Origin of the sequence: Psychrobacillus psychrotolerans (genome assembly GCF_900115805.1) — a bacterium.
Lineage (GTDB): Bacteria > Bacillota > Bacilli > Bacillales_A > Planococcaceae > Psychrobacillus > Psychrobacillus psychrotolerans.
The window spans coordinates 1-57,671 of sequence record NZ_FOXU01000002.1 but is presented as its reverse complement, the minus strand read 5'-3'; the positions used below and the strand labels follow the sequence as shown (position 1 = coordinate 57,671).

The 57,671-nt window shown below is 38.9% G+C and carries 60 protein-coding genes and 1 riboswitch; of the genes, 46 read left to right on the top strand and 14 right to left on the bottom strand.

Annotated features, from left to right (window positions below; genetic code table 11):
- Positions 1-241: 241 nt before the first annotated feature.
- Positions 242-1,201: an L-threonine 3-dehydrogenase gene (locus tag BM260_RS05405; RefSeq protein WP_093535873.1), complete on the top strand. Its 960-nt coding sequence runs from the start codon at positions 242-244 to the stop codon at positions 1,199-1,201.
- A gap of 276 nt (positions 1,202-1,477) precedes the next feature.
- Here BM260_RS05405 and BM260_RS05400 read toward each other — a convergent pair whose 3' ends face one another.
- From BM260_RS05400 to BM260_RS05380, 5 genes are all read right to left on the bottom strand, one after another.
- Positions 1,478-2,818, bottom strand: coding sequence for a YjiH family protein (locus BM260_RS05400; RefSeq protein WP_093535871.1), 1,341 nt, complete (start codon positions 2,816-2,818; stop codon positions 1,478-1,480).
- A 107-nt stretch (positions 2,819-2,925) separates the two neighbouring features.
- Positions 2,926-3,612, bottom strand: coding sequence for a bacillithiol biosynthesis deacetylase BshB2 (bshB2, locus tag BM260_RS05395; RefSeq protein WP_093535869.1), 687 nt, complete (start codon positions 3,610-3,612; stop codon positions 2,926-2,928).
- Positions 3,613-3,625: 13 nt separating this feature from the next.
- Positions 3,626-3,976: a YojF family protein gene (locus BM260_RS05390; RefSeq protein ID WP_093535867.1), complete on the bottom strand. Its 351-nt coding sequence runs from the start codon at positions 3,974-3,976 to the stop codon at positions 3,626-3,628.
- A gap of 126 nt (positions 3,977-4,102) precedes the next feature.
- Entirely contained in the window at positions 4,103-4,936 is an 834-nt protein-coding gene (gene thiD / locus BM260_RS05385; RefSeq protein WP_093535865.1) for a bifunctional hydroxymethylpyrimidine kinase/phosphomethylpyrimidine kinase, read from the bottom strand.
- Between the two features lie 69 nt (positions 4,937-5,005).
- Positions 5,006-5,263: a hypothetical protein gene (locus BM260_RS05380; RefSeq protein WP_093535863.1), complete on the bottom strand. Its 258-nt coding sequence runs from the start codon at positions 5,261-5,263 to the stop codon at positions 5,006-5,008.
- 103 nt (positions 5,264-5,366) lie between these two features.
- Here BM260_RS05380 and BM260_RS05375 point away from each other — a divergent pair, with 103 nt between their 5' ends.
- From BM260_RS05375 to BM260_RS05355, 5 genes are read left to right on the top strand one after another with little or no spacing between them, the layout of a single operon-like run.
- Positions 5,367-6,116, top strand: a complete 750-nt coding sequence (locus tag BM260_RS05375) for a DUF4230 domain-containing protein (RefSeq protein ID WP_093535861.1) — start codon at positions 5,367-5,369, stop codon at positions 6,114-6,116.
- A gap of 7 nt (positions 6,117-6,123) precedes the next feature.
- Positions 6,124-6,777: a uracil-DNA glycosylase gene (locus tag BM260_RS05370; RefSeq protein WP_093535859.1), complete on the top strand. Its 654-nt coding sequence runs from the start codon at positions 6,124-6,126 to the stop codon at positions 6,775-6,777.
- A gap of 37 nt (positions 6,778-6,814) precedes the next feature.
- Positions 6,815-6,994, top strand: a complete 180-nt coding sequence (locus BM260_RS18640; protein ID WP_093535857.1) for a uracil-DNA glycosylase — start codon at positions 6,815-6,817, stop codon at positions 6,992-6,994.
- Entirely contained in the window at positions 6,991-7,242 is a 252-nt protein-coding gene (locus BM260_RS05360; protein WP_093535855.1) for a YwdI family protein, read from the top strand. Before BM260_RS18640 ends, BM260_RS05360 begins: the two co-directional genes overlap by 4 nt.
- Before the next feature lie 19 nt (positions 7,243-7,261).
- Complete coding sequence (locus BM260_RS05355) at positions 7,262-7,642, top strand: DUF423 domain-containing protein (RefSeq protein ID WP_093535853.1); 381 nt, start codon at positions 7,262-7,264, stop codon at positions 7,640-7,642.
- A 428-nt stretch (positions 7,643-8,070) separates the two neighbouring features.
- Here the strand turns inward: BM260_RS05355 and gerQ are convergent, their stop codons facing one another.
- The 3 genes from gerQ to hemQ all read right to left on the bottom strand — a co-directional run bounded on the left by gerQ (position 8,071) and on the right by hemQ (position 9,698).
- A complete protein-coding gene (gene gerQ / locus BM260_RS05350) occupies positions 8,071-8,400 on the bottom strand; it encodes a spore coat protein GerQ (protein ID WP_093535851.1) in 330 nt (109 codons plus the stop codon).
- Positions 8,401-8,418: 18 nt separating this feature from the next.
- A complete protein-coding gene (locus tag BM260_RS05345; protein WP_093535849.1) occupies positions 8,419-8,838 on the bottom strand; it encodes a cell wall hydrolase in 420 nt (139 codons plus the stop codon).
- 110 nt (positions 8,839-8,948) lie between these two features.
- Positions 8,949-9,698: a hydrogen peroxide-dependent heme synthase gene (gene hemQ / locus BM260_RS05340; protein ID WP_093535847.1), complete on the bottom strand. Its 750-nt coding sequence runs from the start codon at positions 9,696-9,698 to the stop codon at positions 8,949-8,951.
- A 151-nt stretch (positions 9,699-9,849) separates the two neighbouring features.
- Between hemQ and pta the strand changes: the two genes are divergently transcribed.
- Both pta and BM260_RS05330 read left to right on the top strand, forming a co-directional pair.
- Positions 9,850-10,794: a phosphate acetyltransferase gene (gene pta, locus BM260_RS05335; protein WP_093535845.1), complete on the top strand. Its 945-nt coding sequence runs from the start codon at positions 9,850-9,852 to the stop codon at positions 10,792-10,794.
- 20 nt (positions 10,795-10,814) lie between these two features.
- Complete coding sequence (locus BM260_RS05330; protein WP_093536704.1) at positions 10,815-11,645, top strand: lipoate--protein ligase family protein; 831 nt, start codon at positions 10,815-10,817, stop codon at positions 11,643-11,645.
- 19 nt (positions 11,646-11,664) lie between these two features.
- Here the strand turns inward: BM260_RS05330 and BM260_RS05325 are convergent, their stop codons facing one another.
- Positions 11,665-12,288: an RsfA family transcriptional regulator gene (locus tag BM260_RS05325; protein WP_093535843.1), complete on the bottom strand. Its 624-nt coding sequence runs from the start codon at positions 12,286-12,288 to the stop codon at positions 11,665-11,667.
- 255 nt (positions 12,289-12,543) lie between these two features.
- Here BM260_RS05325 and BM260_RS05320 point away from each other — a divergent pair, with 255 nt between their 5' ends.
- The 3 genes from BM260_RS05320 to BM260_RS05310 all read left to right on the top strand — a co-directional run bounded on the left by BM260_RS05320 (position 12,544) and on the right by BM260_RS05310 (position 14,685).
- Positions 12,544-12,771, top strand: coding sequence for a DUF1450 domain-containing protein (locus tag BM260_RS05320; RefSeq protein ID WP_093061364.1), 228 nt, complete (start codon positions 12,544-12,546; stop codon positions 12,769-12,771).
- 76 nt (positions 12,772-12,847) lie between these two features.
- Positions 12,848-14,143 carry an HD domain-containing protein gene (locus BM260_RS05315; RefSeq protein ID WP_093535841.1) on the top strand — a complete coding sequence of 432 codons (1,296 nt, stop codon included), beginning with the start codon at positions 12,848-12,850 and terminating at the stop codon, positions 14,141-14,143.
- A 26-nt stretch (positions 14,144-14,169) separates the two neighbouring features.
- Positions 14,170-14,685 (top strand): YwgA family protein, encoded by a 516-nt coding sequence (locus BM260_RS05310; protein WP_093535839.1) that lies wholly within the window; start codon positions 14,170-14,172, stop codon positions 14,683-14,685.
- Positions 14,686-15,362: 677 nt separating this feature from the next.
- On the opposite strand, the gene BM260_RS05305 is transcribed toward BM260_RS05310, so the two are convergent.
- Positions 15,363-15,548, bottom strand: coding sequence for a 2-hydroxymuconate tautomerase (locus BM260_RS05305; protein WP_093535837.1), 186 nt, complete (start codon positions 15,546-15,548; stop codon positions 15,363-15,365).
- Between the two features lie 66 nt (positions 15,549-15,614).
- Here BM260_RS05305 and BM260_RS05300 point away from each other — a divergent pair, with 66 nt between their 5' ends.
- Complete coding sequence (locus BM260_RS05300; RefSeq protein WP_093535835.1) at positions 15,615-16,136, top strand: YwhD family protein; 522 nt, start codon at positions 15,615-15,617, stop codon at positions 16,134-16,136.
- A gap of 344 nt (positions 16,137-16,480) precedes the next feature.
- Here BM260_RS05300 and BM260_RS05295 read toward each other — a convergent pair whose 3' ends face one another.
- Positions 16,481-18,547 carry a transglycosylase domain-containing protein gene (locus BM260_RS05295; RefSeq protein ID WP_093535833.1) on the bottom strand — a complete coding sequence of 689 codons (2,067 nt, stop codon included), beginning with the start codon at positions 18,545-18,547 and terminating at the stop codon, positions 16,481-16,483.
- A gap of 167 nt (positions 18,548-18,714) precedes the next feature.
- On the opposite strand from BM260_RS05295, the gene speE reads away from it, so the two are divergent.
- Positions 18,715-19,548 carry a spermidine synthase gene (gene speE / locus BM260_RS05290; RefSeq protein ID WP_093535831.1) on the top strand — a complete coding sequence of 278 codons (834 nt, stop codon included), beginning with the start codon at positions 18,715-18,717 and terminating at the stop codon, positions 19,546-19,548.
- A 4-nt stretch (positions 19,549-19,552) separates the two neighbouring features.
- Positions 19,553-20,425, top strand: coding sequence for an agmatinase (gene speB, locus BM260_RS05285; protein ID WP_093535829.1), 873 nt, complete (start codon positions 19,553-19,555; stop codon positions 20,423-20,425).
- Between the two features lie 145 nt (positions 20,426-20,570).
- Here the strand turns inward: speB and BM260_RS05280 are convergent, their stop codons facing one another.
- A complete protein-coding gene (locus BM260_RS05280) occupies positions 20,571-21,659 on the bottom strand; it encodes a diguanylate cyclase (RefSeq protein WP_139219900.1) in 1,089 nt (362 codons plus the stop codon).
- A 213-nt stretch (positions 21,660-21,872) separates the two neighbouring features.
- On the opposite strand from BM260_RS05280, the gene BM260_RS05275 reads away from it, so the two are divergent.
- From BM260_RS05275 to BM260_RS05155, 24 genes are all read left to right on the top strand, one after another.
- Positions 21,873-22,292: a DUF1934 domain-containing protein gene (locus BM260_RS05275; RefSeq protein WP_175496207.1), complete on the top strand. Its 420-nt coding sequence runs from the start codon at positions 21,873-21,875 to the stop codon at positions 22,290-22,292.
- Positions 22,293-23,960 carry an arginine--tRNA ligase gene (argS, locus tag BM260_RS05270; protein WP_093535823.1) on the top strand — a complete coding sequence of 556 codons (1,668 nt, stop codon included), beginning with the start codon at positions 22,293-22,295 and terminating at the stop codon, positions 23,958-23,960.
- 494 nt (positions 23,961-24,454) lie between these two features.
- Positions 24,455-24,595, top strand: a riboswitch (cobalamin riboswitch).
- Between the two features lie 122 nt (positions 24,596-24,717).
- Positions 24,718-25,671 (top strand): ABC transporter substrate-binding protein, encoded by a 954-nt coding sequence (locus BM260_RS05260; protein WP_093535819.1) that lies wholly within the window; start codon positions 24,718-24,720, stop codon positions 25,669-25,671.
- A 4-nt stretch (positions 25,672-25,675) separates the two neighbouring features.
- The gene (locus BM260_RS05255; RefSeq protein ID WP_175496231.1) at positions 25,676-26,659 is read left to right on the top strand and encodes a FecCD family ABC transporter permease; all 984 of its coding nucleotides are present in this window, start codon (positions 25,676-25,678) and stop codon (positions 26,657-26,659) included.
- 4 nt (positions 26,660-26,663) lie between these two features.
- Positions 26,664-28,136: an adenosylcobinamide amidohydrolase gene (locus BM260_RS05250; RefSeq protein WP_093535815.1), complete on the top strand. Its 1,473-nt coding sequence runs from the start codon at positions 26,664-26,666 to the stop codon at positions 28,134-28,136.
- Complete coding sequence (cbiB, locus tag BM260_RS05245) at positions 28,136-29,095, top strand: adenosylcobinamide-phosphate synthase CbiB (RefSeq protein ID WP_093535813.1); 960 nt, start codon at positions 28,136-28,138, stop codon at positions 29,093-29,095. Before BM260_RS05250 ends, cbiB begins: the two co-directional genes overlap by 1 nt.
- On the top strand, positions 29,082-30,158 hold the full coding sequence (locus BM260_RS05240; protein WP_093535811.1) for a pyridoxal phosphate-dependent aminotransferase: 1,077 nt from the start codon (positions 29,082-29,084) through the stop codon (positions 30,156-30,158). The genes cbiB and BM260_RS05240 overlap by 14 nt, the downstream gene beginning before the upstream one ends.
- Entirely contained in the window at positions 30,131-30,661 is a 531-nt protein-coding gene (locus BM260_RS05235) for a bifunctional adenosylcobinamide kinase/adenosylcobinamide-phosphate guanylyltransferase (protein ID WP_093535809.1), read from the top strand. Before BM260_RS05240 ends, BM260_RS05235 begins: the two co-directional genes overlap by 28 nt.
- 21 nt (positions 30,662-30,682) lie before the next feature.
- Complete coding sequence (locus BM260_RS05230) at positions 30,683-31,501, top strand: cobyric acid synthase (protein WP_245762641.1); 819 nt, start codon at positions 30,683-30,685, stop codon at positions 31,499-31,501.
- Positions 31,498-32,247 carry an adenosylcobinamide-GDP ribazoletransferase gene (gene cobS, locus BM260_RS05225; protein WP_093535805.1) on the top strand — a complete coding sequence of 250 codons (750 nt, stop codon included), beginning with the start codon at positions 31,498-31,500 and terminating at the stop codon, positions 32,245-32,247. The genes BM260_RS05230 and cobS overlap by 4 nt, the downstream gene beginning before the upstream one ends.
- On the top strand, positions 32,217-32,816 hold the full coding sequence (locus tag BM260_RS05220) for a histidine phosphatase family protein (RefSeq protein WP_093535803.1): 600 nt from the start codon (positions 32,217-32,219) through the stop codon (positions 32,814-32,816). Before cobS ends, BM260_RS05220 begins: the two co-directional genes overlap by 31 nt.
- Positions 32,768-33,169, top strand: a complete 402-nt coding sequence (locus tag BM260_RS05215; protein ID WP_093535801.1) for a bifunctional adenosylcobinamide kinase/adenosylcobinamide-phosphate guanylyltransferase — start codon at positions 32,768-32,770, stop codon at positions 33,167-33,169. Before BM260_RS05220 ends, BM260_RS05215 begins: the two co-directional genes overlap by 49 nt.
- The gene (locus BM260_RS05210) at positions 33,153-33,743 is read left to right on the top strand and encodes a cob(I)yrinic acid a,c-diamide adenosyltransferase (protein ID WP_093535799.1); all 591 of its coding nucleotides are present in this window, start codon (positions 33,153-33,155) and stop codon (positions 33,741-33,743) included. Before BM260_RS05215 ends, BM260_RS05210 begins: the two co-directional genes overlap by 17 nt.
- 6 nt (positions 33,744-33,749) lie before the next feature.
- The gene (locus tag BM260_RS05205) at positions 33,750-34,232 is read left to right on the top strand and encodes an ECF transporter S component (RefSeq protein WP_093535797.1); all 483 of its coding nucleotides are present in this window, start codon (positions 33,750-33,752) and stop codon (positions 34,230-34,232) included.
- The gene (locus tag BM260_RS05200) at positions 34,225-34,887 is read left to right on the top strand and encodes a hypothetical protein (protein ID WP_093535795.1); all 663 of its coding nucleotides are present in this window, start codon (positions 34,225-34,227) and stop codon (positions 34,885-34,887) included. The genes BM260_RS05205 and BM260_RS05200 overlap by 8 nt, the downstream gene beginning before the upstream one ends.
- Positions 34,888-35,146: 259 nt before the next feature.
- Entirely contained in the window at positions 35,147-37,303 is a 2,157-nt protein-coding gene (locus BM260_RS05195; protein ID WP_093535793.1) for a (Fe-S)-binding protein, read from the top strand.
- 379 nt (positions 37,304-37,682) lie between these two features.
- Entirely contained in the window at positions 37,683-38,891 is a 1,209-nt protein-coding gene (locus BM260_RS05190) for an acetyl-CoA C-acetyltransferase (protein WP_093535791.1), read from the top strand.
- Complete coding sequence (locus BM260_RS05185; protein ID WP_093535789.1) at positions 38,888-39,739, top strand: 3-hydroxybutyryl-CoA dehydrogenase; 852 nt, start codon at positions 38,888-38,890, stop codon at positions 39,737-39,739. The genes BM260_RS05190 and BM260_RS05185 overlap by 4 nt, the downstream gene beginning before the upstream one ends.
- A 14-nt stretch (positions 39,740-39,753) precedes the next feature.
- A complete protein-coding gene (locus tag BM260_RS05180; protein ID WP_093535787.1) occupies positions 39,754-40,890 on the top strand; it encodes an acyl-CoA dehydrogenase in 1,137 nt (378 codons plus the stop codon).
- Positions 40,891-41,122: 232 nt separating this feature from the next.
- Complete coding sequence (locus BM260_RS05175) at positions 41,123-42,262, top strand: acyl-CoA dehydrogenase (protein WP_093535785.1); 1,140 nt, start codon at positions 41,123-41,125, stop codon at positions 42,260-42,262.
- A 9-nt stretch (positions 42,263-42,271) separates the two neighbouring features.
- On the top strand, positions 42,272-42,889 hold the full coding sequence (locus tag BM260_RS05170; protein ID WP_093535783.1) for a TetR/AcrR family transcriptional regulator: 618 nt from the start codon (positions 42,272-42,274) through the stop codon (positions 42,887-42,889).
- A 36-nt stretch (positions 42,890-42,925) separates the two neighbouring features.
- The gene (icmF, locus tag BM260_RS05165; RefSeq protein ID WP_093535781.1) at positions 42,926-46,183 is read left to right on the top strand and encodes a fused isobutyryl-CoA mutase/GTPase IcmF; all 3,258 of its coding nucleotides are present in this window, start codon (positions 42,926-42,928) and stop codon (positions 46,181-46,183) included.
- A gap of 338 nt (positions 46,184-46,521) precedes the next feature.
- Positions 46,522-47,064: a DNA-directed RNA polymerase subunit delta gene (gene rpoE / locus BM260_RS05160; protein ID WP_175496206.1), complete on the top strand. Its 543-nt coding sequence runs from the start codon at positions 46,522-46,524 to the stop codon at positions 47,062-47,064.
- Between the two features lie 219 nt (positions 47,065-47,283).
- Positions 47,284-48,879 carry a CTP synthase gene (locus tag BM260_RS05155; RefSeq protein ID WP_093535779.1) on the top strand — a complete coding sequence of 532 codons (1,596 nt, stop codon included), beginning with the start codon at positions 47,284-47,286 and terminating at the stop codon, positions 48,877-48,879.
- A 366-nt stretch (positions 48,880-49,245) separates the two neighbouring features.
- Here the strand turns inward: BM260_RS05155 and BM260_RS05150 are convergent, their stop codons facing one another.
- Positions 49,246-49,761 (bottom strand): DUF2529 family protein, encoded by a 516-nt coding sequence (locus BM260_RS05150; protein ID WP_093535777.1) that lies wholly within the window; start codon positions 49,759-49,761, stop codon positions 49,246-49,248.
- A gap of 167 nt (positions 49,762-49,928) precedes the next feature.
- Here BM260_RS05150 and BM260_RS05145 point away from each other — a divergent pair, with 167 nt between their 5' ends.
- The 8 genes from BM260_RS05145 to BM260_RS05110 all read left to right on the top strand — a co-directional run bounded on the left by BM260_RS05145 (position 49,929) and on the right by BM260_RS05110 (position 57,329).
- Entirely contained in the window at positions 49,929-50,285 is a 357-nt protein-coding gene (locus BM260_RS05145) for a response regulator (RefSeq protein ID WP_093535775.1), read from the top strand.
- A 202-nt stretch (positions 50,286-50,487) separates the two neighbouring features.
- The gene (locus tag BM260_RS05140; protein WP_093535773.1) at positions 50,488-51,345 is read left to right on the top strand and encodes a class II fructose-bisphosphate aldolase; all 858 of its coding nucleotides are present in this window, start codon (positions 50,488-50,490) and stop codon (positions 51,343-51,345) included.
- 83 nt (positions 51,346-51,428) lie between these two features.
- Complete coding sequence (fsa, locus tag BM260_RS05135) at positions 51,429-52,076, top strand: fructose-6-phosphate aldolase (RefSeq protein WP_090565661.1); 648 nt, start codon at positions 51,429-51,431, stop codon at positions 52,074-52,076.
- 19 nt (positions 52,077-52,095) lie between these two features.
- Positions 52,096-53,373: a UDP-N-acetylglucosamine 1-carboxyvinyltransferase gene (locus BM260_RS05130; protein ID WP_093535771.1), complete on the top strand. Its 1,278-nt coding sequence runs from the start codon at positions 52,096-52,098 to the stop codon at positions 53,371-53,373.
- A gap of 249 nt (positions 53,374-53,622) precedes the next feature.
- A complete protein-coding gene (gene glpX, locus BM260_RS05125) occupies positions 53,623-54,585 on the top strand; it encodes a class II fructose-bisphosphatase (protein ID WP_093535769.1) in 963 nt (320 codons plus the stop codon).
- A 348-nt stretch (positions 54,586-54,933) separates the two neighbouring features.
- Positions 54,934-56,217: a transcription termination factor Rho gene (rho, locus tag BM260_RS05120; RefSeq protein ID WP_093535767.1), complete on the top strand. Its 1,284-nt coding sequence runs from the start codon at positions 54,934-54,936 to the stop codon at positions 56,215-56,217.
- Positions 56,218-56,401: 184 nt separating this feature from the next.
- Positions 56,402-56,629: a 50S ribosomal protein L31 gene (gene rpmE / locus BM260_RS05115; RefSeq protein ID WP_093535765.1), complete on the top strand. Its 228-nt coding sequence runs from the start codon at positions 56,402-56,404 to the stop codon at positions 56,627-56,629.
- Between the two features lie 127 nt (positions 56,630-56,756).
- Entirely contained in the window at positions 56,757-57,329 is a 573-nt protein-coding gene (locus tag BM260_RS05110; RefSeq protein ID WP_093535763.1) for a thymidine kinase, read from the top strand.
- A gap of 240 nt (positions 57,330-57,569) precedes the next feature.
- Here the strand turns inward: BM260_RS05110 and BM260_RS05105 are convergent.
- A partial coding sequence (locus BM260_RS05105) for an IS3 family transposase (protein WP_139219897.1) occupies positions 57,570-57,671 on the bottom strand: 102 nt, incomplete at its 5' end.

Below are 57,671 nucleotides of genomic sequence, written 5' to 3'. Positions count from 1 at the left end.
AAGGCATAACTGTAAATAGACAAGCACCGTTAATGCAACTCCTAAAACAAATATAGAGATGTATGGAAGTAGTCTCATATAGGCCTCCTGTACTTCACTATAAGAAACTCTTTTAAAGTTGTATTGTGTTTATTGAGGGAACATTGTATAATTAATTTCACGAAAGGCTAGTAATATCAATGGTTTCGGTGTCAATTTTGTACTCCTCAAAAATACAAATGTTTTTGGAAGGAAGAATAATATGAAAAAAATTATGGTTACCGGAGCTCTAGGGCAAATCGGTTCAGAGTTAATAACCAAATTGCGAAAAGAGTATGGTTCAGACAATATATTAGCAACGGATATTAGAAATGTTGTTTCACCTGTATCAGAAAGTGGTCCTTTTGAAATTTTAGATGTGACCGATGGGGAAAAAATGCATCAACTTGCGAAGGATTTTAAAGCAGATACGATGATCCATATGGCAGCTCTTTTATCAGCAACTGCAGAGGCTAAACCATTACTTGCATGGAATTTAAATATGGGTGGGTTAGTAAATGCACTAGAAGCTTCTAGAGAACTAGGTTTGCAGTTCTTTACTCCAAGTTCTATTGGAGCATTTGGGCCTTCTACGCCTAAAAAGAATACTCCTCAGGATACATTACAGCGTCCAACAACGATGTATGGAGTGAACAAAGTCTCAGGTGAATTATTATGTGATTACTACTTTAATAAATTTGGGTTAGACACACGTGGATTGCGTTTCCCAGGGCTGATTTCCAATGAAACTTTACCTGGTGGTGGAACGACTGATTATGCAGTGGATATTTATTATAAAGCGATTAAAGAGGCTTCGTATACATCATATATTGCAGCTGGAACATATATGGATATGATGTATATGCCAGATGCTTTGCAGGCAATTGTGGACTTAATGGAGGCAGATGCTTCAAAATTGATCCATCGCAATGCGTTCAATGTAACGGCAATGAGCTTTGAACCAGAGCAAATCGCAGCATCTATCCGTAAGGAAATACCGACTTTCACTATGGACTTTGAAGTGGATCCGATTCGTCAAGCAATAGCAAATAGCTGGCCAGATTCTATAGATGCAGCTGCTGCAAAGGAAGAATGGGGCTTTTCATATAAATATGATCTAGATGCAATGACAAAAGATATGTTAACTAAACTAGCAGCAAAACAAACAGCGGACCTTCTATAAGGTCCGCTGTTTTTCTGTTGTATCATTTATTAAAAGGAATTTGGTGCTATAAAAATTGGATAGCATTTTTTCTCTAATTATCTAAAAACGACGATGGACAGTAAAAATCCATAAGATTACCGAGAAAAAAGAGGCTATTTGTGACATTAGTCACGAACAGCCTCTTTGAAAATCAAATGGTAATCATATAGCATAAAATCTGTCCAAAGTACATTTACAATAGAAACAGGTTTAATGTACAAAGACCGGGTGTTTTTTATACCTGGTCTTTCTTATTTAAAACAATATATGTGCGACTACTGCAATGATTGGGAATGAAATAAGCGTACGTAATAAGAAAATAACGACTAAGTCTTTAATATTAACCGGAATTTTTGAACCTAATAACAAGCCACCAACTTCAGACATATAAATCAGCTGCGTTACAGACATTGTAGCGATAAAGAAGCGAGTCATTTCTGATTCAATAGATGCTCCAAGAATAGACGGAAGGAACATATCCGCAAAACCAACAACCATTGTTTGTGCTGCTGCCGCTGCTTCTGGAATACCAAATAACATTAATAGGGGCTCAAAAGGTTTACCTAAAATAGTAAATACCGAAGTATACTCTGCAAGCATTAATGCAATTGTACCGAATGCAAGTACTACAGGTGCAACTCCAATATACATATCAATCACATTTTTTATACCATCCGTAAAAAACTTGCCAATTGAACGGTTTTTACTAGCCGTGTTCAATGCATTTTCTAAACCATGCGTAACGGCATTATAATTTTCAGGGTATTTCTCTGCTTCTAAATCAAGAGGACGTCCGTCAATATGTGTATCCTCTTTTCCAGCAAGTGGGTAAATTCTTGGCATGATAAACGCAAGTACAACACCACAAAGTAGAACGGTTAAATAATACGGTATAAAGTAATTGCCTAAACCAACTTGATCTAATACAACGATACAAAATGTTATAGAAACAACGGAGAAAGTAGAACCAATAATAGCTGCTTCTTTCTTCGTGTAATAACCTTCTTCATACTGTCTACTAGTAAGCAAAACTCCGATTGTCCCATCTCCAACCCATGAAGTAAGAGCGTCAACGGCAGAGCGACCGGGTAACTTGAATAGAGGGCGCATGATTTTCACCATCATCGTACCAAAGAACTCCAATAGTCCGAAGTTTAGTAGTAGAGGTAACAACAATCCTGCGAACAAGAAAATGGTAAATAGGAAGGACACCAGTCCAGTAGGACTTAATAACATTCCACCTGTATTTTCACTCCAAATTGCCTCAGGACCAATCTGCCAGATGATCAAAATAGAAAAGACTGCACCGACAATACGTGTAACTGTCCAAAAAGGAGTTACTTTGAATAAGTTATTGATAAAAGTCTCTTCTTTTGGTCTGAACAGAAAAATAATCGAGCCAATCGCAGCGATTAAAAGTGTTACTAATGCAACCCATTGGACGACTGGTTCAAGTAAGGTAGAAAGAATACTAGCAAACCATGCAATAGGTATTTGAATTCCTTCGTCAATAGGTAGAGGAATCATAAAAAGAATAACACCTGCTATAGATGGTAGCAGGAATAATAGCCAAGTGGATAAAGAAAACTTTTTCATGCAAAAGACCAACTTTCTATATATATGAATATTTATACATCAACTAATACTGTTTATACATAATAATTCAATTGCATGAAGAAGTCTATAGCTTAAAGAAAGTTCCTTTATTCGAAATCTTTGGAGAAGTCATATGTGTAAAAACGTTCGAAGTTTAGCCAATTTTCTGCTTCAGTTTCTCCATCAGCTAGACGTTTATCCATTTCTTCTAACATCCATGCAGTCTGTGAAATATGCGCACGCATAGATCCCATTTTTTGTTCTGCAGCTTCTTTAATGTTATGAACAATATCTGGCTCTCCTAAGACTTCCTTAGAATCATTTGAAAACGCTAAAGCATAAATTGTTGGGCGTTGTTCCTCAGGCATACGTCTCACTGCGCGAATCATTGCACGTCCAGTCGCATCATGATCAGGATGAACTGCATAATTTGGATAAAACGTAATTACTAGGGAAGGGTTCGTATCAGAGATTAGGTTTTGCATCATCTCTACCATTTTTTCATCGTCCTCAAATTCTACCGTTTTATCACGTAAACCCATCATACGAAGGTCTGTCACTCCCATTGCTTTAGCAGATGCAAGTAGTTCATCTTTGCGAACTTGCGGCAATGTCTCACGAGTGGCGAAAGGAGGGTTTCCTAAGTTTCTTCCCATTTCCCCTAGTGTTAAGCAAGCGTATGTAACCGGAATTCCTTGCTTAATATAAGTTGCTATTGTACCTGATACCCCAAATGCTTCATCGTCAGGGTGAGGGAATACAACTAATACATGTCGTTCCATTGGTAATGTCATTTATGTGTCCTCCTTAGTAAGTAAATGGTGTTTTGCTAATTTGTAATGCAACGGCCAATTTCCCAGTTTGGTCATGTCCAGCCATCAATAATCTTCCGTGCTCATCTAACTCGAAATGGGTAATCCCTTGTGCATATACCCAACCATGGGGGAGTTTTAACCCTATACGATGTGGAGATTCTCCTGCTATTTTCCCAAGTTCGTAACGTATGATAACGTTACGAATGAATGCACCCGCATTAAACACACTCTCATTAAAATGTGCCGCATAGGCTCCATTTGTTGTTTCTAAATGTATATATACATCTTCGTTTGCAAAATTATTCAAAAGCTCCTGCAAGCGTTCTACTTGAACAAGTTCCATTCATATTGCCTCCTAGTATACTGTCTGCTATTAGTATAATGAAAAAAACTTAATGATGCGAATGATTGAATTAGACACAAAAAAACTCGTAAGTCATCGATGACTCTACGAGTTTTTAAATACTTATTAAACAGTTGTAGTAGTTACTTCTGGAGCGCCGAATTTACCTTTAGCACCGTGAAGAACTGGTCCAACGTATTGATTTAATTTCCAACCGTGTGCGATAGCGGCTGAAACGAATTCTTTCGCCTCAAAAACTGAATCGGCAACAGAAAAGCCATTAGCTAAATTTGCCGTTATTGCTGCAGCAAACGTACATCCAGCACCATGATTGAACGTAGTTTCTGTTTTTTCTGTTTCTAAAAGTGTATGTGTTTGTCCATCGTAAAATAAGTCTACAGCTTTTTCGTGCTTTAACTGCTTACCACCTTTGATGACTACATTTTTCGCACCAAGAGCATGAATTTTTTCTGCGGCTGCTTTCATATCCTCAATTGTGTGCAATGCACCAAGGCCGGAAAGTTGTCCAGCTTCAAACAGGTTAGGGGTAACGACTAATGCGCGTGGAAGTAAAAACTCGATCATTGCATCCACTGTCCCCGGATTTAGGACTTCATCCTCCCCTTTACATACCATAACAGGGTCAATTACTACACTTTTAACTCCAGCTTCTTCTATAATATTACCGGCTGTCTCTATAATTTCTTCCGTACTTAACATACCAGTTTTGATAGCATCCACATTTGTAGATAATGCCGTTTTTGCTTGGCGTTTAATCTCTTCTACTGGCAATGAGAATACACCGTGGCTCCATCCGTTATCAGGATCCATAGTAGCAATAACTGTTAAAATATTCATGCCATATGTACCGTGTTCTTGGAAAGTCTTTAAATCTGCTTGAATTCCAGCTCCACCAGAAGTATCGGAACCAGCTATTGTAAGTGTTTTTTTGATAGACATTGGACTTTTCTCCTTTTCCTATGCTGCGTATAATTATTTTATTGTAGCAGATTTTTTCGGATATTTACATTAAGGAATCTTAGGAGCCGTCCAGAACTTATATAAAACAAATAAACAAACAACAACAAGTATACCTGTTACAAGGGAGCCAACTATAATTTCGTTTACCCATAGTGAAACAGATAAGAAAATAAGGAATGCAATAAGTAAAACAAATACAAAAATAAAGCACCCCAATCCAATGTTTTTAGCTCCTTCTGGAACCATATTGGTACTAGCTGCTTTTTCAATCTGTTTTAATTTTTCTCGATAGTGAAAATCTGCCATTTGAAAAAACTCCTTTTTTTTATCGTACCATGGTAGATTAGTTGTTAATAGCGAAACTTTTAGCTAATGTAAACGTAATAGATTTAGAGGAAAGAGGGATGATATGCGAAAAGAGGACAAGATTCGTGAAATGGAAAAGCTCTTGGAAGAATTAAAAGCTCAAGATGAGTCGGCAGCTACTATTGCAGAAAGCCCTTCACGTAAAGGATTTAATGCTTGGAAGATGCCACGAACTTTATACAGGTTTGGTACAAAGTCCTTCCTACTTATTGGACTACTCATTCTCTTATTAATAGCGGCCCTTCCATTTGCAGCTTTTTGGGCTATTAAAGGAAGTACGTTCACTGAAAGTAAAGGCTCATTCGTGGAACAAGTACAAGCGTTGAATGAGTTGTCAACTGCCCAGGCTTATACGAAAGTAATTATTGAAAGACAAGATAATGCAGTATTTGGAAAAGAGATTGGCATTGATTTACCTGGCACTAAGCGACAACTTCTAGTGGTTATACCTGGTTCTGTCAAAGCAGGTGTCGATTTTTCGCAGGTGGTCGAGTCAGATATAGATGTAGATGAAGAAAATAGGACGGCTAAGTTAATATTGCCAAAGCCTGAATTTCTAGGTGGACCAGAGATTTTATTTGAACAGGTAGAAGTATTTTCATATGAAGGACTATTCCGTGAGAAAGCAGATATTAAAGAGGGATATGAACTTGCAGAGACTGCAAAAGAAATGATGATTGAAGAAACAACTGGACAAGGTATTTTAGAGCTAGCAGAAGAAAATGCGGCTAAGTCAGTGAAAGAAATGTTCCAGTTAGTGAATTATGATGTAGAAGTGGAGTTTAAGGAGTGACAAGTACATGCCTAGTTGGAAAGATGTGTTAAGAGAGGAACAGGAGAAGCCTTATTTTAAAAAGTTACAATTATTTTTAGATGAGGAATATGCATCTCAAACAATTTTTCCCAAACGTACCGAAATCGACAGTGCGTTTAAGATGACCGCCTATGATAATGTCAGGGTAGTAATTTTGGGACAAGACCCTTATCACGGGGAAGGGCAAGCCCATGGAATGAGCTTCTCTGTGAAGCCAGGTGTTCGTATACCTCCAAGCTTACGGAATATGTTGAAGGAATTAGAAGATGATTTAGGTTGTCCTCTTCCAACGAGTGGATATTTAGAAAAGTGGGCGAAACAAGGGGTCCTTTTACTAAATACAGTTTTAACTGTACGAGCAGGAGAAGCTAACTCTCATAAAGGAATGGGTTGGGAAACTTTTACAGATACGGTAATCCAAAAGCTCTCCAACCGAGACAAACCTATTATATTTGTTTTATGGGGTAAGCCAGCTCAGTCTAAAATAATACTAATTGACACAGAAAAACATACGATTCTTCAAGCACCTCATCCAAGCCCATTAAGTGCACATCGAGGATTTTTAGGAAGTAAGCCATATTCTAAAATCAATGCGAGTTTAGCTGCATGGGGGGAGGAACCAATCGATTTTTGCCTATAATTATGCTACGATAGGCAATGGAAAGTAGGGGAGGACATTGGCTGTAAATTGTTTCAAATGTCGACATTTCTTTACGACATGGGATGCGAGAAATCCTCGTGGTTGTAAAGCTTACGGATTTAAAACAAAGGAACTTCCCTCCGTAGTAGTGCTGCGTTCCTCAGGAATGGAATGCATGAAATTTGAACCAAAGCAAGTGGAGGGACTAAGACGATGATTTCTAATGAGCAACTATTAATGCAAATAGATAAACATCTAAAATATGCAAAAACTAGTGGCAATGAGCAATCTTTCAGAGAATCATTAGTTGCGATTAAAGCATTGTGTGATGTTGGTTTAGAAGTGCAAATTCCATTACAAGTTCCAACTACTAGAAGTGTGCAAACGACTTCAACAATTTTACCTACACAACCAGTTGCTATAAAAGAAGAAGATGCAAATGGTGATTCCCTATTCGATTTTTAAGAGAAAGAAGGAGAGTTTCGTGAAGTTTTTTATTATAGCAGGTGCTATTAACGGTTTTCTATCCGTAGCACTTGGAGCCTTTGGAGCGCATCTTTTGGAAGGTAAAGTGGCTGACAAATACTTGGCAACATGGGAAACAGCGGTACAATACCAGATGTTCCATGCATTAGCTTTAGTTGCTATTGGTATATTGATGAGTAGCAAGGTACTCGGTCCAATTTCTACCTTGAATACTGCAGGATACTTTATACTTGCAGGAATTATTATCTTCTCAGGTAGTTTATATGTATTGAGCTTAACAGGTATTAGCATTTTAGGAGCAGTAACACCAATCGGTGGAGTAGCATTTTTAGTTGGATGGATTATGCTTATAGTAGCCGCGGTAAAATACGCAAACTAATCGGGAAGTCGAACCTATCAAGGGTTCGGCTTTTTTGTTTCTAAATTTTTTATCCGTACACCAGAAAGTATATATAAATACAGGCTGAACATTGGATTTAATGAATTTTTAAGAATGAATAATACTACTGATTGAACAAAGGCTAAGAGCGCACCTCGTGTGGCAACGCAGATAATAAGAGTATTCTAAGGTTATGTAGGGATAAAACCGTCTGTTGAATTGGGCTACTATTCTGTAATGAAGAATGTGTATATAAAATGGATCCATTTGATTGGTGGGAACAGCGCGAGCTGAAGCCGTGCCCACGGAAAGCGTCGGCTCGGAGCGAAAATCAATTTCATATCTACGTTTTTATTATAAGAGGACCGGGTCTGAGTTTCACTGAAACAACAAAAAAGCTTATTCGCATAACGAATAAGCTTTAAGTATTAAGCGTAATAATTAATTTCTTCATCAAATGTTACATAATCTAAGTAAATCATAAGCATTAAGTATCTTTTGCCATTTGGATCACTAATAATAACGTGATCGCGACCAGCAGCTTCTATATAGCCGGTAACTACAAAATTATTCCTTTCTCGGTTGTTCTCGAACGTAAAATAGAATGTACCTAACTTGCCTTTGTTGGCTCTTAAAATATTTTCAATATAAGATTCTTCCTGTCCTCTAATAGCTGCCGGTATTTGAGGGGGGGTCATAGGTTGTTGCATTTGCTGCTGTTGAGGGAAACCTCCAGGGTGCCAATAATATTGAACCATTCAAACATCCTTTCAAATTTATATTTGGGGACAATCTGCAGTAGAAGGTGCGAAGAAGCAATGTGATTTAAAACGGCCTGTATTCGGTTGGTTATACCATTGTGCAGGACATTCTCCTGCTGGTTCAAAAAACCATAATGAACGAGTTGCAGGGTGAAACCGCTCCCCATTAATCACTCGTTGGGCAATTTTTTTATCTTGCTCACGTGCACTTTGATAGAAGTACGACTTCTGTGTTGCTTCAAATCCTCCAGGGCTTTGAAAAACCATTTCCTCCAGCGTCCGTATATCTTTGAAATCTAGGCAGGCAGCACGAACTCTATTTACTCCTACGTTCCCTACCATGAGCATGCCAAGCTCACCCTCACCTTCAGCTTCTGATCGCATCAGACTCGCAAGTAATTCCAGTTGCTTCGTGTTGGATTTGACGACTGCCATTGCATCACCTCCTACCCATACACTATGCAAACAGATTGCAAATGATGAACAAAGTTTGTATAGACATATAGAAGCAAAAAAAAAGACTGCACAATAGCAGTCCTTTCATTTTAGATATTAAAGAATGTAGAGCGTTTCTCGCCTGCAAGAATAGTACCAGTGAAGAATGATCCAAATTCTGCATAACGAGCGCTTACTTCGTCAAAACGCATTTCATATATTAGCTTTTTAAATTGAAGAACATCGTCTGAGAATAGTGTTACGCCCCATTCAAAATCGTCAAATCCGATTGATCCAGAGATAATTTGCTTAACTTTTCCAGCATAGCTGCGACCGATCATACCATGGCTACGCATTAAATCTTTACGCTCTTGCATTGGAAGCATATACCAGTTGTCATTACCGTCACGACGCTTGTCCATTGGATAGAAGCAAATATATTGAGAACGTTGAAGTTCTGGATATAAACGTGCACGTACATGTGGGTTTTGATATGGATCTTCGTTAGATTCACCAGCAAGGTAGTTAGACAACTCTACTACTGAAACATATGAGTAACCTGGAATTGTGAAATCGGCAATTGTTAATTTATTAAATCTTGCTTCTAGTTCTTGAAGTTCATCCATTGTTGGGCGTAATGTCATTAACATAAAATCAGCTTTTTGCCCAACGATTGTGTAAAAAGCATGTGCTCCTGTTTTAGCATCATCCGCAAGTTGCATTTCATCTAAAAATGCTACGAACTCATCTGTAGCTTGTTTGCGTAGTTCTGGATCTACTTGTTTCCACGATGCCCAGTCCATTTGGCGGAAATCATGTAATACGTACCATCCATCTAATGTAATTGCTGCTTCATTCATAATTTATGACACTCCTTTAGATTAAAATATCTCCCATTTAGTGTATCATATAGTCCCGAACATTTCTTCTAATGGTACGGCTCGCACATGACAATCTGTGACAATCTCGTGTATGCTTGAAGTAACAAAAAAGAGCGTAGGAGGAGACAATATGGCAGATTTATTTCAAGAGATAAAAGAGAAATTAAGGGACGCCAAACTATCCATTATATTGCCAGAGGGAAATGATGAACGAATCATTTCAGCGGCATTGAAACTCCAGGAAGAAGGAATTATACATCCTATTATTATTGGAAAAAAAGAAGAAGTCCCTTCTGCTTTAACTGTTATTAACCCTCAAAATTATGAAAAAATGGACGAGCTTGTCGCTGCTTTTGTAGAACGTCGAAAAGGCAAAGTGACAGAAGAACAAGCTCAAGAGATCCTACAAGATGTTAATTATTTCGGAACGATGCTAGTTTATATGAAAAAGGCAAATGGCTTGGTAAGCGGAGCAGCGCATACGACTGCTGAAACGGTACGTCCTGCATTACAAATTATTAAAACAAAGCCAGGAATCTCGAAAACAAGTGGAGCATTCATTATGGTGAAAGGGGAGACTCGGTATGTATTTGCGGATTGTGCGATTACCATTTCCCCAACGAGCGAGGATTTAGCAGAAATAGCGGTTGAAAGTGCTAAAACAGCTGCAGCCTTTGGTATAAAACCGAAAGTGGCGATGCTATCCTTCTCTACGAAAGGCTCGGCACAATCAGAGGAAACTGAAAAGGTAGTGAGAGCAACTGAATTAGCCAAAGAGTTGGACTCCACTATTCTAATAGAAGGAGAGCTACAATTTGATGCAAGTATAGTCCCTGCGATAGCGGCGAAAAAGGCGCCTGATGCTGTACTACAAGGGGATGCGACTGTATTTGTATTTCCTTCATTAGAGGCAGGGAATATTGGTTATAAAATTGCGCAACGTTTAGGTGAGTTCGAAGCAATTGGCCCTATTTTACAAGGATTGAATGCACCAGTTAATGATTTATCACGAGGTTGTTCTGCAGAGGATGTTTATAAGTTAGCTTATATTACTGCTGCACAAGCACTTATTTGAGGAGTAGTCACATGTCAGAAATAGAAGTTTTATTGCAGCAAGAAAAATGGCGATTTTGGGATCAATCGCTTAGTGGGAAAAGTAGATCTGCACTTGAATCATTCGCATCAGATGATTTACTATGTCACCTAGTAGGACAACAACAGTCACCGGCTACTGTACGTACGTGGGTCCACTCTCAAACTGTTGTTTTAGGTATACAAGATCACAGACTCCCGTTTGTGGAGGATGGGCAGAACTTTCTTCGTACCCAGGGATATTCCCCCATTGTACGAAATTCTGGAGGACTAGCAGTAGTTTTAGATGAGGGTGTACTAAATGTATCTATTATTTTACCGGAAGCGAAGCAGGCGATAGATATTCCTACTGGCTATGAAGTAATGCTTACATTCGTCGAGCTTTTATTCCCCGAAGCAGATGGGAAAATAGAAGCTTATGAAATTATTGGATCGTATTGTCCAGGTTCATATGATTTAAGTATAGATGGTAAAAAGTTTGCGGGAGTTTCCCAGCGAAGATTGCGTCAGGGAATAGCAGTGCAGGTGTATCTATGTATTGAAGGTAGTGGAAGTGAACGAGCAGAACTGATACGTAGATTTTACGAAATTGGCATTCAAGGTGAAAATACTAAGTTTACATATCCAGATATTAAACCAGAAGTGATGGCATCTATGAATGAACTGCTAGATACCTCGTTTAGAGTAGAGGATATCGTTATTCGTATCCAACAATTGCTTCAACAGTTGTCAGACACAGTCATCCATCAATCTGTCACACCTGATGAAATGGACTTGTATATGTTTTACATGCAACGAGTAGTAGATCGCAATAAAAAAATGCTAGAAAAATAAAATAAAAACCACCAATCTTCTAAACGATTGGTGGTTCTTTAGATACGAGATTACCATTCTTCTCCATTTGGAAAACGGGTACTGCTGGTATTTCCTCGTCGTTTAAAGTTACAAGACGTCTTGCACGGTTCATGATCTGAACGAATTGCTCGTAATCTTGTTTAATAGCTGCGTTTTCTTTTTCTAGTTTTGCAAGCTCACTTTCTAATTTACGAATCTTTTCATTCGATATAGTTGAAAGGTGACGGTATCTAGAAACATCTGAATCACTATGTTGCAAACGTACGAGATATGCAATGATAATATCGATCGATAATGCAGATACCGGAATGGATTGGGTGCGTTCACCATCATCTTGAGATTTAGCTAGATAAATTCCATTTCCTCTTCGTCTATAATCTTTTCCTAATATACGAAGCTTTTCTTTTCTTTCTTTTTTCGCTTCCTTTAACTCATTTTCATATTGATGACGAACGACTGCGTTCCAGCGAAATCCACAAGCTGCTGCAGTTCTATTTAATTCGTCTCCTGCTTCTTCAAATGCGTTTAGTTGCGTGCTGCCTTCTCGAACGTGACGTAATACCATCTCTGCTAGCATTTCATCATTCTCTGTCATCCATGCGTCTTGTCTAATTTTTACCATGTTCTTCCTCCTGCCATGTTCATAGTTTCGTTGTTCTATTAACATAATGGTCAACTTAGTGCTCTTTTATTCACGTAATATACACTTGATAGCAATATAAACTTTAAGATACAATGACCTGTAGACTATTACTATTAAACATTCAGCTATTTGTACTAAAACTAATGAAAAAATGATAATGTTTCCGGCGAATATCGCAGATATTAAGAGGAGGCAATTACGCCAAGACGTAATGAATGAAAGGGGTTGAAGACTATGGCAAACCATTTTCGTGTTTGCGATGAGTGTCAAGCCGTCAATTTAAAAACATTAATACCTAAACTAAAAGCGATTGATCCGGAAGCTGAGATTGAAGTGAAAGAATGTCAGTCGTACTGCGGTCCCGGACGAAAAAAAACATTCGCCTTTATCAATAATCGTCCCGTTGCTGCGTTAACGGAAGACGAATTAATGGAAAAAGTACGAGCGAAGATAGCAGATTAACAGAACTTTTGCCGTGTATTCAATATGCGGTTTTTTCTTTATAATGAATACTAAACTACATTTCGGAGGTGGAAGAATGAGCTATGCGACACAAAAGCTAGCAGAAGAAAAAGTGTTTAAAGATCCAGTTCACCGCTATATCCATGTTCGTGATCAGGTCATCTGGGATGTTATCGGAGCAAAAGAGTTTCAACGACTTCGCCGGATTAAACAGCTCGGAACTACATATCTAGTTTTTCATGGTGCCGAACATAGCCGTTTTAATCACTCACTAGGTGTGTACGAGATTGTGAGAAGAATCGTAGATGATAGCTTTAGTGGACGTCCAGAATGGGATGATTCAGAAAGGCTAGTAGTATTATGTGCTGCTCTTCTCCATGATTTAGGGCACGGCCCATTTTCTCATGCATTTGAGAATGTATTTGGGTTAGACCATGAATATTTCACCCAACAAATAATACTTGGCGATACGGATGTCAATAAGATACTAAAAAGAGTTAGCGAAGATTTTCCGCAACGAGTTGCCGACGTTATCGGTAAAACATATCCAAACAAGCAGGTAGTAAGTTTAATATCCAGTCAAATAGATGCTGACCGTATGGATTACTTGCAAAGAGATGCTTATTTTACTGGTGTAAGTTATGGACATTTCGATATGGAAAGAATTTTGCGTGTCATGCGACCAAGAGAAGACCAAGTAGTCATCAAATCGAGTGGAATGCATGCAGTGGAAGATTATATAATGAGTAGATATCAAATGTATTGGCAAGTATATTTCCATCCAGTTTCCCGTAGTGCCGAAGTAATTTTGACGAAAGTTCTACATCGAGCAAAAGCATTAAGTAAAATGGGTTATGATTTTAAACAGCAACCGACTCATTTTAGAGGATTCTTTGATGGTACATATACTTTAAATGAGTACCTTGCTTTAGATGAAGGGGTTTTATTAACTTATTTTCAGTTATGGATGTCAGAAGATGATCCCATTCTATCGGATTTGAGCGATCGTTTTGTGAACCGGAAGCTATTTCAATATATAGAGTTCGATTTAGCGAAAGATTATATGAAGATGAAAGAATTAGAATTACTATTCAAAAAAGCGGGTATAGATCCAGAGTATTACTTAGTGTTCGATTCCTCTTCAGATCTACCATATGATTTTTACCGTCCAGGAGAAGAAGGCGAACGAATTCCAATACATTTGCTAAAACCTAACGGGGAAATTCGTGAGCTATCACGTGAATCGGATATTGTAGAGGCAATCTCTGGGAAAAGAAGAACAGACCATAAATTGTACTTTCCAGAAGATATCTTGACGAAGGACGGAAAGAAAAAAGCATTGAAGAAACAAATACTCGATTTATTAACTTAATGATTTGAAGTAAAGGAGGGGTCTAAGTGATAGAAGAACATGCAAAAGTTGTACAATTTATCGGAGCAGCGGATGGCATTACAGGTCGGAAAAAACTGCAAAAAATGATTTACATCGCAAAAAAACTTCAATATCCATACAAGGAAAAATACGAATTCCATTTTTATGGCCCTTATTCAGAAGAGCTTACCTTACGGATCGAAGAATTATGTAATATGGGATTCCTACAAGAAGAACGCCAAGACAAAGGCTCCTATGTACAATATAAATACCAAATGACTGACGCAGGTGAGCATTTTACTAAAATGGCTCAAGTTCCTGAAGCACCAAGAGATTTGGTAGCATGCATTAACCAAATGAAAGATAAAAGTTCTCGTTTCCTTGAACTAGTATCGACGTTATTATATTTCGATTATCTACCAAAAGAAGAGCAAATCGAAAAACTTCATGTCGTTAAAGGAAAACTCAATTTTTCAAAAGAAGAAATTGACGAGGCCTTCACATTTGTCATGAACCTCATGAACGAAAGAGCTATCCAATAGGATGGCTTTTTCTTTTGGAAAAAAATATTCATTCCGAAAGTAAAGGATACCATTGAGCAAGTAAACTTACTTAAAGTGCAAGTAAGATCCGGGTATTATTGATTTCCGCTTCAGGTGGACGCTTTCCGTGGGCACGGCTTCAATCTGCTCGTCACTACGAAAACATATGCTCCTGCGGTTACTCGTCGCAAAGACATTGGTCTAACAAAGTTTGACCAATGTCTTTCCTGCGGGGCTTTCAGCTCGCGCTGTTCCCACTGGAGTCGCCACCTAGCGCTCCAATAGACAAAGTCCACTTTATGTAAACAGATAATATCACATAGATTTCGTCTTTTATATTGAAATAAGTATTTATGCAATTGATTCTACTATAATTTAGCTTTACAGATTGGTACTTTATATAATCTGCCTATTCATCGTGTTTATCATAAACACTCAGTTTTATTAATGGGTAATTACTACTCAATTTATTGATTGTAGTGAAAGTCGGCGACTCCAGCGGGATAAGCGAGAAAGTCGAGACCCCGCAGAGAGCGAAGCGAACGAGGAGGCTTGACCTCGCCCGCGGAAAGTGTCCGACTGTAACGGAAATCAAAAGTATTACTTTCATAGCTTAGTACAAATAAGCCCCATAAAAAAACGAATCCTATATAAAATAGAATTCGTTTTTATTGAAGTTATCTATCACTAAATAACTTGCCAGCAGTTCCATAATGATTCTTCGGCATTTCTTCGATGAATACAGTAACATTCTCGATTGGAGCATTAACTGTTTCGGAAACAGCAGCAGTTACCTTCTCCACTAATGCTCTTTTTTGCTCGTCGGTACGTCCTTCAAGCATTTTTACTGTGACATATGGCATTTCATTTCCTCCTTTAGTGAACTTTTCTGTATACTAGTATCATAACAGAATGGAGGGAACTGTCGAATGACGAACGAAGAAAAACCAAAACAAAAGATAGGCTTCACGATTATTAAAAATGATCCGACTGACGGACATAAGGGATTCGGTATAGGTTCTCTATCATTAGAGAATGTATCTCCAGTCATTATTGATATAGAAGAAGACCTTGCTAGGGTAGAAGTTGGAGCAATGCATGCAAGAAGTGATACAGAGCGAGGCATTAAGTTTACAACGAACCGAGAAGACTCCCTGGGAGGGAAATCGTATTGGCTTGTTTGGGTGACGATCGATTATAATCCACAAGGACCATATTATGCTGGGGTCAGTGCTTGTGAAATGGTTATTAACCGAGAAAAACGTCGCGGCTATAAGAATTTAGCTGATCACGTTAATCGCATGGACAAATCAATGAAACGTCATATTTTAGTCGATTTTATGGATGACCGCTCAAAAAATATTTTACGTGAATTTTTACAGTCTCATAACAGAGAAATGTGGGATAGAAGTGAAGAAAAACTACATCAAGACCTATCTGTCGAAGCCTAGTATACAAATAGTCCGTTAGGTAGTTGAATTAAAGACGAAAAGACAGTACAATTTAGATAAAGCTTACTTCCAAGTAATGCTAGGACACTTAGTGGACGCAAGTAGTTAAAATGTATGCGTGAATTGACCACCCATTCCAATGACCGCATTCTTTTACAGAAAGCCAAGCTAAGAAAAAGCTTACTACTACCTAATTATAGGTGGCAGTAAGCTTTTTATTATGCTTATAAAACGAACAACGCATTAGTGGAAGGAATTCATACGATTATAACGATAACGAAATACGACCAATTTCTGATTTCTTTCCATTGGTTTTCATCATTATTCAATCAATTCTCCAAGTTCTACTCAAACAAATTAAATGGGAAAATTGACCACGGTTCAGATTCTTCCACACTCTCCTCGAATGTTTGCTGCTTCAATTTAGGGTCGGTGCAAAGCTTAGTTGGAACATCTTTTTGTTTCATGTAAACTAGTCGCTGTTTTTCACAAGCAGATGTAGCGATTCCACCTGTTTCTATATCGACAATGACGCCTTGAACACCGTCCGGGGCTATGAAAGGCTCAACGGGAAGTCCTTGGTGAACTGCTTCCATAAATTCAATCCATACTTGTTTCGTTACTTGTCTTGCTTCCGCATCACTCACTTGTTTACCTTGATCATAGCCATTCCATACACCTGCTGTTAATTGAGGTGAGAAGCCTATCAAATATTGGTCTGTATTTGTAGTTCCAGACTTTGCTGCATATGGTCTGGTTTGTTTTGCTCGAATACTTATCCCTGTAGCAGGTGAATAGTCGTTGAAAACGGGGTCGAACATTCCTGTTAGTAAATGGGATAGTATAAACGAGTCCTGTTCGCTTAAAACTTTTTTCCCTTTTTCCTCATCGTTCTCTATGTCATAAATGACGTTCCCGCTTTTATCAGTTATTTTTGTTATATACTTAGGTTTTTTCTGAATTCCACCAGCAGATATAGTGTTATAAACTTTTGTCATTTCTAATAGCGAAACTTCTGTTGTACCGAGAGCAGTAGAGGGAGCATCCTTTACCTTCATATCTAGATTAAATCTTTCTGTTAACCGTTGAAAAGGTTTATATCCAATTTGTTCTAACGTTTTAACGGCATAAATATTATCGGAAATAGCGAGGGCCTGTGCCAATGAAATAGGATGACCAGCGAACTCCCCGTTCACATTTTTAGGTTCATATTCTTGGCGGCCATTATCGTATGTGAAAATAGTACGCTCACTTTTCATATAAGTGAGCGGAGAGAATCCGTTTTCTAAGGCTGCTGCAAATAATAACGCTTTGATGGTAGAACCTGGCTGCCTTTTTGCTTGTGTAACTCGGTTGAAGGGACTATCCGTGAAATTTCTTCCACCGAGCATTGCAGTTACATAACCAGTATCTGGTTCCATACTTACAAATCCTATTTGTAGTTCTCCTTTTGGCATCCATTTTTCAACTATTTCTTCCGCTACTTGTTGATGTTTTTTGTTTAAAGTGGTTTCAATTGTCCATCCACCTTCTTCAATACGGCGACCATTTTCCAAAGTGATTTCTGTTGCTTCTTTCCACACTTCTTCTAAAAAGTAAGGGGCCGTTTTTTGCTTTATTAGAGAGTCCTCTGCTTTTAATACATAATTTTCATTGAATGCTCGTTCCTTTTGGTCAGCAGTTATCTTTTGTTGGTTTTCCATCAATGTTAGAATTAGTTGCTGACGAGTAACTGCTTTTTCTTCATTTACTAACGGTGAATAATAGGTAGGGCCTTTCGGTATTCCAACTAATAGGGCGGATTCTGCTAGAGTCAAAGATTTAGCGCTTTTCGCAAAATAGAATCTACTCGCTGCCTCGACGCCATACATACCATGACCAAAGTACACTGTATTCAAATAACCTTCTAACAGTTCGTCCTTATCGTAGAAAAGCTCTAATCGGTAGGCATATAGCGCTTCATTTATCTTTCGAGTCCAAGACTTTTCATGGGTAAGAAACAAATTACGAGCATATTGCTGCGTAATTGTACTGGCTCCTTCTACTTTTTTTCCAGCTTTTATATCCTTTAAAATGGCTCCAGCAATCCGTGAATAATCAAATCCATGATGCTCATAAAACTCCTGGTCTTCTACCGCCACAGTGGCTTGAGGTAAAAAAGGAGACATCTCCTCCAATGAAATCCAATATCTCCGTTGGTCTTCAAAGCGATCACCGATAACATTTCCTTGACTGTCTAAAAATACAGAAGAAATTGGGACTTGAATTATGGGAGCACCAACGATTTGAGCATATATTCGGAGCGTGATGAATGCGCTCAAAAGTGCACAGCCAGCAGCAACACATAAAAGGAATAGCCTTTTCCATCGTTTGCTTCGTATGACTTTTTTTCTATGTTGAATACGCCCCATTAAATCAACTCCGTTCTAAATGATGTTTTCATTAGTATGAGAACAATAGATTCAAATTAAACGGGCAAACAAAAAAGTATTGCACTTTTGTCAAAAAGCACTATACTTTCAATGTATTTATTTTTTTTATAAATACCAAAAACTATTGTAGAAACGGAGATAGATAAATGGCTGGATTTTGGTTTACAGAGAAGCAAACCGAGAATTTTGGCATCACAATGAAGGTGAATCGCACTCTTCATACCGAGCAAACAGATTTTCAATTGTTAGAAATGGCAGAAACAGAAGAATGGGGAAATATGCTCTTCTTAGATGGCATGGTAATGACCTCTCAAAAAGATGAGTTTGTATACCATGAAATGGTTGCGCATGTTCCTTTATTCACACATCCTAACCCTGAAAATGTGTTAGTAGTTGGTGGTGGAGACGGTGGAGTAATTCGTGAAATTATGAAGCATCCAAAAGTGAAGAAAGCTACACTTGTTGATATAGATGGAAAAGTAATTGAGTATTCAAAAATATATTTACCAGAAATCGCATGTGAATTAGAAAATCCTCGCGTAGACGTGCAAGTAGGCGATGGTTTCATGCATATTGCAGAATCTGAAAATGAATATGATGTGATTATGGTAGATTCTACAGAACCAGTAGGACCAGCAGTAAACCTATTTACAAAAGGTTTCTATGCTGGAATTTCTAGAGCTTTAAAAGAAGATGGTCTATTCGTTGCACAATCGGACAACCCATGGTTTAAGGCAGATTTAATCCGCCAAGTTCAAAAAGACGTAAAGGAAATCTTCCCAATAACTAATATGTATTTGGCAAACATTCCTACATATCCAAGCGGACTTTGGTGCTTTACAATTGGATCTAAAAAGTATGATCCACTTCAAGTTCCGGACGAGCAATACTTTGATATTGAAACAAAGTATTACACAAAAGAGCTTCATAAAGCGGCATTTGTACTACCAAAATTTGTGAAAGATCTTGCAGGAGAGTAAGGCTATGCGATTTAGTGAAGAATACTCAGGAAATGTTTTTATAAAAAGCAAACAAAATTATGATGAAGCACAAGCAGTCATTTATGGAATGCCAATGGACTGGACTGTAAGCTATCGTCCTGGATCACGTTTTGGTCCTGGTCGTATCCGTGAAGCTTCAATAGGTTTAGAGGAGTATAGCCCGTATCTTGACCGCGAGCTAGATGATGTGAACTATTTTGATGCAGGGGATATTCCTTTACCATTTGGTAATGCAGAGAAAAGCTTAGAGTTAATTGCAGGCTTTATCCGCCAATTACTGATAAATGGGAAGATTCCAGTAGGCATGGGTGGAGAACATCTAGTGTCCTGGCCTGTCATGAGGACAGTGGCAGATAACTATGATAATCTAGCCATTATCCATATGGATGCACATACAGATTTACGCGAGGAGTATGAAGGAGAACCGCTTTCTCATTCGACACCTATTCGTAAAATTGCTGAATATATCGGTCCTAAAAACGTCTATTCATTTGGAATTCGTTCAGGCATGAAAGAAGAGTTTGAGTGGGCAAAAGAAAATGGTATGCAAATTCACAAGTTCGAAGTTTTAGAGCCTTTGAAAAAAGTGCTACCAACACTTGAAGGACGTCCAGTTTATGTCACAATTGACATCGACGTTCTTGACCCAGCGCACGCACCAGGAACTGGAACTGTAGATTGTGGCGGAATCACAAGTCGTGAGCTTTTAGCTTCTATCCACGAAATCGCAAACTCCGGCTTAAATGTAGTAGGTTTCGATTTAGTCGAAGTAGCACCAAATTACGATCCGTCAGAGCAAACAGTAAACACTGCTAGTAAATTACTACGTGAAATGATATTGGGTTGGGTTAAGTAGAACGGAGTATCTGGTGTTACTGCGACGAGCTTGCGCAGGAGCAAACAGTAAACACTGCTAGTAAATTACTACGTGAAATGATATTAGGCTGGGTAAAATAGAACGCAGAAAAAGTGATGTCCTAACTAAGGGCATCACTTTTTTATCAAACCAATATATTTTGATTGATATGAACTACTTTATTTCTTCCAGAAGTTTTAGCAAGGTAAAGGGCTTCATCAGCAAGTTTGTATAATTCATGTGTGGTTACAGCATCTTGTGGGAAAGTACTAATACCGCCTGAAGTAGTTATATCTAACTTTTCTCCAGTTGAGATTTGAAATAATTTCTTTTCTATTGATTGTCGAACTAGATCAGAAACTTCCAGCGCTTTTTCATCTGTAGTATTTGGGAGAAGTATGGAAAACTCTTCTCCTCCATTTCGAGAAACAATGCCCCCAAAAGGTTTACTAGTATCTTTCATTCGGAGTGCTAATTCTTTCAATACTTCATCTCCAACGGGGTGCCCATATGTATCGTTGACCTTTTTGAAATAGTCTATGTCTAGTAATAGGAGTGAAAAAATTTCATTTTTTGCTATAAGATTTTGAGTATGTTCTTGGAATTTACGGTTATTATATAGACCCGTAAGATAGTCTGTTACAGATATCTCTTCAATATGCTTTATTTTTTCAAATAGAGAGCTTAGCTGTTTAAGGGTAATGAAAATAATGGAAAAAGACACGATTGAAAATATGATAAAACTGATAATAGCTAACGACGTTTCAAATTTCCAACTACCTAAGAAACCTAAAACAATAGAAGTTTGTATGATGGAATAACCAAAAAAGTAAGGGACGTTTTGAAAGGTCATTGTTTTCTTCCAACTGCAAACTCCAATAACCAATCCCACTATAATAGTGCTACTTCCTGCTATAAGAGCACTTGTAGAATATCCGTACATAAACAAACGGAACACTCCGATAATAATGCCGCTTATAATAGGTGCGAATGGTCCTCCTAAGACACCGGATAATGCAATAACAGCCATTCTTCCGTCCATAATAACGACATCAGTAATGTTTATAGCAGTTAACATTAACAAACAACCAGTAAGTCCACTTAACAATCCAAGTATAAAAGGGGTGTATTTAGAAGATGGAATATAAACATTTAATTTGTTTTGAAATGGTATGTAGGTAAGAATTGCAAAAGTAAAAAGAATACAAAAGTTAATAATAAAGTCAATTAGCAATAGAGTCACCTTCTTAATAATCTGAATCTATTATAGCCTTTTAGACTAAATATGGTATACATTTTTATGCAATTGGTTGTCATAAACGTTAAATTTAAGCTATAATATGAAGGTTATAGTAAAATGCAACGTTAGTGTGAATAAGCTTCCTATCGCTAGTTATTGCCAACTGAGAAGCTGACATAAATAAAATATTTACAAAGGATGTTAAGCATGTCTACACCAGTACAAAAGACAGTAAAAGTACAATTAGTTTCTACAATTCGTCATCCAAATGTCCAAGAAGAAACAATCAATATAAAAACAAAAGGCATTTTAACACTAAAAGGCGAACAAAATTATTTAGTTTATGAAGAATCTCAAAATGAAAAGACTATTCGAACGACTGTGAAACTAAGTGGGCAGAATGCCTTGATATTACGAAGTGGTGGAGTCAAAATGCGTTTGCCTCTTGAACGTGGAGAGTTCCAAACTGGGAGCTATGAAACTCAATATGGGACAATGATTATTACAACAAATACGAAGCACTTACACTTTGAGGTTGGACGCTTTCAAGTGGAATATGAGCTAATTATAAATGAAGAAGTGGCCGGTACATATACATTAGAACTAACTTATACGGAGGCGGAATAAATGAACGCAGTAGAAAAGCTACAACAAACCATTAAAGATGCATTACAACAGGCAATAGTGAAAGCAGAACTTGTAACGGAAGAGCAAATTCCAACTATCCAACTTGAAACTCCAAGAGACAAAGCAAATGGAGACTATGCAACAAATATTGCGATGCAATTAACAAAGCTTGCGAAAAAGAATCCTCGTCAAGTGGCGGAGGCAATCATAGAAAACCTAGAATTGTCTGGAACAATGATGGAAAAAGTGGATATTGCAGGTCCTGGATTTATGAATATTACTGTTCGTAAAGATTACTTACAAGATGTAGTGAAGGCTGCTTTAACAGAAAAAGAAAACTACGGCCGCTCAACTTCAGGTGCTGGAGAGAAAATTCAAGTAGAATTTGTTTCTGCAAATCCAACTGGTGATTTACATTTAGGACATGCACGTGGGGCATCTGTAGGTGATTCTTTAAGTAACGTTCTTGATTTCGCTGGATTTGATGTTGCTCGTGAATATTATATTAATGACGCAGGAAACCAAATTCATAACTTAGCGATCTCCATTGAAGCTCGTTACTTCCAAGCTCAAGGATTAGACAAAGAAATGCCTGAAGGTGGCTATCACGGGCAAGATATTATCGATATTGCTGCAGCTCTTGTTGCAGAACATGGCGATAAATTTGTCTCCATGTCAGATGAAGAACGCTACAAAGCATTCCGTGCACATGGGTTAAAAGTAGAGCTTGCAAAACTACAAAAAGACTTAGCTGATTTCCGTGTTGGTTTTGATAACTGGTTCTCGGAAACTTCTTTATATGAGAACGGCAAAATTGAAGTGGCTTTAGATAAGTTACGTGCAAATGGTCATATTTTTGAAGAAGAAGGAGCTACATGGTTCCGTTCGACAACATTTGGAGATGATAAGGATCGCGTGCTTATTAAAGGTGATGGTTCTTTCACTTATTTATTACCAGATATTGCGTACCATGAAGATAAGTTAGTTCGTGGATTCGATCAACTGATTAATATTTGGGGAGCAGACCACCATGGCTACATTCCACGTATGAAAGCAGCCATTGAAGCACTTGGATATGAGCGTGAAAAACTAGAAGTATCGATTATTCAAATGGTCCAATTATATAAAGACGGCGAAAAAATGAAAATGAGTAAACGTACTGGTAAAGCTGTTACCATGCGTGAGCTTGTAGAAGAAGTAGGACTGGATGCAGTACGTTATTTCTTCGGTATGCGTTCAGGTGACTCACATATGGATTTCGATTTAGACTTAGCTGTTTCTCAATCCAATGAAAACCCAGTATTTTACGCTCAATATGCACACGCACGTATTTGTTCGATTTTACGCTCAGCAGAAACACAAGGAATGAAAGTATCGACTGATTCACTTGAGTTATTGCAAAGTGAAAAAGAATTAGACTTACTTAAAAAAATTGGTGACTTCCCACAAATAGTTGCAGATGCTGCAAAACTTCGTGCTCCTCACCGTATTGCAATCTATATCCAAGAACTAGCAACGACTTTCCATAGCTTCTATAACGCAGACAAAGTATTAAATGCCGATAATCTTCCTCAAACAGAAGCTCGTCTGGCACTAGTAACTGCTGCGCGAGAAACAATTGCAAATGCCTTACGTTTACTAGGTGTATCTGCTCCAGAACAAATGTAAATAGAAAACCCTCGACTTCGGTCGAGGGTTTTTTAAAATACAGATAGATATTATGATGGAAGTAATTCCCGGTACGAGGGTAAATGCCCCACCAGAGCGAGTAAACATAGTGCGTCCGCGAGTATTTCAAACGGGAGAGCAAGTAATAGGGCTTCCAAAGCGGGTAAGTAGCAATCGTCCGCTTGTAACCAATCAAGAGAGAGTATATACATCCTAAGTAAAATGAATATATTTGGAAGTAATTCCCGGTCGGTGGGTATATGCCCCACCAGAGCGAGTAAACATAGTGCGTCCGCGAGTATTTCAAACGGGAGCGCAAGTAATAGGGCTTCCAAAGCGGGTAACCACCAATCATTCGCAAGTAATCCAATAGACGAGAGTAATATCACCAACCTGGAGAAAGATGTACATTATCTCAAAGGTCAGACAACGCTTTCCTCAAAACGAAGTCGACAGGTTTACAAAATAAGGTATAATGAAGGCAAAGCAATATGAATAATTTAATGCATAGAGGTGCTCTCGCAATGGATTGCTGGAGTTAAAAGGGAAGCTGGTTAAAGTCCAGCACGGTCCCGCCACTGTAAGTGATAGAACATATCACGAGTCAGAAAACCTGCCTATATGCTTTGCACCCGTTACCTACGAGGATAGGTTTGGTGTAGATCTGGCTCGTTGTGACTTCGCGCAGGTTTATACCTATCTATCTCTCATCATAGGATGGGAGATTTTTTATTGTCTAAATTAGGAGGAATGTAAAATGAAAAAACGATGGTTAATCGCTGTAATGGCGGTACTTTTATTAGTTGGATGCGGACAGGAAGAAACGAAAAAGGTAGAAAGTACTGAGACGGAGCAGTCGGCCAGTGAAAATATAGAATTCCCAATGACATTGACGGATGCCGTTGGAGAAGAAGTTACGTTAGAGGCAGCTCCGGAGAAAATCATCTCCATGATTCCTAGTAATACAGAGATTTTATTTGCACTTGGATTGAATGAGGAAATTATAGGGGTAAACGATTTTGAAAGCTATCCAGAAGAGGCATTAGAGAAAGAAAAAATCGGTGGCATGGAGTTCAATGTGGAAAAAATCCTTTCGTTAGATCCGGACATTGTGTTTGCGCATGAATCGATTGTAGGAATGGCGGAAGCTGGACTGCAACAACTACGTGATTCGAATATTTTGGTGTATGTGGTGAGTGACGCTAAGGATTTTGATGAAACATATACAACTATTGAAGAAATGGGTCGAGCTACTGGGAAACTTAAAGAAGCCCAAAAAATTGTAGAAGACATGAAAGTAAAAGTAGAAGATATCCAACAAAAAGTACAAAAAGTAGAATCGAAGAAAACTGTATTTGTTGAAACTTCGGATGTTCCAGAAATTTATACAACAGGGAATGGAACGTTCATGCAAGAGATATTAAATATGTTGAATGCTACAAATATTATGGAGGATCAAGAAGGTTGGGTAAAAATTGATCCCGAAGAAATTGTAAGTCGTAACCCAGATGTAATGCTTATCACATACGATTACGTAGAAGGTATTGTAGAACAAGTGAAACAACGTGATGGATTTGATACAGTTACTGCTATTCAAAATGATACAGTAATACAAGTAAATGAAGACACGACGAGCAGACAAGGTCCACGTTTAGTGGAAGGATTAGAAGAAGTTGCGAAAGCAATCTATCCGGAGGCTTTTAGTGAGTAAATCAATGATCGGTTACATCATGTCCATTTCTGTGCTTTTGTTAGCAATTTGGCTTGGTGTATCGGTCGGTTCTGTGAAGGTGCCGATCCAAACGTTATGGGATACGGGGGCCGATGCGATAGCGACCAATATCGTTTGGAAGATTCGTATGCCGCGAGTGGTACTAGCTGGTTTAGTAGGTGCATCTTTGGCGATTGCTGGTGCTGCATTTCAAAGTTTGCTTAAAAACCCGCTTGCTGACCCCTATACATTAGGAGTGTCGTCCGGTGCCTCGGTCGGTGCTGTGGCTACGCTCTTTTTCGGGATTTCCATACCGTTTTTAGGGATATTTACATTACCTGTCTTTAGTATGGTTGGTGCGTTAGTGACAATGCTATTAGTTATTTCATTCGCCAAGCTAGTAGATCGTGGGATGAAAATGGAGACGATTATTTTAACAGGAATTATTTTTAGTTCCTTTTTGGGATCTGTAATTTCGTTAATGATTGCTTTAACTGGTGAAGAGTTGCGTCAAATTATTGGATGGTTGCTCGGTAGTGTGTCGATGCGAGGCTGGAGCTTTGTGCAGATGGCCTTACCTTTTGTTATTATCGGAACGTTTTTATTGTGGATAAACAGAAGAGAGCTTAATGCCATGCTGTTTGGGGAAGAACGTGCCAAGCACTTAGGAGTAGATGTGAAAAAGCGCAAAATGATGATACTTATTGGTGGGTCTATGCTAACTGGTACGGCCGTTTCTGTGTCAGGGACGATTGGCTTTGTAGGACTAGTTGTGCCACATATGACTAGGCTTTTATTTGGCTCGGATAATCGCCATGTATTACCATTGAGCTTTATAAACGGGGCTTCTCTTTTAATCATTTGTGATCTGGTATCTCGTACGATTATTTCACCGACCGAGTTACCAATTGGTGTTATTACAGCATTTATCGGAGCACCCGTGTTTGCATTTATATTCTTTAAACAACGTAAAAAAGGAGGCGTTTAACACCATGCTAGAGATAAAAAATGTTTCAGGTGGTTACGACGAAAAGCTAGTTGTCCAAAACGTCTCCTTTCAAGTGAAAAAGGGAGAAATGCTAGGCATATTAGGACCAAACGGAAGTGGTAAATCTACCTTACTAAAACTGATAAGTGGCATTCTACCAATGAAATCAGGGGAAGTTCTCATTGAAGATAAAACACTTCAATCCTTTGCTTCTAAAGAGCTCGCAAAAAAAATGGCAGTACTTCCACAATTACATAGTCAGGCTTTTTCTCATACGGTTCGGGATACCGTTTCACTCGGACGTTACCCCCACCAAAGCGGCTGGTTTTCTAGTTGGTCTAACGAGGATGAAGCGGCGGTTCAAGCTGCGATGAAGCTAACGGCCATCCAAAGATATGAGCATCAGCTGTTGGAACTGCTGTCAGGAGGGGAACAACAACGAGTATTTGTAGCTCAGGCCCTTGCACAGCAAGCACCTATACTCCTGCTGGATGAACCTACCAATCATCTAGATATTGCCCATCAAAAACAGTTACTCGATACTATAAAAACACAAACGATAGAAAATGAAATTACGGTTATTAGTATTTTTCATGATATAAATCTTGCCTCTTTATACTGTGATCGCCTCTTACTGATGGATCAGGGGCAGATAAAAGTAATCGGGGAACCACAGGAAGTAGTAAAGAAAAGTCTAGTGGAAGCAGTTTATGAAGCACGAGTAAGTACTACTTCACATCCAGAGCGTCCAAAACCTCAAGTGACCATTTTGCCAGACGTAATGGAACGTTATAAGGAGCGGATTATCACCGCTGAAAACTTCAAAGTAACGGAACATTATGTCCTTTTTCAAGCAGAAATACAATTGAAGACATGGTCTTCTGCGGTCATTAATGCAGGGAGTGGCTGGTATAAAAACTTCGTCAATAGAAGAGTAGATGCTAGTTATGCTTGTGATAATGTACAAGAAGAAATGCTCGTCTACTTGGCGAACTACGGATTTTCTGAAGCTGATACAGTAGGAATGATGACTGCGGTAAGGACAACGGATGCCGTCATCAAAGAGTATAAAACACCTTTTGGTAATATTATCATTATGGTGACTGCGGGAGTAGGGAATGCCGTGGACGTTTCTAGAGCATATGAAGTAGAGATGCTTCCAGCAATAGGAACGATTAATACATGGGTAATTGTAAATGGGGAACTTTCGGACGAAGCTTTTATACAATCTGTTATTACAGCCACCGAAGCGAAAACAAAAGCTCTCGCATTTGAGCAAGTGAAGGATCCGCGAACGGGAACGATTGCCACTGGAACATCAACGGATAGTGTGTTGATAGCAGCAACACAAAAAGGGACGCATATTCCATATGCAGGACCAATTACTGAAATAGGCAAGAAAATTGGACTTGGCGTGTATGAATGCACTGTGGAAGCTATTCAAGTTTACAAAAAAGCAAAAGGTTGGGAATCATAATGGGTCCGCATATTATAGCTATAGCAATTGGTTTGATACTAGACCGAATAATTGGAGATCCACCAAGTTGGCCACATCCCGTAAAGTTCATCGGAAAGCTCATCACGAAACTGACAGGCTGGTTGAATAAAGGAAGAGCTCGCAAAGCAAAAGGAGTTTTAATCGTTATTATAGTCGTTGGCATTACCTTCTTCGCCACCTTAGCTATTCTAATAGGTGCCTATTCCGTTCATATATGGGTCGGAATTGCAGTGGAAAGTATTCTAATCGCATCAGGGCTTGCCCAGAAGAGTTTAAAAGTAGCAGCAATGGATGTGTATAAACCATTAGTAGCAAAAGATTTACCGTTAGCAAGACAAAAACTTTCCTGGATTGTTGGTCGAGATACAGAGAAGTTAAACGAACAAGAAATTACACGGGGCGTCGTGGAAACAGTTTCGGAAAATATTAGTGACGGCATAACGGCACCACTTTTTTACGCCTTCGTATTTGCCGGTGCTCCAGGACTTTGGTTATATAAAGCGATCAATACGCTCGATTCAATGGTCGGTTATAAAAATGAAAAGTACTCCGAATTCGGATATGCTGCCGCAAAGTTAGATGATATTGCAAATTATATACCGAGTCGATTGACGGGCTATATCATTATGTTGTGGGGCAAAAAAGAAAGTAAGTTGCCTTTTGGCAAACGGATGAAAGGCTGGTGGCAGGATGCGAAAAAGCATCCAAGTCCAAATAGCGGCTATCTAGAAGCTGCAACTGCTTATCAGTTGGGTATTCAACTGGGGGGCATTAATACATACAAGGGAACTGTTTCTAATCGTGCACTTATGGGGATTGGTGAAGTTCCATTATCGCCAAACCACATATTAGGCAGCCTCTCTCATTTGAATTCGGCTGTCATTCTATTTTGGCTATGGATGATGGTGATCGGAGGGATATTATTTGGCATTACCTAATCACGGAGCAAATGCTCATCACGTTTATGAACAACTAGGAATGAGCATACCTGAAACGGTTTTCGATTATAGTGAAAATGTGAACCCACTAGGACCGCCAACTTTTGTACATGAAAAATGGTCAACGTATGCAAAGCTAATTACTAAATATCCAGATCCACTGGGAGAACCGTTTTTATCAGCTGCTGCAAAATTTCACGGTGTACCAGTAGAAAATGTAATAGTTGGAAATGGAGCAGCAGAAATATTCGCAAGCCTTGCAAAAAGATATGAAAATAAACGCGTTGTATTGGTTCATCCAACTTTTTCTGAATATGAAGCAACTCTTACTCCTTACAATGTGTACATCAAGGAAGTAATTGCAACTGGGAAACTTCCTTTGGATGAAGTGCTCGATGAAGTAGAGTTTGCGGAAGCAATTTACATTTGTAGACCAAATAATCCGACCGGGTATTTAATTCCATTAGAAGAAATTATTCAAATAGCAAATTATGCGAAGACATATAAGTGTGAAGTTATTTTAGATGAAGCATTTCTCGATTTTATAGATGAAAAAGAATCATTTATCCCTTATTTAAAAGATTTTCCAAATGTTATTGTTGTACGCTCAATGACGAAAATGTACGCTATTCCGGGAATTCGTCTTGGGTACGCGCTGGCTAGTAAAACCATCGTTAGCGATATCCGTTCGAGAATATCACATTGGAATAGTAATGCGATTGCCACGACAGTCGGAGCTGACTGTTTGCTAGAAGAAGACTACCGAATAACAGCAATTGCATTTGCAAAAGAAATGCGAGAGCAAATGACAGCGTTTCTAGAGAGATGGAATTGTATCGTGCTACCATCTCAAACAAATTTTATTTGTTTTCAATTGCCAGATCCTGCTCTTTCAAAGGAGTTTTTCGAAAGTTTGTTACATAAAGGTTGTGTACTTCGCCATACAGAAAACTTCAAAGGACTTAACGGCAAATGGTTTCGTGTGGGGATGAAAGAGGAGCCTCAAATGAAGTACTTGCAAAAGGAGATGAGCGCATGGTTCGAGGAAAACTTATCTTCATAACGGGAGGTGTGCGCAGTGGCAAAAGTAGTTTTGCTGAACATTATTTAATGGATAGGTTAGCAAAACGAAATGTGTACATCGCTTCTGGCGTTGCGGTAGATAATGAAATGAGCGAACGCATAAAAAGGCACCAAGACGATCGTGAAAACTACCTAGTCGAATGGATAACGATTGAGCAACCAAGCCATTTTGAGCAGGTCCTTCCTCACATCCAAAAGGGAGACGGTATCTTATGGGATTGTGTCACTACTTGGTTAGCGAACGAACTCTATGATGGACAAATGGAATCAGTAGAAGAGCAATTGTATGAAACAATTGACCAGTTATTAGAAAAAGCTAAACTAGTCGTCATTGTTTCAAATGAAGTGCTCGACGAACCTTTATCAAATTATGAAGATACAGCGCTTTATCAATCTTGGATTGGAAGAATTCATCAAAAGCTTGTAGCGATGGCAGATCATGCCTTTGAGATGGAGTATGGCTTAAGCCACCAGTGGAAGTGAGGGATATAGGTGAAGGGTTTAATGATACAAGGTACTGCTTCCAGCGTTGGGAAAAGTTTGATATGTACAGCTATTTGTCGACTTCTTGCAAATGAAGGAAAGCAAGTGGCCCCTTTTAAATCGCAAAACATGTCAGGCTTAAGTATTCATACAGAGGATGGTTTGGAAATAAGTGTTTCGCAATCCTTGCAAGCAAGGGCAGCGAAAATCCCTTATTCAGCTGAGATGAATCCTATATTATTGAAACCAATAGGGAATATGGAGTCAGACATAATTATTCTAGGAAAAAAGTTGGACACAATGAGTGGCATGCACTACCGGGAGCAATTTTTTGAAAAAGGACAAGAACTTATAAAAAATTGTTTAAGCCTGCTGTCTGCCTCTTATGAGTATTTGATATTAGAAGGTGCGGGGAGTCCCGTTGAAGTAAATTTACGTGAACGTGAGTTGGTGAATATGCGAGTAGCTGACATGGCAGATATTCCAGTTATATTAGTGGCTAATATTGAGTTTGGCGGGGTTTTTGCATCCCTAGTTGGGACACTTGAACTACTGCCAGAATCACAAAGAGCGCGTGTAAAAGGGATTATTATAAATAAGTTCCAGGGAGATATTTCTTTATTTCAGGACGGAATCGATTTCATCGAAACATATACAGGAATAGATGTGTTAGGAGTCATCCCTTATTTTGAAAATGAATTTGAGGAAGAAGACGGAGAAGAAAAAAATGGACAAATGGCATCAAATGAACAAATAAATGAATGGGCCACCCATTTTAAAAAGCATGTAAAGTGGGGAAAAATTTTAACTATTTTATCTAACAATGCGGTGAAGAAATGAAGAGCATTTTGTTAGCATTTCAATTTTTTACGGTGCTGCCAGTAAATAAAAATTTACCGATGGACAAACGATCGATTACAGGAATGTATAGTATCTTCCCTTGGATCGGGGGAGGCATAGGTGCCTTTTCTTGTTTAGTGCTCTATTTCGATTGGAGTTCACTAATGACTGGATTTTGTATTGTCCTTCTCGGAGTTGTCCTTTCTGGTGGTCTCCATATGGATGGTTTTATAGATACTTCGGATGCGTTTTTTTCCTATAAAGATCGATTGAAGCGATTCGAAATATTGGAAGATCCTCGAGTTGGAGCTTTTGGTGTGATGGCAGTAGTTTTTTTAGTCTTCGGTAAGGTAATTATAGTATCCGAAGTGTTATCGACAGATTCCTTTCATTGGGTTTTTGTATGGCTAATTCCTTTTTTCTCACGAGCTATGCTTACACTGCTATTTTCATTGACGAATACTGCTAAGGCAAGTGGTCTTGCTTATTACTTCAAGGGAAAAATAAATGCAAATATCGTCCTAATCGCAGCCATATGTAATTTTGCTATTGGTCTAGCTGTGTTAGGATGGATGACAAATTGGATGGTCGCCGTCACGTTTGCGGTTGTGTTATTTGCTTTTATTTGTTTATTCCGTAATTGGACAATGAAAAATTTCGGTGGAGTGACTGGTGATTTACTTGGTGCAAGTGTGGAGATTTCGGAGGTGATGCTATGGATAACGCTATTGTTGTTACTCTCATAAGGCATTTGCCTACGCAAGCAAATCGAGACAAAAAGTATATTGGATGGACCGATGAACCTATTCTAGCTGGATTGAAGACAAAGAATATTGCGTGTGAAACCAATGAAATAATCGGTAGCGATTTAATTCGCTGCAAACAAACAGCCGCTCAACTTTTTAGCGGAGTTCCTTATACTGACAATGCAAATTTTCGAGAATGCTCTTTTGGTGACTGGGAAAACAAAACATATAATGATTTAAAAGAGGAAGCTTCCTACAGAAAATGGTTGGATAATCCGTTGCAGTTAGCACCTCCAAACGGGGAGTCAATGCAAACAATGGAAAATCGCGTGTTACAAGCTTTCTTAGAAGCATTTGAAAAGTTAGAGGAACCAGTAATCATTACGCATGGTGGACCCATTCGGTTTTTATTGACCAAGTTTGCAAGTGTAGAAAAGAACTTTTGGGATTGGGAAGTACCTCATGGCAGTATGATTACAATGTATTGGGCCGATAAAAAAGCTGTATTGGAGGGGACACGATGCACGTCATTTTCGGTGGAGCATTTAATGGAAAACGAGCGTATGTAGAGCAGATGGTGCAAGGACGCAATGTCCAGTGGTTAAATGTTGAAGTAGATGCATATGTTTTATTGCCAAATGTAGAAGTGATTGTTGTTTCTGGTGTCGAGCATTTGTTACAGCCCGAAAGTAATGAGTTACTAGAGAGAATGGAAAAGTGGCGTACACAAGCAGAAGTGGTCGTTATTGCAACGGAAATAGGTCGAGGAATTGTACCGATGGATGCCAGTATGCGCAAGCTGCGGGATGATGTCGGTCGATTTTATCAACAGCTGTTTACAAAGGCATCGCGTGTAACGCGAATATGGTACGGTATATCACAAACAATAAAGGGAGATGGGCAAATTGAAAATTTACACTAAAACAGGTGACAAAGGACAAACAGGATTAATCGGGGGAAGAACGGACAAAGACGATATCCGCGTAGAAGCTTACGGAACAATTGATGAAGTGAATTCATTTATCGGAAAAGCAGTAACAGAGCTAGATTCATCGAAATTTGCGGATATTCTAGAGGATCTAGAAACAATCCAGCATGAGCTATTTGACTGTGGTGGAGACCTTGCAAATGTTTCCAATCGTCGCGTATATAAAATGACAGACGAAGCAATTGATGCAATGGAAAAAAGAATTGATGTACTAGTTGAAGAAGGGCCAGTTTTGGAGAGATTCATCCTACCTGGAGGAACTCCAGCTGCGGCAACGCTTCATATTGCTCGTACCATTACTAGACGTGCAGAACGTTTGACTGTTACCTTAACGAAGTCACAAGAGGATGTGCCAACTGTGGTACAGCGCTATTTAAACCGTTTATCAGATTATTTATTTGCGGCAGCACGTGTAGCGAATGTGAGAGAAAACGTTGCGGATGTTGAATATGTTCGCAGTGCAAAAGTTTTTAAAAATGTAGGAAGCGAGAAGGTAGAAGGGAAGTAAGGTTATATGAAACTTCGAGTATTAACACTTGCGGCTATGTTTGCAGCACTATGCGCAGTCGGGGCATTTATTAAAGTTCCTGTCGGCATCGGAAGTGCTGCATTAGATACGGTGCCGGCGCTGATTTCAGCTTCCTTTCTGCCACCCGTTTATGCTGGTGTTGCATCGCTAATAGGTCACTTATCATCCTCTTTATATGCAGGGTTTCCATTAGGGCCATTGCATATCATTATAGCTGTGGAAATGTTTGTCATTTTATTCGTATTCACAAAGCTGCACCAATCAGGGCATCACGTTTGGAAATGGATTTTCTTTATCTTTGCTAATAGTGTGCTCGCAACGCTACCATTTTACTGGATCATTTCACCGGCATTCTTTGCGGCAGCCCTCCCAGGTATCACACTTGCGACTATTTTAAATGCAGCAATCGCTATGATTGTCTCGCCAGTAATGGAACGAGTGATGAAACGTGTGAAAACTCATGCGTAATGCGAGCCCATTGCCCAATGGATTCGTATTAACGACAGATAACTCCGCGGGCATCGGGGAAAAAAAGAATGACGTAGTTTCAACGCCAGACGAAATAGTTTCTTATTTCGCAGCAAGAGTGGCATTACTAGAACAATGGGCAGCTGGCGCAAATCCACTGTCCATAGTAGTTCATAACTTTTCAGGTAGCCAGAGCTGGAATAAATATATCACTGGTATAAAAAAGCTATTTAACGAAATCGGTATAAATTGTCCAGAAATTACAGGCAGCAGTGAAACCAATATGGAAACACTGCAGTCAGCAATCGCTGTGACCATGCTAGGTGAAATCGTTACAGTAAAGAATAAAGATGTTCGCTGGTATGTATACGGCAAGCCAAGTGTCGGGGAAGAAGTCATTAGGAATAGTGAAAAAATTGCAAACTTGAAAAAGATTAGGGAAGCAGTAAGTCTAGGATTAGTACATCAAGTATGGCCAGTTGGATCAACCGGAATTAAAAGCGAGTGCGAACGAATAGGCATAAATGCACATTTAGCAGAGTGGGATTTAGAGAAATCGGCAGGACCAGCTACCACAGTTTTACTTGGCATTGATAGGATGAAAGAAAACGAAGCAAAACTTCATTTTGGCCACTATTTTGAGACGATCTCTTGAGGAGATGGTCTTTTTTCTTTTGGGTAGGTACTGCTACTTCGGCAAAATAGTTAGCAAATCATAGGTTACACGGATGATGAATACTGAAGTAACAAACCATTTGCGAAAAAAATTAAAAAATTCACATCTATCGGAATAAATAACTATTGACTGAATGCTCATTCAGTTTTAATATTGAATTACTTATATATTAGTTTACGAATCTAATGTATTATTCTATTCAAAGTATCATTTTACAACTCAGAGGGGGAGAAATAAGATGAATCCATTATTAATTGCAAACTGGATACTGTTTATCGCAGTAGTTGTGTATGCTGTTGGATTGTTCGCATATTTGTTGAAAACAAGATATACGTATATCAAACTAGGGAAAAAAGTCGAATTTGAAGATAATGTGAAGGAAAGACTTCGCAAAATATGGGTGTATGTTTTTGGACAAAAGAAATTATTAAAAGATAAGAAGAGCGGAATTATGCACGTTATGTTCTTCTATGGCTTCTTATTAGTCCAAGCAGGAGCAATCGATTTTATTTGGAAAGGGTTAGCGCCAGGGTCTCATATTCCGCTTGGTCCATTATATCCAGCGTTTACTTTCTTCCAAGAAATTGTCACATTATTAATCTTAGTTGCCGTTGTATGGGCATTTTATCGCCGTTACGTAGAGAAATTAGTTCGCTTAAAACGAGGATGGAAAAATGGTTTAGTACTTATTTTCCTAAGTGGATTAATGCTTTCTGTTTTAATCGGGAATGGTATGGGGATGATTTGGCACGATCATAGTGCTACTTGGTCAGAACCAGTTGCATCAGCCATCGCTACTATTTTCGGTTTCTTACCACCGACAGCAGGAGCAGTAATTTTCTTTGCAATGTGGTGGGTGCATTTAATCATTCTATTAACATTCTTAGTGTATGTTCCACAATCTAAGCATTTCCACTTAATCACTGGACCTGCAAACGTTTACTTCCACCGTTTGGACAAAGTTGGTAGATTACGTCCGATTAATTTTGAAGAAGAAGAAAGCGAAGACCCAGAGGCAGAAGAAGAAATGCCTTCGTTCGGGGTAGGTCGCATTCAAGATTTTACGCAAGCACAGATGATCGACTTCTATGCATGTGTAGAATGTGGTCGTTGTACGAATATGTGTCCGGCAACTGGAACAGGGAAAATGCTGTCACCAATGGACTTGATCGTAAAGCTACGTGATCATTTAACATTTACGGGAGCAGTGGAAACGAAGAAAAAACCTTGGGTACCAGCACTAGCATTCCAAGGAACAAAAGGAAATCAGCTTGCGATGGCTGCTGGAGCAGAAGGCGCAATAATCGAAGACATTTATAGCCCATCTCTAATTGGAGATGTTATTACAGAAGAAGAAATTTGGGCTTGTACAACTTGCCGTAACTGTGAAGATCAATGTCCAGTTATGAACGAACATGTGGATAAAATTATTGACCTTCGCCGTTACTTAGTAATGACGGAAGGGAAAGTAAACCCTGATGCACAACGCGCAATGACTAACATTGAGCGTCAAGGAAATCCGTGGGGCCTTAACCGTAAAGAAAAAGAAAACTGGAGAGATGCTCGTCCGGAAATTCATATTCCAACAGTAAAAGAAGTATCGAAAGCTGGAGAAGAGTTTGAATACTTGTTCTGGGTTGGTTCGATGGGATCCTTCGATAGCCGATCACAAAAAATTGCTCTGTCATTTGCACATTTGATGAACGAAGCGGGAGTTAAATTTGCAATACTTGGCAATAAAGAAAAGAACTCTGGGGATACACCACGTCGCTTAGGAAATGAGTTTCTATTCCAAGAGTTAGCTGGTTCAAATATCTCGGAATTTGAAAAAGCAGGTGTAACGAAGATTGTAACAATCGATCCTCATGCATATAATATCTTTAAAAATGAATACGGTGATTTTGGATGGAACGGAGAAGTTCTCCATCATACAGAAATGCTATACGACTTAGTGCAAGATGGTCGCTTGAAACCGCAATACGCAGTGGAAGAAACGATTACATTCCATGATTCTTGTTACTTAGGTCGCTATAATGATGTATACGATGCACCACGTGAAGTATTAAAAGCTATTCCAGGTGTGAAGCTAGTTGAGATGGATCGTAATAGAGAAAATGGTATGTGTTGTGGAGCCGGTGGCGGACTAATGTGGATGGAAGAGCATGTTGGAAATCGTGTAAACGTAGCTCGTACAGAACAAGCACTAGAAGTAAATCCAACTATTATTTCTTCAGGATGTCCATATTGCTTAACAATGTTATCAGATGGAACGAAAGCTAAAGAAGTGGAAGAAACAGTAGGGACTTACGATATTGCTGAACTTCTAGAGAAATCGATATTTGGGGAATTTATTCCTCCGGTGGAAGAGGAAGAGTTAGAACAAATCGTTCAATAATGAGAAATGTGCAGACACCCCAGTACCACCCCTAAAAAGGGTTTGAGGAATGACGATAAATTTGTCCTATTCTTTATCTGTCATTCTGAAACGGCTCTTGGGGCTAGGCTAGATGCTGGAGTCTGAATAATACTATATTTATATTGCAAATAGTCTTATAGTTTCGTAAACTAATCTTAATCACGTTTTAAATGGTAGTAAAAGCCAGAATGGTTCAACTAATAGTCAGTGGGAGAAAAACAACACTGATGAATGTTTCACTTTATAGTAAGGGAGTAATTTGTTACTCCCTTTTTTCTTACAAATGAATCGAGCGAGCGTTCAGTCGTTTTTTATTTTTAAAAAGTTGGAAGCGTATACAACAATAAGGGGTGTCTATATGACGAAAACAGTTATTTTGGATGGAGCACGTACAGCTTTTGGTAAATTTGGAGGAGCATTGAGTACTTTAACTGCTTCTGATCTTGGTGGAGTAGCTATTAAAGAAGCTCTAAATCGCTCTGGTATTGACCCTGAGCAAGTAGACGAAGTAATTATGGGGACTGTTTTACAAGCAGGCCAAGGACAGATTCCTTCTCGCCAAGCAGCAACTAAAGCTGGAATTCCTTGGTCTGTCAAAACGGAAACGATCAATAAAGTATGTGCCTCTGGAATGCGGAGTGTCACACTTGCCGATCAATTGATCCGCCTTGGTGACGAGGAAGTAATTGTCGCAGGTGGCATGGAATCGATGTCTAATGCACCATATTATTTACCAAAGGGCAGATTCGGCTTACGTATGGGAGATGCGACGATGGTTGATGGTATGGTTTACGACGGTTTATCTTGTTCGTTCCATCCTAAAAATGTTCATATGGGAACTTACGGTAACTCGACTGCAGATACGTTTGAGCTGTCTCGTGAAAAACAAGATGCTTGGTCGTTTAGAAGTCATGACCTGGCATTGAAGGCTATAGATAATGGGGTATTAGGAGAAGAAATTGTCTCCCTTGAGATTCCACAACGAAAAGGTGAGCCCGTCATCGTGAAAGAGGACGAATCACCGCGCCGCAATACATCATTGGAATCATTAGCTACACTTAAGCCAGCTTTCGGTAAAGAAGGCACAATCACAGCAGGAAACGCACCTGGTATTAATGATGGGGCTTGTGCACTCGTATTAACAAGTGAGGAAAAAGCAATGTCACTTGGAAAAGAAGCACTTGCTTACGTTATCGGCCATGCAGAAGTAGCGATTGAACCGGAGAAATTCCCACAAACACCTGGATTAGTAATTAATAAAATCCTTGAGAAAACGGGTAAAACACTAGCGGAGATAGATCTATTCGAAATAAATGAAGCATTTGCAGCTGTTGCATTAGTAAGCAGTCAGCTAGCAGGATTAGACGAAGAAAAAGTAAATGTAAATGGTGGAGCAGTTGCACTTGGTCACCCAATAGGCGCATCAGGTGCGCGAATTATACTTACACTTGCGTATGAATTGAAGCGTCGTGGCGGTGGTATCGGAATCGCTGCAATTTGTTCCGGTGGCGGTCAAGGGGATGCCATCATGATCGAAGTTCCAAAAACAGGAGGCAGTGAAGCATGAATATCCAAAAAGTATTAGTAATCGGGGCAGGTCAGATGGGATCTGGAATTGCTCAAGTATGTGCACAAGCAGGATTTGACGTAAAACTAAATGATCGTGAACAACAATTTTACGATCGTGGTATCCAGACAATTACAAAAAACCTTTCTCGCAATGTAGAAAAAGGTCGGATGACGGAAGATGAAAAACAATCAGTACTCAATAAAATTACAATGTCCCTGTCTATGGAAGATGCTAACGATGTCGATTTAGTAATCGAAGCTGCAGTCGAAAACATGGAGATTAAGCAATCTATTTTCAAACAACTAGATGATATTACACCGGCGCATACAATTCTAGCAACAAATACTTCCTCGTTACCAATTACAGAAATAGCAGCTGCGACAAATCGTCCTGAGCAAGTTATTGGTATGCATTTCATGAACCCTGTTCCAGTGATGAAGTTAGTAGAAATCATCCGTGGACTCGCTACATCTGATGAAGTTTACACAGCGATTGAAGAAATGACGAAGAAACTAAGCAAAGTGCCAGTAGAAGTAAATGACTTTCCTGGATTCGTATCTAACCGTATTTTAATGCCAATGATTAACGAAGCCATCTACACACTTTACGAGGGTGTTGCAACGAAAGAAGCTATTGATGATGTGATGAGAATGGGGATGAATCACCCAATGGGTCCCCTTCAACTGGCGGACTTTATCGGCTTGGACACTTGTCTTTATATTATGGAAATCTTACATGAAGGATTTGGAGACAGTAAGTACCGTCCCTGTCCGTTATTACGTAAATATGTGAAAGCCGGATGGCTAGGAAAGAAAACAGGCAGAGGATTCTACATCTACGAATAAAAGGGGCAACTAGAATGGAATTGAAATTCACAGAAGAACAACTGATGATGCGCAATATGGTGAGAGATTTTGCTAAAACAGAAATCGAACCTTTTATAGATAAGATGGAGCAAGGGGAGTTCCCACGTGAAATTTTGAAGAAAATGGGAGAACTCGGCTTAATGGGCATCACTGTTCCAGAACAATATGGTGGCTCAGAGATGGATTTTACAAGCTATGTAATTGCCATTAATGAGTTATCAAAAGTGAGTGCTGTAGTAGGGGTAATTCTATCCGTTCATACTTCAGTTGGCACGAATCCGATATTATATTTCGGTAACGAGCAACAAAAAAACAAATATATTCCAAAGCTTGCAACAGGTGAATATTTAGGTGCCTTTTGCTTAACGGAGCCATCTGCAGGATCGGATGCTGGAGCTTTGAAAACAAAAGCTGTAAAAAAAGATGATCACTATGTATTGAATGGCTCAAAAGTTTTTATTACAAATGGTGGAGAAGCAGACGTGAATATTGTTTTTGCGTCAACAGATCCTTCTCAAGGTTCAAGAGGTATTACGGCGTTTATTGTCGAAAAGGATACACCAGGATTTATCGTAGGGAAAGATGAACATAAAATGGGTCTCCATGGTTCTAGAACTGTTCAACTAACATTCGAAGATATGAAAATACCTGTAGAAAACAGACTTGGTGAAGAAGGAGAAGGCTTTAAAATCGCAATGGCCAATCTAAACACTGGGCGTATCGGTATTGCAACGCAGGCACTTGGGATTGCAGAAGCCGCTTTCGAAGCCGCTGTTGAGTACTCAAAAGAACGTGTACAATTCGGTAAACCAATTGCAGTAAACCAAGGAGTCGGATTTAAACTAGCTGACATGGGAACTGCTGTAGAAGCTGCTAGATTACTAGTCTATCGTGCAGCAAGTCTTCGTGAACAAGGACTTCCTTGTGGTAAAGAAGCATCAATGGCTAAACTATTTGCCTCAAAAACTGCAGTAGACGTGGCGATTGAAGCGGTGCAAGTATTCGGCGGATATGGTTATACAGAGGATTACCCAGTAGAACGCTACTTCCGTGATGCGAAAATCACGGAAATATACGAAGGTACAAGTGAAATTCAACGTATCGTAATTGCTAAGCATCTAACGAATTAAAACTGTTAGTTAAGAGCAATTCCGCTCTATACGAAAGCGAACTTCAGTCATACGAGAGAGATTGGGAGCTATACGAGAGAATTCCAAAGCTAAATGAGAGACTGTCAGCTGAACGAGAGAGATTTGGTTCTATACGAGTAAGAATTTCGGTCATACGAGAGAGGCCACAAGCTATACGAGAGGCCCTCTCTCGCTGCTCCAACAAACTAAACTTAAAAAGGCGGGATTAACAATGAATTTCCAACTATCAGAAGAACATGAAATGATTCGTAAAATGGTAAGAGACTTTGCAGAAAAAGAAGTGGCACCAACTGCTGCTGAACGTGATGAAGAGGAACGCTTTGATCGTGGCATTTTCGATAAAATGGCTGAACTTGGCTTAACAGGAATTCCATGGCCGGAAGAATACGGTGGAATTGGTTCAGATTATCTTGCATACTGTATCGCAGTTGAAGAGCTATCACGTGTTTGTGCGTCAACAGGTGTAACTTTATCGGCCCATACTTCACTTGCGGGTTGGCCTATTTTCAAATATGGCAGTGAAGAGCAAAAACAAAAATATCTACGCCCAATGGCAGAAGGTACAAAAATCGGTGGATATGGTTTAACAGAAGCTGGTTCAGGTTCAGATGCGGGTGGTATGAAAACTACGGCAAAATTAGATGGCGACGATTATGTCCTAAACGGCTCAAAAATCTTTATTACAAACGGTGGAATTGCAGATATATATGTTGTCTTTGCAGTAACAGATCCAGAGTCGAAGCATAAAGGTACAAGTGCATTTATCGTTGAAGCAGATTTTCCAGGATTCTCTGTTGGGAAAAAAGAGAGGAAATTAGGGATCCGTTCTTCTCCAACAACAGAAATTATTTTTGATAATTGCCGTATTCCGAAAGAGAATCTTCTTGGGGAAGAGGGGCAAGGATTTATTATCGCTATGAAAACATTAGATGGAGGACGTAACGGAATTGCGGCTCAAGCTGTTGGTATTGCACAAGGGGCATTAGATGCATCAGTAACTTATGCAAAAGAACGTGTGCAATTTGGTAAGCCAATCGTTGCAAACCAAGGGGTATCCTTCAAACTTGCAGATATGGCAACTTCTATCGAAGCATCTCGTTTGCTTACATATCAAGCTGCTTGGTTAGAGTCAAATGGACTTTCATACGGTAAAGAATCGGCGATGGCGAAACTAATGGCTGGTGATACAGCGATGAAAGTAACAACAGAAGCTGTTCAAGTATTTGGTGGATATGGTTATACAAAAGATTATCCAGTAGAACGTTATATGCGTGATGCGAAAATTACACAAATTTATGAAGGTACGCAAGAAATTCAACGATTAGTTATTTCTCGTATGTTAACAAAGTAATCGATGTCTATGGAAAAGAAACATGAAGTAAAGACATCGGTGAAAGATGAGAATCTTATTGAAAAAAGAAGAGAGCAAATGATTCGTGCAGCTGTTACTTTATTCAAAGAAAAAGGATTTCACCGTGCAACTACGAGAGAAATAGCGAAAGAAGCTGGCTTCAGTATTGGGACTTTGTATGAATATATTCGTACGAAGGAGGACGTATTGTATCTGGTTTGTGACAGCATTTACAACGAAGTGCATAATCGCCTTTCACAAATTAACGCAGAGAATGGTACCATCGGCGATTTAAAAACTGCGATCCGTCACTACTATGGTGTGATTGACGATATGTCAGATGAATTCGTAGTTATGTATCAAGAATCCAAATCACTCCCAAAAGGGGCCTTGGAGTATGTACTAACAAAGGAATTAGAAATGGTCAAAATTTTTCACAAGATAATAACGGGCTGTATTCAGGCAGGGGAACTTGGATTAACCGACGCACAAGCACAACTGTATGCACATACATTAGTCGTTCAAGGGCAAATGTGGGCATTTCGCAGATGGGCATTGCGCAAGGAATATACAATCGAACAATTTACAGAACTACAAATGGAATTATTACTACATGGGATGAAATAAAAAAGCACGTTCAACATAACAAGGGGGAATATCAACATGTCTACGGTAGAAGTATATCGTCCAAAAAATCATGTACGATTCGTTACAGCATCCAGTCTGTTTGATGGACATGATGCATCTATCAATATTATGCGCCGCATTCTACAAGCAAGCGGAGCAGAGGTTATCCATTTGGGACATAATCGCTCGGTAGAAGAGGTAGTAAATGCTGCCATTCAAGAGGATGTACAAGGAATCGCCATATCTTCCTATCAGGGAGGACATGTTGAGTATTTTAAATATATGAAAGACCTACTCGTCGAACGTGGAGCACCACATATTCGCATATACGGCGGGGGCGGCGGAGTAATTATTCCGAAAGAAATAAAAGAATTACAAGCGTACGGCATTTCCGGCATTTTCTCACCAGAGGATGGACGTAAATTAGGGCTTCAAGGAATGATCAATCAAATGCTTGTGGAATGTGATGTAGCAATAGAAGCAAAAGGTGTAAGTGAAGAAATTTCTAATGTTACGACAGAAAACCCAGAAGTTCTTGCACATCTAATCACTGTAGCGGAAGAAGCTCATCAAACACATAATGCGGAAGCAGTTCAAATGCTAGAGCAAGCAAAAGAATTATCTAAAAGCACTCCAGTACTAGGTATTACAGGTACGGGGGGAGCGGGTAAAAGTTCTTTAACGGATGAATTAATTCGTCGTTTCCTACAGGAGCTTCCGGATAAGAAAATTGCTGTCATATCTATTGACCCAACGAAGCAAAAAACAGGTGGAGCACTGCTAGGTGACCGTATTCGTATGAATGCAATATTCAACAAACGTGTATTTATGCGCAGCTTAGCTACTCGGGGTTCACGTACAGAATTATCAGGAGCGCTTGCCGATGTACTAGATGTTGTAAGAGTTGCTGGATATGACATGATTATTGTAGAGACAAGTGGAATCGGACAAGGGGATGCGGAAATTACAAATGTATCGGATGTCTCGATGTATGTAATGACTAGCGAGTTCGGAGCACCCTCTCAATTAGAGAAAATTGACATGATAGATTATGCAGATTTAATCGTGATTAATAAATTTGAACGTAAAGGCTCTGAAGACGCTCTTCGCCAAGTGCAAAAGCAGTATCAACGCAGCCGTGAACTTTGGCATGATGATTTAGATACGATGCCTGTATATGGAACTATTGCTAGTCAGTTCAATGATAAAGGAACGAATTCATTATTTGCGGCACTAGTTGCTACTATAAACGAAAAGACTGGTTCTACTTGGGAGACCTCGTACGATCAATTTGTGAAAACGCAAAAACAGAACGTCATTATACCAAATGAACGCCGTTACTACTTACGTGAAATTACAGATGCTGTTCGTGGATACCATCATAAGTCGGAAGAACAGGTTGGCTTTGCAAGAAGACTGTTCCAGCTAGAAGGTGCAATCGAACAAGTGAAGGAAAAAGCGTCAGATGATGTCCTAGTTCAGTCTCTTGAATCATTAGCTGCAGGTGTTCGTGACGAACTGACGGCAGAATCTAAACGCATTTTAGAAAACTGGGCAGCTTTAAAAGAAGCTTATGCTGGAGACGAGTTTATCACAAAGGTTCGAGATAAAGAGATTCGCACGATTCTTCGTACGGAAAGCTTATCAGGAATTAAAATACCAAAAATAGTATTACCTAAATTCGTAGACTATGGGGAAATTTTACGTTGGGTGTATAAAGAAAACGTGCCGGGTTCATTCCCGTATACAGCAGGTGTTTTTCCGTTTAAACGAGAAGGGGAAGACCCGAAACGTCAATTTGCTGGAGAAGGAACACCGGAACGAACAAATCGTCGCTTCCACTATTTATCGAAAGATGATGATGCAAAACGTTTATCGACTGCGTTTGACTCAGTGACACTATACGGAGAAAACCCAGATCATCGTCCGGATATTTATGGGAAAGTTGGGGAGTCTGGTGTTAGTATTTGTACATTAGAGGATATGAAAAAGTTATATGATGGCTTTGACTTATGTGCACCTTCCACCTCGGTTTCGATGACGATAAATGGACCGGCTCCAATTATCCTTGCAATGTTCATGAATACCGCAATTGATCAACAAGTGCGCCTGAAGGAAGAAGAACTAGGTCGCACCCTAACTGTTGAGGAGTTTACAGAAGTTAAAACTTCCACGTTACAGGTCGTTCGAGGAACTGTTCAAGCAGACATATTGAAAGAGGATCAGGGTCAAAATACATGTATCTTCTCTACGGAGTTTGCACTACGAATGATGGGAGATATTCAGCAATATTTTATTGACCAAAAGGTTCGTAACTATTATTCTGTCTCTATTTCGGGATATCATATTGCAGAAGCGGGAGCAAATCCGATTTCGCAACTAGCATTCACACTGTCAAATGGCTTTACCTATGTAGAATATTATTTAAGTCGTGGCATGAATATAGATGACTTTGCTCCGAATTTATCGTTCTTCTTCTCGAACGGATTAGACCCAGAGTATACGGTTATTGGACGTGTCGCTCGTCGTATTTGGGCAGTTGTTATGCGTGACAAATATGGTGCAAATGAGCGTAGTCAAAAGTTGAAATACCACGTACAAACATCTGGTCGAAGCTTGCACGCTCAAGAAATCGACTTTAACGACATTCGTACAACATTACAAGCTCTGATGGCACTACAGGATAACTGTAATTCGCTACATACAAATGCTTATGATGAGGCCATTACAACTCCTACAGAAGAATCAGTTCGTCGTGCAATGGCGATTCAAATGATTATTACGAAGGAACATGGGCTTTCGAAAAATGAAAATCCTCTGCAAGGTGCTTTTATCGTAGAAGAAATGACAGACTTAGTAGAAGAAGCTGTTCTGTCCGAATTCGATCGTATTAATGATCGAGGTGGAGTGCTTGGAGCAATGGAAACACAATACCAACGTGGCAAAATTCAAGAAGAATCTATGCACTACGAGATGAAAAAGCATACCGGCGAGCTACCTATTATTGGGGTGAATACTTATTTAAATCCTAATCCTGCTTCTGACGAGGATATTAATAATATGGAAATCGCACGTGCAACGACAGAAGAAAAAGAGACGCAGATTACAAATTTACGAAATTTCCAACAAAAGAACGAAGCGGAGACAGAGGAAGCACTTGCTCGGTTGAAGCAAGTTGCAGTTACTGGTGGCAATATTTTTGAAGAGTTAATGACCACTGTTCAAAAAGCAAGTCTTGGTCAAATTACACATGCCTTGTATGAAGTTGGGGGACAATATCGACGTAATATGTAAATGGATAGCACCCTGAAAAAATAATTTAGTGTTCCGATGATTATCGGAACACTTTTTTACTATTTTTTTGTATAATATACCTAGTATGTAGTAAAGGAGAATTTGAATGAAAAAACCTGTTCACATTTTGATCATAATGATTCTTTTACTACTAACTTTTTTTCTATATAACAAACAACTAGCCTCTGTGCCACTTCTTTTAATATCATTTTACTTGTTTACAATTGTAGGATGTAAAATTTCTCTTTTCAAAAAGAATAAATGAATGTAGCATATAACATACTTGTGTGTATATAATGAAAAGTATGCAAACGAAACATAGAAAGGACGTGCACGATTTGAAATTTCGTGAAATGACAATAACACAACTACAAGAAGAATCGTTAATCGATCTAGCATTTGCGATTTTAGAAGATAAAAAGAACTCATTAACTTTAAAGGAATTATTTGATGAGATTCAACATTATAATGGATTAACAGATGAGGAAATGGCTTCTCGTAAACCTCAATTCTATACAGATATGAATATTGACGGGCGCTTTTTAGCAATTGCTGAAAACCAATGGGGCCTTAGAGAATGGTATCCAGTAGAACAAATTGAAGAAGAATCAGCTCCTACAGTAAAAGTTCGTAAGAAGAAAGATAAAGTAAAAGATAATGAATTAGACGATTTAGATGAGGATGAAATTATCTTCGAAGAAGAATTTGATGAGTTCGTAGAAGATGACGATGATGACGACGACGATGAGGATGATCCAGTGATCGAGTTTGTCGGAGCAGAGATCGATGAAGTAATTGAAGAAGACTTGATTGATGAAGACGATGATGAATTTGAGATTGATGAGGACTTGGACGAAGAAGACGAAGAAGAGGAAGAATAATTCTTGACTTATTTTCTTATGCGCTATAAGATTTTATTGGGCTCTTTTTAAAGAGACATTACTCATGTGCATATGCGCTCCCCTGCAACGAAGCAGGCGGAGCGCTTTTTGTTATTGCTTTACTCTTATTTATTTTGAGTGTTTTAGGCATACTGAAATAAGAAAATGTTCCCATCATATGTGGTGGCGAGCTAGATATTACATTAGGAGGAACACATAATGACTAAATTTATATTTGTTACTGGTGGGGTTGTATCCTCACTTGGAAAAGGGATTACGGCTGCTTCACTAGGTCGTTTATTAAAAAATAGAGGTCTAAACGTAACGATCCAAAAATTCGATCCTTACATCAACTTAGATCCTGGTACAATGAGTCCATATCAACACGGAGAGGTTTTCGTAACAGATGATGGGGCAGAAACAGATTTAGATTTAGGACACTACGAGCGTTTTATCGACATTAACTTGAACAAATACTCGAATATCACAACAGGTAAGGTCTACTCATCTGTCCTAAGAAAAGAACGTCGTGGCGATTATAATGGTGGGACAGTTCAAGTAATTCCACATATTACTAATGAAATCAAAGATCGCTTGTTTTTAGCTGCAAAAGAAACACATGCAGATATCGTTATTACAGAGATCGGTGGAACAGTAGGAGATATCGAATCTCTTCCATTCCTAGAAACAATTCGTCAAATGAAACGTGATGTGGGTAGCGATAACGTAATGTATATTCACTGTACTTTAGTGCCATTCATTAAAGCTGCTGGAGAAATGAAAACAAAACCAACACAGCATAGTGTAAAAGAATTACGTAGCCTAGGTATTCAACCAAATGTAATAGTACTTCGTTCAGAAATGCCAGTTCCTCAAGATATGAAAGATAAAATTGGCCTTTTCTGTGACATCAGACCAGAGGAAGTAATCGAATGTATCGATGCAGATTCTCTATATGAAATTCCGTTGAATTTACAAGCGCAACATTTAGACCAAATTGTAGTAGATCATTTCAAACTACAAACTCCTGAAGCAGATATGACAGATTGGATCGGCTTAGTAGACCAAGTAAAATCATTGTCGAAAAAAGTTCGTATTGGTTTAGTTGGTAAATATGTAGAACTTCAAGATGCATACATTTCAGTAGTGGAAGCGATGAAACATGCTGGCTACAAATTTGATGCTGACGTAGAAGTGAAATGGGTAAATGCAGAAGAAGTAAATGAAGACAATGTTGCTGAAATTCTTGCTGATGTAGATGGAATCCTTGTCCCTGGTGGATTTGGAGACCGTGGTGTAGAAGGTAAAATTTCCGCTACTAAATTTGCACGTGAAAACAATGTACCATTCTTAGGTATTTGTTTAGGTATGCAATTAGCAACAGTAGAATTTGCCCGTTCTATTCTAGAACTTGAAGGTGCTCATTCTACAGAGCTAGATCCAACAACACAACATTCTATTATTGATTTATTGCCAGAGCAAAAAGACGTAGAAGACCTTGGTGGAACCCTTCGTTTAGGATTATATCCATGTAAGTTAACACCAGGTTCAAAAGCACATCAAGCATACGGAGAAGAACTAGTATACGAACGCCACCGTCACCGTTACGAGTTTAACAACGAGTACCGCGAGCAATTCGAAGCAGCAGGATTTGTCTTCTCTGGTACAAGCCCAGATGGTCGCCTAATCGAAATCATCGAGCTACCAGATCACCCATTCTTCGTAGCTTCCCAGTTCCACCCAGAATTTGTGTCACGTCCACAACGTCCACAACCATTGTTCCGCGACTTCATCAAAGCAGCTGTTGGTGAATAAGAAATGTGGAAGACGCCGTTTAGCTGCGAAAAGCGCTGGAAGACTTGAAAGAAAAGGCGTCATTTGCCTTTACTAAGAGTCTGAAGCGATCGAGTAGCTGGTGTCTGAAACTGGACCATCTAGAAAAGTGAAAGCACCTACCACAAAAAAGGATTCCTCATGCGATTTAGCATAAGGAATCCTTTTTTACTTAGTGGAATAACTATTTAAAAATATCCTACATGGGTGTGCCTTCCTATAACAGCCGACTTGACAGAAATGACGATCTTGCATGATGGAAAACTTGGGTAGTCGTCAGCTGTAATAGATTAAATGGGAAATAATTCAAAACAACTAAAGAATAATCTCTTTAGGTATTTATATAAACTATTCACCGACTAGCATTTCATTTACCTGCATTTTCACTGCTTCATATACAAATAATCCAGCTAGTGCATGTGGGAGCACAGTGCGGCCTCCATCTTCAGTAGGTAGAAGTCCTTTCGAGAGTTTAGTGGATATATATGTATAGGCAAGTTCAGCTAGCAAATTAGCTTCACTTACTGGTTCTGCTGCTAATGCACTGAAAGGTATAAACTCGTCATTCAACTTTTTAGCTAACTTCAAAGCTTCTTCGTCTTCACAGGAACGAGTAAGAATCCAAACCCGGTCTGCACTTGTCAGCTTTATTTCAGGTGACCAAACTTGCATAGATGGAAAAGGTTCGGCTGCAAACTGTGCATTAATGGAAATACTTTTCATTTCTCCAAAAGTGGCGAAAAAAACTGTTCCTTCTCTAGCAGCTGCCTGGGCAAGCAAACGAGCAGTTTCCTCCATATTTTCTTCCTCTGAGCCGGCAATTCTTTGTAATAAACCAGAAAGTTGTGTAGTTAACATCTTCATTAATATTCACCTCTTCTTTATTATAATGCATATGGCGTTTTTTAAAATATATAGTTATGGGTAATAAATCAGGTTAATATGGAAAAATTTTAAATAAAAAGAGGGAATGACGCAACTAATATCGTATAATACAGATAGGGGATAAATAAAGAAGGGGTTTGCATGTTATGAAACATATCTTAATAGTAGATGATCAGTTAGGAATACGATTATTATTGAAAGAAGTGTTTGCCCAAGAAGGGTACGAAGTCAGTTTAGCTGCAAATGGATATGAGGCATTAGAAATTTTGAAGGAATACAAGATCGATGGTGTTTTACTCGATATGAAAATCCCAGGTATGGATGGAATTCAAATTTTGAAGTTAATCAAAGAACAATGGAGTGATATCCCAGTCATGATGATGACAGCATATGGTGAATTGAATTTCATAGAGGAATCAAAGAGGTTAGGTGCATCTCTCTATTTCACTAAACCATTCGATGTATTTGAACTAAGAGATTCTGTGAATAATCTCCTGAAATAAGTTGGAACAGCAGGCAGTGGAAAACATCGCCTGTTTTTGTTATGATGTAAAAGAAAAGTGGTAGATACCATTAAACTATTATATAGTTCTGTTAATAGTATTGCGTAAGTATATATTTTTTCAGGCGATTGGTATCTCCGTTTAAAGAATAAGAAACAAAGATAATATGGAGAGTAAAAGCAAATAGAGGAGGTCCATTTCAATGGCTTTAGTTTCGATGAAAGAAATGCTGGAAAAAGGGAAAAAAGAAGGATATGCAGTAGGGCAATTTAACATTAATAATTTAGAGTTCACACAAGCAATCCTGTTAGCAGCTGAGGAAGAAAAATCTCCAGTAATTTTAGGAGTATCTGAGGGTGCAGCAAAATATATGGGTGGTTTCATTGCAGTCGTATATATGGTTAAAGGACTAATGGAATCTTATAAAATTTCCGTTCCAGTGGCAATTCATTTAGACCACGGTTCTAGCTTTGAAAAATGTAAAGAAGCAATTGATGCAGGATTTACTTCTGTAATGATTGATGCTTCTCATCATCCGTTTGAAGAAAATGTAGAAACTACAATTAAAGTTGTAGAATATGCACATGCTCGCAACGTATCTGTAGAAGCTGAACTGGGAACAGTTGGTGGACAAGAGGATGATATTATTGCTGAAGGAGTTATCTATGCAGACCCTGCTGAATGTGCAGAACTTGTGAAACGTACAGCAATCGATTGTTTAGCTCCAGCACTAGGTTCTGTTCATGGACCATACAAAGGTGAACCAAACTTAGGCTTCAAAGAAATGGAAGAAATCTCGAAACTTGCAGACCTGCCACTTGTTTTACACGGTGGAACTGGTATACCAACACATGATATTACACGTTCTATTTCACTTGGAACTGCAAAAATCAATGTAAATACAGAAAATCAAATTGCTGCTACTAAAGCTATTCGTGATTTCTTTGCTGCTGACACAGAGCAATATGATCCACGTAAATATTTGACGCCTGCACGTGATGCGATTAAAGCAACAGTAATCGGTAAAATGCGCGAGTTTGGAAGCTCAAATAAAGCTTAATAATAATTAGAAAAATAGCTACAAGGGAGAAGTGTTCAATGAACCTTCTCCTGTTTTTCCATCATGAGGAGGATATTATTCATATGAAATTTTTTATCGATACTGCCAATTTTGACGAAATAAAAGAAGCACACGCTTGGGGGATTCTATCAGGAGTAACAACGAATCCATCTCTAGTTGCAAAAGAAAATATCTCATTCCACGATCGCCTTCGTGAAATTACTGCGTTAGTAGACGGATCAGTTAGTGCAGAAGTAATTGCACTAGATGCAGAAGGAATGATTAAAGAAGGTAGAGAACTTGCTGCCATAGCACCAAACATTACTGTAAAGTTACCAATGACTCCAGAAGGTCTGAAAGCATGTTCAGTATTCCGTTCAGAAGGCATTAAAACGAATGTTACGCTTATTTTCAGTGCAAACCAAGCATTATTAGCAGCACGTGCTGGGGCAACGTATGTATCGCCATTTTTAGGTCGCCTAGACGATATCGGTCATGATGGTATGGAACTGATTGCGAAAATTGCTCAGATATTTGATATTCATAATATCGACACTGAAATTATTGCAGCTTCTATTAGACATCCTCAACATATTACAGATGCAGCTTTAAACGGTGCACATATTTCAACAACACCTATTAAAGTATTGAAACAATTATTCAATCATCCTTTAACTGACAAAGGAATTGAAGGATTTCTAGCGGATTGGAACAATCGTAAAAGCGAGTAACAAGACGAGGGAGAACTGTATGGAAGTTTATAAAATAAAAGGGGGACAACGCCTTCAAGGAACTATTAAAGTAAGTGGGGCAAAAAATAGTGCAGTTGCACTTATTCCTGCTTCTTTATTGGCGAATTCCCCTGTAACTATTGAAGGATTACCAGAGATTTCGGACGTTTTAACACTAAAAGAAATTTTAGAGGAAGTAGGAGCTAAAGTAACATTTGAAAATGGAACAATGACGATTGATCCGACAAATGTTGTCGATATGCCTCTACCAAATGGCAACATCAAAAAACTACGTGCATCTTATTACTTAATGGGTGCCTTACTTGGACGATTCAACAAAGCAGCAATTGGTTTACCTGGTGGTTGCCACTTAGGGCCACGACCTATTGATCAGCATATTAAGGGGTTTGAGGCTTTAGGTGCATCAGTATCCAATGAACATGGTGCGATTTATTTGCGTGCACAAAACTTAGTTGGCGCGAAAATCTATTTAGATGTTGTAAGTGTAGGTGCCACTATTAATATTATGTTAGCAGCCGTTAAAGCAAAAGGCCGTACAATCATTGAAAATGCAGCAAAAGAACCGGAAATTATTGACGTTGCAACATTATTATCTAATATGGGTGCGAATATCAAGGGTGCAGGTACAAATGTCATCCGAATTGACGGTGTTGATGAATTACATGGTACAAAGCACACGATTATTCCAGATCGTATTGAAGCTGGCACATTTATGATTATGGCCGCAGTCGCTGGAGATGGTGTGACAATTGATAATGTGATTCCCTTTCACGTAGAGGCATTAACTGCAAAGCTTCGTGAAATGGGTGTGAAGGTGGAAGAATATGAGGAGAAGATTGTCATTCCGAAAGTGGAAACAATCTTACCTGTAGACGTAAAAACTTTGGTATATCCAGGTTTTCCAACCGACCTACAACAACCTTTTTCTGTATTGATGACCCAAGCTACTGGCACATCTGTTATTACAGATACTATTTACTCCGCTCGATTTAAGCAAATCGATGAGTTACGTAGGATGAATGCAAATGGACGTGTGGATGGAAGAACGGCAATTATTACAGGACCGGTAAAATTACAAGCAGCTACTGTTCGTGCAAGTGATCTTCGTGCTGGAGCAGCGCTTGTACTTGCAGGTTTAATTGCTGATGGTGAAACGGAAATTCAAGATATATTCCATATAGAACGTGGTTATAGCTCCTTAGTAGATAAGCTTCAAGGACTTGGAGCGAATATTAGACGAGTAGAAATAAAAGAAATAGAAGTAAATAACGATTAATACTCTACTAGCAGTGTGGTTTATTTGATATTTGAAAATTATATTGTTATTTGTCCAGCCTCTCGAGTAGCTTAAGAACTGCAAATAAAGGCAAAGAACGCCTTCATTGCAGTTCTCCCAGCTCTCATCAGGACTGACATAGGCATTTACTATTTTCTTAATATCAAATTTGACAAATATGCTACAATGAGACAGGAAGAAAAGCAATTTGGAATTTCTGATATTGCAAAACTGGAGGCTTATATTATTATGGAACGTAGTTTATCAATGGAATTGGTTCGAGTAACAGAAGCAGCAGCAATCGCATCTGCACGTTGGATGGGTCGAGGGTTAAAAAATGAAGCGGATGATGCAGCAACAACTGCGATGCGTACAGTTTTTGACACGATTCCTATGGAAGGCGTAGTTGTAATCGGAGAAGGAGAGATGGACGAAGCACCAATGTTATATATTGGTGAAAAACTTGGTCTTGGAAGCGACGGTCCTCATGTTGACATCGCAGTAGATCCTTTAGAAGGTACAAATATCGTAGCTTCAGGTGGTTGGAATGCACTTGCGGTACTTGCAGTTGCCGATCGTGGAAACTTACTTCATGCTCCAGATATGTACATGGATAAACTTGCCGTAGGACCTGAATCTGTAGGTCTAGTGGATATTAATGCATCAGTTTTAGATAATTTAAAAGCAGTTGCTCGTGCAAAAAATAAAAACATTGAAGATGTTGTGGCTACTATTTTAGGTCGTCCTCGTCATCAAAAAATTATTGATGAAATCAGAGCAGCTGGTGCACGTATAAAACTAATTACAGATGGTGACGTTGCAGGAGCTATTAATACTGCGTTTGATGATACAGGTGTAGATATTTTATTCGGTATGGGTGGTGCTCCAGAAGGAGTTATCGCTGCTGTTGGATTAAAATGTTTAGGTGGAGAAATCCAAGGGAAACTTATTCCTCAAGATGAAGCAGAGCTTGAGCGTTGCATCAAAATGGGATTAGACGTAAACAAAATTTTACGTATGGAAGACTTAGTTAAAGGCGATGACGCTATTTTCGCTGCTACAGGAGTGACAGATGGAGAACTACTTCGTGGAGTGCAATTTAAAGGTGCCTTCAGTTCAACGCATTCCATCGTTATGCGTGCAAAATCAGGTACAGTTCGATTTGTCGAAGGTCGTCACAGTCTTAACAAAAAACCAAACCTAGTTCTATAAAGAAATTTGAAAGCACCTTTTGGTGGAAGTCAGTCTAAGTTCGCGACATCGTGTCGCAACGACTGGCTGACCCACATCCTATGGGCCTCCGAAAAGCGCTGGAAGACTTGCCATAAAGGCGTAGTTTGCCTTTTATGCAAGTCTGAAGCGACCTCGAGGGGCTAGGTGCTGGAGCTAGACAGATCTTGATTAGTAAGTTTATACTTTCTTAGTCTATAAAAAAGAACTTTCCTTTATGTTTTACCCGGCGACCAATCTCTGGCGTCGGGTAACCTCTTATAAAACTTCTTTCTCAATATCTCAAAATAGTAAAACAATAAAAAACAATAAAGAGTGGTGCATACCCATATGACACAAACAACAATTAATGAGTTAGAAAACATGACTCTGAAAGAACTATATACACTTGCGCGAAAATTTAAAGTAGCCGCATATAGTAAACTTTCAAAAAAAGAACTTATTTTTGCAATCTTAAAATCTCGTGCGGAACAAGAAGGATTTTTCTTCATGGAAGGCGTACTTGAAATTATTCAACAAGAGGGCTTCGGTTTCTTGCGCCCGATTAACTATTCACCTAGTTCAGAGGATATTTACATCTCAGCTTCTCAAATAAGAAGGTTTGACCTTCGTAACGGAGACAAAGTAACAGGAAAAGTGCGACCACCAAAAGAAAGTGAACGTTATTATGGCCTGTTACATGTTGAATTGGTCAACGGCGAAGACCCTGAAGTAGCAAAGGAAAGAGTTCATTTTCCTGGACTAACCGCTTTATATCCTGATCGTCATATCAAATTAGAAACGGATCCTGAGAAACTATCGACTCGTATCATGGACTTGGTAGCACCAGTTGGTTATGGTCAACGTGGATTAATAGTAGCGCCACCAAAAGCTGGTAAAACATTACTTATTAAAGAAATTGCTAACGCAATAACTACGAATCATCCAAATGCGGAACTAATTGTTTTATTAATAGATGAGCGTCCAGAGGAAGTAACTGATATTGAGCGTTCGGTAAAAGCAGATGTAGTGAGTTCTACATTTGATGAAGTTCCAGAAAATCATGTAAAAGTGGCTGAGCTTGTACTGGAAAGAGCAATGCGATTAGTTGAACATAAACGCGACGTTATTATTTTGATGGATTCAATTACTCGTTTAGCTCGTGCTTACAACTTAGTTATTCCACCAAGCGGTCGTACACTATCAGGTGGTATTGATCCTGCTGCTTTCCATCGTCCAAAACGATTTTTCGGAGCAGCTCGTAATATCGAAGAAGGTGGCAGTTTAACAATTCTTGCCACGGCATTAGTCGATACGGGATCAAGAATGGATGAAGTAATCTATGAGGAATTTAAAGGAACTGGTAACTTAGAACTTCACTTAGACAGAAGCCTTGCAGAGCGTCGTATCTTCCCAGCGATCGATATTCGTCGTTCAGGAACTAGAAAAGAAGAATTACTTATACCGAAAGAGCAGTTGGACAAACTTTGGGCGATACGTAAAACCTTCTCGGATTCATCTGATTTTGGAGAACGCTTCTTAAGAAAGCTTCGCCAAACCAAAACAAATGAAGGATTCTTCGAACAACTTGCTGTAGAAATGAAAGCGCATAAAAGTGGTAAAGTTTCACTATAAAAAGTAATTACTAAAAACAAATATAAACTAAACATTTGCATTAAACGCATATAGATGGTATTATATTTAACGTAACATCACAATTTTCTGCTACATATGCGATTGACAACAATCGGATCGTGTAAGGTATCAGTATCATAACCAACTCTGTTCCAGATGGTTCAGGGCGAGAGGAGAGATAGAGATGAAAGCAGGAATTCATCCCGATTACAAAGAAGCTACAGTATCATGTTCATGTGGTAACACATTCACAACTGGTTCTGTAAAAAATGACATTAAAGTCGAGTTCTGTAACGAATGTCACCCATTTTACACTGGGCGTCAAAAATTCGCAGCAGCTGATGGCCGTGTGGATCGCTTCAACAAAAAATACGGCATTAAAGAAGAAATTTCAGAAGACCAAGAAAACTAATATTGAAGTACCTGTAGAGCATTTTGCTTTGCAGGTATTTTTATTTTAAGGCAAATATGGTTTCCGTTAACAGTTCACGTATGATATAAATAAGATAGAAAATACATAGCACACAAGGAGACAAATTATGGCGCAATTATTTTACAAACATGGAGCGATGAATAGTGGAAAATCAATAGAGATATTAAAAGTTGCTCATAATTATGAGGAACAGGACAAACCTGTTTTAATATTTACACCAGGAATAGATACACGTGACGAAGTCGGTCATGTTTCTAGTAGAATTGGCTTGAAAAGAAAGGCAACAGCTATTTATGATGAAACTAATCTATTTGAATTAGTTCAGGCAGAATCTATAAAGCCTTACTGTGTATTAATCGATGAAGTTCAGTTTTTAACAAAGGAACATGTTCTGCAACTAACGAAAATAGTAGACGATTTAGATATTCCAGTAATGGGCTTCGGATTAAAAAATGATTTCCAAAATGAACTTTTTGAGGGAAGTCGTTATATGCTAATTTACGCAGACAAAATTGAAGAGATGAAAACTATCTGCTGGTTCTGTCATAAAAAAGCAATCATGAATCTACGAGTTGATGACCAAAGAAAACCTGTCTACACTGGCGAACAAATCCAAATAGGCGGCAATGACTCCTACTACCCAGTATGCAGAAAATGCCACGCCAATCCACCACTATAAGCTACTGAAAATCCACTTCATTTAATTCTATGAAGTGGAATTTTAAAGAATGAAAAGAAAACGATATGTCCTAAGCCTAGTGTTACAGGTGAATTTAAGAATTAAATGTACCGCTGATTTCGGTTACAGGTGGACGCTTTCCGCGGGCGAGGCCGAGCCTCCTCAGTCAGGCGCTACGCTCCTTCCCTGCGGGGTCTCGACTTTCTCGCTTTGATATGAACCCCAAAAGTTGTACTCTTATTATGCCGCTTTTTCATAGTTTAAGCGATACTCAATGGGGCTCATCCCATTGAGTTTTTGTTTGATGCGTAGTGTATTGTAATATTCAATATAGGTTTCTAT

What these genes read in the sequence shown, in the direction of transcription:
- cobS (WP_093535805.1), top strand. Translation starts at nt 31,498, where the DNA reads ATGAAGAGCATTTTGTTAGCATTTCAATTTTTTACGGTGCTGCCAGTA.
- cbiB (WP_093535813.1), top strand. Translation starts at nt 28,136, where the DNA reads ATGGGTCCGCATATTATAGCTATAGCAATTGGTTTGATACTAGACCGA.
- speE (WP_093535831.1), top strand. Translation starts at nt 18,715, where the DNA reads ATGGCTGGATTTTGGTTTACAGAGAAGCAAACCGAGAATTTTGGCATC.
- BM260_RS05130 (WP_093535771.1), top strand. Translation starts at nt 52,096, where the DNA reads ATGGAAGTTTATAAAATAAAAGGGGGACAACGCCTTCAAGGAACTATT.
- BM260_RS05230 (WP_245762641.1), top strand. Translation starts at nt 30,683, where the DNA reads ATGATACAAGGTACTGCTTCCAGCGTTGGGAAAAGTTTGATATGTACA.
- thiD (WP_093535865.1), bottom strand. Translation starts at nt 4,936, where the DNA reads ATGTCTATCAAAAAAACACTTACAATAGCTGGTTCCGATACTTCTGGT.
- BM260_RS05220 (WP_093535803.1), top strand. Translation starts at nt 32,217, where the DNA reads ATGGATAACGCTATTGTTGTTACTCTCATAAGGCATTTGCCTACGCAA.
- BM260_RS05200 (WP_093535795.1), top strand. Translation starts at nt 34,225, where the DNA reads ATGCGTAATGCGAGCCCATTGCCCAATGGATTCGTATTAACGACAGAT.
- speB (WP_093535829.1), top strand. Translation starts at nt 19,553, where the DNA reads ATGCGATTTAGTGAAGAATACTCAGGAAATGTTTTTATAAAAAGCAAA.
- BM260_RS05370 (WP_093535859.1), top strand. Translation starts at nt 6,124, where the DNA reads ATGCCTAGTTGGAAAGATGTGTTAAGAGAGGAACAGGAGAAGCCTTAT.
- hemQ (WP_093535847.1), bottom strand. Translation starts at nt 9,698, where the DNA reads ATGAATGAAGCAGCAATTACATTAGATGGATGGTACGTATTACATGAT.
- BM260_RS05190 (WP_093535791.1), top strand. Translation starts at nt 37,683, where the DNA reads ATGACGAAAACAGTTATTTTGGATGGAGCACGTACAGCTTTTGGTAAA.
- BM260_RS05275 (WP_175496207.1), top strand. Translation starts at nt 21,873, where the DNA reads ATGTCTACACCAGTACAAAAGACAGTAAAAGTACAATTAGTTTCTACA.
- pta (WP_093535845.1), top strand. Translation starts at nt 9,850, where the DNA reads ATGGCAGATTTATTTCAAGAGATAAAAGAGAAATTAAGGGACGCCAAA.
- BM260_RS05400 (WP_093535871.1), bottom strand. Translation starts at nt 2,818, where the DNA reads ATGAAAAAGTTTTCTTTATCCACTTGGCTATTATTCCTGCTACCATCT.
- BM260_RS05170 (WP_093535783.1), top strand. Translation starts at nt 42,272, where the DNA reads ATGGAAAAGAAACATGAAGTAAAGACATCGGTGAAAGATGAGAATCTT.
- BM260_RS05235 (WP_093535809.1), top strand. Translation starts at nt 30,131, where the DNA reads ATGGTTCGAGGAAAACTTATCTTCATAACGGGAGGTGTGCGCAGTGGC.
- BM260_RS05185 (WP_093535789.1), top strand. Translation starts at nt 38,888, where the DNA reads ATGAATATCCAAAAAGTATTAGTAATCGGGGCAGGTCAGATGGGATCT.
- BM260_RS05215 (WP_093535801.1), top strand. Translation starts at nt 32,768, where the DNA reads ATGCACGTCATTTTCGGTGGAGCATTTAATGGAAAACGAGCGTATGTA.
- BM260_RS05380 (WP_093535863.1), bottom strand. Translation starts at nt 5,263, where the DNA reads ATGGCAGATTTTCACTATCGAGAAAAATTAAAACAGATTGAAAAAGCA.
- BM260_RS05150 (WP_093535777.1), bottom strand. Translation starts at nt 49,761, where the DNA reads ATGAAGATGTTAACTACACAACTTTCTGGTTTATTACAAAGAATTGCC.
- BM260_RS05140 (WP_093535773.1), top strand. Translation starts at nt 50,488, where the DNA reads ATGGCTTTAGTTTCGATGAAAGAAATGCTGGAAAAAGGGAAAAAAGAA.
- BM260_RS05405 (WP_093535873.1), top strand. Translation starts at nt 242, where the DNA reads ATGAAAAAAATTATGGTTACCGGAGCTCTAGGGCAAATCGGTTCAGAG.
- glpX (WP_093535769.1), top strand. Translation starts at nt 53,623, where the DNA reads ATGGAACGTAGTTTATCAATGGAATTGGTTCGAGTAACAGAAGCAGCA.
- BM260_RS05295 (WP_093535833.1), bottom strand. Translation starts at nt 18,547, where the DNA reads ATGGGGCGTATTCAACATAGAAAAAAAGTCATACGAAGCAAACGATGG.
- BM260_RS05205 (WP_093535797.1), top strand. Translation starts at nt 33,750, where the DNA reads ATGAAACTTCGAGTATTAACACTTGCGGCTATGTTTGCAGCACTATGC.
- BM260_RS05325 (WP_093535843.1), bottom strand. Translation starts at nt 12,288, where the DNA reads ATGGTAAAAATTAGACAAGACGCATGGATGACAGAGAATGATGAAATG.
- BM260_RS05155 (WP_093535779.1), top strand. Translation starts at nt 47,284, where the DNA reads ATGACTAAATTTATATTTGTTACTGGTGGGGTTGTATCCTCACTTGGA.
- BM260_RS05255 (WP_175496231.1), top strand. Translation starts at nt 25,676, where the DNA reads ATGATCGGTTACATCATGTCCATTTCTGTGCTTTTGTTAGCAATTTGG.
- BM260_RS05360 (WP_093535855.1), top strand. Translation starts at nt 6,991, where the DNA reads ATGATTTCTAATGAGCAACTATTAATGCAAATAGATAAACATCTAAAA.
- rho (WP_093535767.1), top strand. Translation starts at nt 54,934, where the DNA reads ATGACACAAACAACAATTAATGAGTTAGAAAACATGACTCTGAAAGAA.
- BM260_RS05250 (WP_093535815.1), top strand. Translation starts at nt 26,664, where the DNA reads ATGCTAGAGATAAAAAATGTTTCAGGTGGTTACGACGAAAAGCTAGTT.
- BM260_RS05145 (WP_093535775.1), top strand. Translation starts at nt 49,929, where the DNA reads ATGAAACATATCTTAATAGTAGATGATCAGTTAGGAATACGATTATTA.
- gerQ (WP_093535851.1), bottom strand. Translation starts at nt 8,400, where the DNA reads ATGGTTCAATATTATTGGCACCCTGGAGGTTTCCCTCAACAGCAGCAA.
- BM260_RS05375 (WP_093535861.1), top strand. Translation starts at nt 5,367, where the DNA reads ATGCGAAAAGAGGACAAGATTCGTGAAATGGAAAAGCTCTTGGAAGAA.
- BM260_RS05345 (WP_093535849.1), bottom strand. Translation starts at nt 8,838, where the DNA reads ATGGCAGTCGTCAAATCCAACACGAAGCAACTGGAATTACTTGCGAGT.
- bshB2 (WP_093535869.1), bottom strand. Translation starts at nt 3,612, where the DNA reads ATGACATTACCAATGGAACGACATGTATTAGTTGTATTCCCTCACCCT.
- BM260_RS05305 (WP_093535837.1), bottom strand. Translation starts at nt 15,548, where the DNA reads ATGCCATATGTCACAGTAAAAATGCTTGAAGGACGTACCGACGAGCAA.
- BM260_RS05300 (WP_093535835.1), top strand. Translation starts at nt 15,615, where the DNA reads ATGACGAACGAAGAAAAACCAAAACAAAAGATAGGCTTCACGATTATT.
- icmF (WP_093535781.1), top strand. Translation starts at nt 42,926, where the DNA reads ATGTCTACGGTAGAAGTATATCGTCCAAAAAATCATGTACGATTCGTT.
- rpmE (WP_093535765.1), top strand. Translation starts at nt 56,402, where the DNA reads ATGAAAGCAGGAATTCATCCCGATTACAAAGAAGCTACAGTATCATGT.
- BM260_RS05260 (WP_093535819.1), top strand. Translation starts at nt 24,718, where the DNA reads ATGAAAAAACGATGGTTAATCGCTGTAATGGCGGTACTTTTATTAGTT.
- argS (WP_093535823.1), top strand. Translation starts at nt 22,293, where the DNA reads ATGAACGCAGTAGAAAAGCTACAACAAACCATTAAAGATGCATTACAA.
- BM260_RS05320 (WP_093061364.1), top strand. Translation starts at nt 12,544, where the DNA reads ATGGCAAACCATTTTCGTGTTTGCGATGAGTGTCAAGCCGTCAATTTA.
- BM260_RS05175 (WP_093535785.1), top strand. Translation starts at nt 41,123, where the DNA reads ATGAATTTCCAACTATCAGAAGAACATGAAATGATTCGTAAAATGGTA.
- BM260_RS05180 (WP_093535787.1), top strand. Translation starts at nt 39,754, where the DNA reads ATGGAATTGAAATTCACAGAAGAACAACTGATGATGCGCAATATGGTG.
- BM260_RS05110 (WP_093535763.1), top strand. Translation starts at nt 56,757, where the DNA reads ATGGCGCAATTATTTTACAAACATGGAGCGATGAATAGTGGAAAATCA.
- fsa (WP_090565661.1), top strand. Translation starts at nt 51,429, where the DNA reads ATGAAATTTTTTATCGATACTGCCAATTTTGACGAAATAAAAGAAGCA.
- BM260_RS05315 (WP_093535841.1), top strand. Translation starts at nt 12,848, where the DNA reads ATGAGCTATGCGACACAAAAGCTAGCAGAAGAAAAAGTGTTTAAAGAT.
- BM260_RS05390 (WP_093535867.1), bottom strand. Translation starts at nt 3,976, where the DNA reads ATGGAACTTGTTCAAGTAGAACGCTTGCAGGAGCTTTTGAATAATTTT.
- BM260_RS05195 (WP_093535793.1), top strand. Translation starts at nt 35,147, where the DNA reads ATGAATCCATTATTAATTGCAAACTGGATACTGTTTATCGCAGTAGTT.